General features: G+C 40.6%; 46 protein-coding genes and 1 other annotated feature (1 of these 47 cut by a window edge). Of the genes, 12 read left to right on the forward strand and 34 right to left on the reverse strand.

The genetic code is table 11. From position 1 onward, the window contains the following. Window positions 1–98: 98 nt before the first annotated feature. Window positions 99–2,705, reverse strand: coding sequence for a DNA mismatch repair protein MutS (gene mutS, locus QE382_RS21060; RefSeq protein ID WP_307187634.1), 2,607 nt, complete (start codon window positions 2,703–2,705; stop codon window positions 99–101). Between the two features lie 137 nt (window positions 2,706–2,842). On the opposite strand from mutS, the gene mtgA reads away from it, so the two are divergent. Then, window positions 2,843–3,607 carry a monofunctional biosynthetic peptidoglycan transglycosylase gene (gene mtgA, locus QE382_RS21065; RefSeq protein WP_307187635.1) on the forward strand — a complete coding sequence of 255 codons (765 nt, stop codon included), beginning with the start codon at window positions 2,843–2,845 and terminating at the stop codon, window positions 3,605–3,607. 115 nt (window positions 3,608–3,722) lie between these two features. Here mtgA and QE382_RS21070 read toward each other — a convergent pair whose 3' ends face one another. The 17 genes from QE382_RS21070 to QE382_RS21150 form a co-directional block, all read right to left on the reverse strand. Further along, window positions 3,723–4,178, reverse strand: a complete 456-nt coding sequence (locus QE382_RS21070) for an ABC transporter ATPase (RefSeq protein WP_307187636.1) — start codon at window positions 4,176–4,178, stop codon at window positions 3,723–3,725. 25 nt (window positions 4,179–4,203) lie between these two features. After that, the gene (locus QE382_RS21075) at window positions 4,204–4,749 is read right to left on the reverse strand and encodes a DUF420 domain-containing protein (RefSeq protein WP_307187637.1); all 546 of its coding nucleotides are present in this window, start codon (window positions 4,747–4,749) and stop codon (window positions 4,204–4,206) included. 7 nt (window positions 4,750–4,756) lie between these two features. Then, window positions 4,757–5,485, reverse strand: coding sequence for an SCO family protein (locus QE382_RS21080; RefSeq protein ID WP_307187638.1), 729 nt, complete (start codon window positions 5,483–5,485; stop codon window positions 4,757–4,759). Window positions 5,486–5,494: 9 nt separating this feature from the next. After that, window positions 5,495–5,872: a cytochrome C oxidase subunit IV family protein gene (locus tag QE382_RS21085; RefSeq protein ID WP_209578650.1), complete on the reverse strand. Its 378-nt coding sequence runs from the start codon at window positions 5,870–5,872 to the stop codon at window positions 5,495–5,497. A gap of 27 nt (window positions 5,873–5,899) precedes the next feature. Further along, entirely contained in the window at window positions 5,900–6,634 is a 735-nt protein-coding gene (locus QE382_RS21090; protein ID WP_121125511.1) for a cytochrome c oxidase subunit 3, read from the reverse strand. 9 nt (window positions 6,635–6,643) lie between these two features. After that, window positions 6,644–7,225 carry a cytochrome c oxidase subunit 3 gene (locus QE382_RS21095; RefSeq protein ID WP_307187639.1) on the reverse strand — a complete coding sequence of 194 codons (582 nt, stop codon included), beginning with the start codon at window positions 7,223–7,225 and terminating at the stop codon, window positions 6,644–6,646. Further along, entirely contained in the window at window positions 7,225–8,130 is a 906-nt protein-coding gene (cyoE, locus tag QE382_RS21100; RefSeq protein WP_293956358.1) for a heme o synthase, read from the reverse strand. Before cyoE ends, QE382_RS21095 begins: the two co-directional genes overlap by 1 nt. A 72-nt stretch (window positions 8,131–8,202) precedes the next feature. After that, complete coding sequence (locus QE382_RS21105) at window positions 8,203–9,246, reverse strand: COX15/CtaA family protein (RefSeq protein WP_307187640.1); 1,044 nt, start codon at window positions 9,244–9,246, stop codon at window positions 8,203–8,205. Window positions 9,247–9,326: 80 nt separating this feature from the next. Then, window positions 9,327–11,198 (reverse strand): cytochrome c oxidase subunit I, encoded by a 1,872-nt coding sequence (locus tag QE382_RS21110; RefSeq protein WP_307187641.1) that lies wholly within the window; start codon window positions 11,196–11,198, stop codon window positions 9,327–9,329. Window positions 11,199–11,226: 28 nt separating this feature from the next. Next, on the reverse strand, window positions 11,227–12,564 hold the full coding sequence (locus tag QE382_RS21115; protein WP_307187642.1) for a cytochrome c oxidase subunit II: 1,338 nt from the start codon (window positions 12,562–12,564) through the stop codon (window positions 11,227–11,229). Window positions 12,565–12,608: 44 nt separating this feature from the next. Next, window positions 12,609–13,844 (reverse strand): quinol:cytochrome C oxidoreductase, encoded by a 1,236-nt coding sequence (locus tag QE382_RS21120; protein WP_307187643.1) that lies wholly within the window; start codon window positions 13,842–13,844, stop codon window positions 12,609–12,611. A 19-nt stretch (window positions 13,845–13,863) separates the two neighbouring features. Beyond that, window positions 13,864–14,502, reverse strand: a complete 639-nt coding sequence (locus tag QE382_RS21125) for a c-type cytochrome (RefSeq protein WP_370877905.1) — start codon at window positions 14,500–14,502, stop codon at window positions 13,864–13,866. Further along, complete coding sequence (locus tag QE382_RS21130; RefSeq protein WP_075991040.1) at window positions 14,486–15,022, reverse strand: DUF3341 domain-containing protein; 537 nt, start codon at window positions 15,020–15,022, stop codon at window positions 14,486–14,488. Before QE382_RS21130 ends, QE382_RS21125 begins: the two co-directional genes overlap by 17 nt. A 6-nt stretch (window positions 15,023–15,028) precedes the next feature. Next, the gene (gene nrfD, locus QE382_RS21135) at window positions 15,029–16,513 is read right to left on the reverse strand and encodes an NrfD/PsrC family molybdoenzyme membrane anchor subunit (RefSeq protein WP_209578659.1); all 1,485 of its coding nucleotides are present in this window, start codon (window positions 16,511–16,513) and stop codon (window positions 15,029–15,031) included. Window positions 16,514–16,542: 29 nt separating this feature from the next. After that, a complete protein-coding gene (locus QE382_RS21140) occupies window positions 16,543–18,732 on the reverse strand; it encodes a 4Fe-4S dicluster domain-containing protein (RefSeq protein ID WP_307187644.1) in 2,190 nt (729 codons plus the stop codon). Further along, window positions 18,710–19,558 carry a TAT-variant-translocated molybdopterin oxidoreductase gene (locus QE382_RS21145; protein ID WP_307187645.1) on the reverse strand — a complete coding sequence of 283 codons (849 nt, stop codon included), beginning with the start codon at window positions 19,556–19,558 and terminating at the stop codon, window positions 18,710–18,712. Before QE382_RS21145 ends, QE382_RS21140 begins: the two co-directional genes overlap by 23 nt. A gap of 37 nt (window positions 19,559–19,595) precedes the next feature. Then, window positions 19,596–20,858 (reverse strand): cytochrome c3 family protein, encoded by a 1,263-nt coding sequence (locus QE382_RS21150; protein ID WP_307187647.1) that lies wholly within the window; start codon window positions 20,856–20,858, stop codon window positions 19,596–19,598. Window positions 20,859–21,383: 525 nt separating this feature from the next. Here QE382_RS21150 and QE382_RS21155 point away from each other — a divergent pair. After that, window positions 21,384–21,764 (forward strand): methionine-R-sulfoxide reductase, encoded by a 381-nt coding sequence (locus QE382_RS21155; RefSeq protein ID WP_370877886.1) that lies wholly within the window; start codon window positions 21,384–21,386, stop codon window positions 21,762–21,764. On the opposite strand, the gene QE382_RS21160 is transcribed toward QE382_RS21155, so the two are convergent. After that, window positions 21,754–22,764, reverse strand: coding sequence for a LacI family DNA-binding transcriptional regulator (locus QE382_RS21160; RefSeq protein WP_307187648.1), 1,011 nt, complete (start codon window positions 22,762–22,764; stop codon window positions 21,754–21,756). The two genes, QE382_RS21155 and QE382_RS21160, sit on opposite strands and share 11 nt — an antisense overlap. 148 nt (window positions 22,765–22,912) lie before the next feature. Between QE382_RS21160 and QE382_RS21165 the strand changes: the two genes are divergently transcribed. The 4 genes from QE382_RS21165 (at window position 22,913) to QE382_RS21180 (ending at window position 28,329) form a co-directional block, all read left to right on the forward strand. Continuing rightward, the gene (locus tag QE382_RS21165) at window positions 22,913–25,195 is read left to right on the forward strand and encodes a GH92 family glycosyl hydrolase (RefSeq protein ID WP_307187649.1); all 2,283 of its coding nucleotides are present in this window, start codon (window positions 22,913–22,915) and stop codon (window positions 25,193–25,195) included. Between the two features lie 77 nt (window positions 25,196–25,272). Continuing rightward, window positions 25,273–25,599 carry a DUF493 domain-containing protein gene (locus QE382_RS21170; RefSeq protein ID WP_145327846.1) on the forward strand — a complete coding sequence of 109 codons (327 nt, stop codon included), beginning with the start codon at window positions 25,273–25,275 and terminating at the stop codon, window positions 25,597–25,599. 293 nt (window positions 25,600–25,892) lie between these two features. After that, window positions 25,893–26,648 carry a BT1926 family outer membrane beta-barrel protein gene (locus QE382_RS21175; RefSeq protein WP_307187650.1) on the forward strand — a complete coding sequence of 252 codons (756 nt, stop codon included), beginning with the start codon at window positions 25,893–25,895 and terminating at the stop codon, window positions 26,646–26,648. A gap of 22 nt (window positions 26,649–26,670) precedes the next feature. Further along, on the forward strand, window positions 26,671–28,329 hold the full coding sequence (locus tag QE382_RS21180) for an IPT/TIG domain-containing protein (RefSeq protein ID WP_307187651.1): 1,659 nt from the start codon (window positions 26,671–26,673) through the stop codon (window positions 28,327–28,329). Between the two features lie 57 nt (window positions 28,330–28,386). Beyond that, window positions 28,387–28,482 (reverse strand) — a sequence feature (Trp leader region). Here QE382_RS21180 and pnp read toward each other — a convergent pair. The 7 genes from pnp to QE382_RS21215 form a co-directional block, all read right to left on the reverse strand. Then, window positions 28,437–30,623, reverse strand: coding sequence for a polyribonucleotide nucleotidyltransferase (gene pnp, locus QE382_RS21185; protein ID WP_307187653.1), 2,187 nt, complete (start codon window positions 30,621–30,623; stop codon window positions 28,437–28,439). It overlaps the preceding feature by 46 nt. A gap of 183 nt (window positions 30,624–30,806) precedes the next feature. Further along, window positions 30,807–31,544 (reverse strand): hypothetical protein, encoded by a 738-nt coding sequence (locus QE382_RS21190; RefSeq protein WP_307187654.1) that lies wholly within the window; start codon window positions 31,542–31,544, stop codon window positions 30,807–30,809. Between the two features lie 346 nt (window positions 31,545–31,890). After that, window positions 31,891–32,157: a helix-turn-helix transcriptional regulator gene (locus QE382_RS21195; protein ID WP_442475969.1), complete on the reverse strand. Its 267-nt coding sequence runs from the start codon at window positions 32,155–32,157 to the stop codon at window positions 31,891–31,893. 9 nt (window positions 32,158–32,166) lie between these two features. Next, window positions 32,167–33,414 (reverse strand): ATP-binding protein, encoded by a 1,248-nt coding sequence (locus tag QE382_RS21200; RefSeq protein ID WP_307188048.1) that lies wholly within the window; start codon window positions 33,412–33,414, stop codon window positions 32,167–32,169. 83 nt (window positions 33,415–33,497) lie between these two features. Beyond that, the gene (locus QE382_RS21205) at window positions 33,498–33,692 is read right to left on the reverse strand and encodes a tyrosine-type recombinase/integrase (protein ID WP_307187655.1); all 195 of its coding nucleotides are present in this window, start codon (window positions 33,690–33,692) and stop codon (window positions 33,498–33,500) included. Between the two features lie 216 nt (window positions 33,693–33,908). Continuing rightward, entirely contained in the window at window positions 33,909–34,187 is a 279-nt protein-coding gene (gene rpsO, locus QE382_RS21210) for a 30S ribosomal protein S15 (RefSeq protein WP_046674145.1), read from the reverse strand. 103 nt (window positions 34,188–34,290) lie between these two features. After that, window positions 34,291–35,502 carry an acyltransferase family protein gene (locus QE382_RS21215; RefSeq protein ID WP_307187656.1) on the reverse strand — a complete coding sequence of 404 codons (1,212 nt, stop codon included), beginning with the start codon at window positions 35,500–35,502 and terminating at the stop codon, window positions 34,291–34,293. Between the two features lie 250 nt (window positions 35,503–35,752). Between QE382_RS21215 and QE382_RS21220 the strand changes: the two genes are divergently transcribed. The 5 genes from QE382_RS21220 (at window position 35,753) to QE382_RS21240 (ending at window position 44,548) form a co-directional block, all read left to right on the forward strand. Further along, window positions 35,753–36,940, forward strand: coding sequence for an ROK family protein (locus QE382_RS21220; RefSeq protein ID WP_307187657.1), 1,188 nt, complete (start codon window positions 35,753–35,755; stop codon window positions 36,938–36,940). 3 nt (window positions 36,941–36,943) lie between these two features. After that, on the forward strand, window positions 36,944–40,264 hold the full coding sequence (locus QE382_RS21225) for a SusC/RagA family TonB-linked outer membrane protein (RefSeq protein ID WP_307187658.1): 3,321 nt from the start codon (window positions 36,944–36,946) through the stop codon (window positions 40,262–40,264). A 4-nt stretch (window positions 40,265–40,268) separates the two neighbouring features. Continuing rightward, on the forward strand, window positions 40,269–41,846 hold the full coding sequence (locus QE382_RS21230; protein WP_307187659.1) for a SusD/RagB family nutrient-binding outer membrane lipoprotein: 1,578 nt from the start codon (window positions 40,269–40,271) through the stop codon (window positions 41,844–41,846). A 72-nt stretch (window positions 41,847–41,918) separates the two neighbouring features. After that, window positions 41,919–43,355: an alpha-L-fucosidase gene (locus QE382_RS21235; RefSeq protein WP_307187660.1), complete on the forward strand. Its 1,437-nt coding sequence runs from the start codon at window positions 41,919–41,921 to the stop codon at window positions 43,353–43,355. A 158-nt stretch (window positions 43,356–43,513) separates the two neighbouring features. Beyond that, a complete protein-coding gene (locus tag QE382_RS21240) occupies window positions 43,514–44,548 on the forward strand; it encodes a sialidase family protein (protein ID WP_307187661.1) in 1,035 nt (344 codons plus the stop codon). Between the two features lie 224 nt (window positions 44,549–44,772). On the opposite strand, the gene QE382_RS21245 is transcribed toward QE382_RS21240, so the two are convergent. From QE382_RS21245 to QE382_RS21275, 8 genes are all read right to left on the reverse strand, one after another. Next, window positions 44,773–47,136 (reverse strand): glycoside hydrolase family 3 N-terminal domain-containing protein, encoded by a 2,364-nt coding sequence (locus QE382_RS21245; RefSeq protein ID WP_307187662.1) that lies wholly within the window; start codon window positions 47,134–47,136, stop codon window positions 44,773–44,775. A 132-nt stretch (window positions 47,137–47,268) separates the two neighbouring features. Further along, window positions 47,269–48,108 (reverse strand): glycerophosphodiester phosphodiesterase family protein, encoded by an 840-nt coding sequence (locus QE382_RS21250; RefSeq protein WP_307187663.1) that lies wholly within the window; start codon window positions 48,106–48,108, stop codon window positions 47,269–47,271. A gap of 159 nt (window positions 48,109–48,267) precedes the next feature. Further along, a complete protein-coding gene (locus QE382_RS21255) occupies window positions 48,268–49,461 on the reverse strand; it encodes a purple acid phosphatase family protein (protein WP_307187664.1) in 1,194 nt (397 codons plus the stop codon). A 66-nt stretch (window positions 49,462–49,527) separates the two neighbouring features. Then, the gene (locus QE382_RS21260; protein ID WP_307187665.1) at window positions 49,528–51,180 is read right to left on the reverse strand and encodes a SusD/RagB family nutrient-binding outer membrane lipoprotein; all 1,653 of its coding nucleotides are present in this window, start codon (window positions 51,178–51,180) and stop codon (window positions 49,528–49,530) included. Window positions 51,181–51,192: 12 nt separating this feature from the next. Then, window positions 51,193–54,846, reverse strand: a complete 3,654-nt coding sequence (locus tag QE382_RS21265; RefSeq protein WP_307187666.1) for a SusC/RagA family TonB-linked outer membrane protein — start codon at window positions 54,844–54,846, stop codon at window positions 51,193–51,195. Window positions 54,847–54,962: 116 nt separating this feature from the next. Further along, window positions 54,963–55,172 carry a DUF4974 domain-containing protein gene (locus QE382_RS23630; RefSeq protein WP_370877887.1) on the reverse strand — a complete coding sequence of 70 codons (210 nt, stop codon included), beginning with the start codon at window positions 55,170–55,172 and terminating at the stop codon, window positions 54,963–54,965. Beyond that, window positions 55,165–55,947, reverse strand: coding sequence for a FecR family protein (locus QE382_RS21270; RefSeq protein ID WP_307187667.1), 783 nt, complete (start codon window positions 55,945–55,947; stop codon window positions 55,165–55,167). Before QE382_RS21270 ends, QE382_RS23630 begins: the two co-directional genes overlap by 8 nt. A gap of 62 nt (window positions 55,948–56,009) precedes the next feature. Beyond that, the gene (locus QE382_RS21275) at window positions 56,010–56,630 is read right to left on the reverse strand and encodes an RNA polymerase sigma factor (protein ID WP_307187668.1); all 621 of its coding nucleotides are present in this window, start codon (window positions 56,628–56,630) and stop codon (window positions 56,010–56,012) included. A gap of 593 nt (window positions 56,631–57,223) precedes the next feature. Here QE382_RS21275 and QE382_RS21280 point away from each other — a divergent pair. After that, window positions 57,224–57,671 carry the 5' portion of a barstar family protein gene (locus tag QE382_RS21280; RefSeq protein ID WP_307187669.1) on the forward strand. It continues 200 nt past the right edge of the window, so 448 of the gene's 648 nt are visible here — the first part of the coding sequence; its start codon is at window positions 57,224–57,226; its stop codon lies off the right edge, out of view.

Genomic DNA, 57,671 nt, shown 5'->3' on the forward strand with positions numbered 1-57,671 from the left:
ATCGGTAATCCAAAATGAATAGGTCAGTTTATGCCTTTAAACCCAAAATAGCGCACTACTGCGCTATTCCAATCGAAAAATAAGTCCTATTTCAAGGATTAATGCTTTAGCAACCGCTGAATTTCATCCAGTTTCATCAATGCTTCGACGGGAGTCAGCGAATTAACATCCAAATTATTCAACATATCCCTAATCTTGTTTAGGACAGGATCATCAATCGAAAACATCTGTAGCTGATACGCCTGTTTCTGGATCTTACGCATACTATCCTTAATCTGCTCTCCACCGGTACGCTCCTGCTCCAACCTTTTTAAAATCTGATTAGCGCGATTGAGCAATTTTTGGGGCATCCCTGCCAGCTTGGCTACATGTATACCAAAACTATGTTCCGAACCTCCCGGAACAAGTTTCCGCAAGAAAATAACTTTATTATTGACCTCCTTTACCGTCACGTTATAGTTCTTGATACGATCCAAAGAAGTTGTCAGTTCATTCAATTCATGGTAATGGGTCGCAAATAGTGTTTTTGCTTTGGCAGCCGGGTGATTATGCAAAAATTCTGCAATGGCCCAAGCAATAGAAATCCCGTCATATGTACTTGTACCACGGCCAATTTCGTCCAAGAGAATAAGACTGCGGTCTGACAGATTGTTCATAATGCTCGCGGTTTCATTCATCTCGACCATGAAAGTAGATTCTCCAGAAGAAAGATTATCCGATGCCCCGACACGAGTAAAAATTTTGTCAACCAAGCCAATTTTAGCCTCTTTTGCCGGAACAAAACAGCCTATTTGTGCCATGAGTACAATTAATCCAGTCTGACGAAGCAGTGCTGATTTACCCGCCATATTAGGCCCCGTAATGATAATAATCTGTTGTGTCTTTGGATCTAAAAACGTATCATTCGTGATATAATCCTCGCCCACCGGTAGATTTTTTTCGATGACAGGGTGTCTTCCACCTTTTATATCTAAAATCTTGCTCTCACTGACTTCTGGTTTCACATAATAATTCTTCTCCGCCACAACAGCAAAGTTGAGGAGTACATCCAGCTTAGCGATCAACTGTGCATCCAGCTGAATAGGTTTAATGTATTCGGCGATCGAAATCAACAGCTCAGCATACAACCTACTCTCTAAAGCCTGAATCTTTTCTTCGGCTCCAAGAATCTGTTCTTCATATTCTTTAAGTTCCTCCGTAATATAACGCTCGGCATTCACCAAGGTCTGCTTACGTATCCAAGTAGTTGGAACTTTGTCTTTATGTGTATTAGTAACCTCCAGGTAGTAGCCGAATACATTGTTAAACGCAATTTTTAAGGAAGGAATACCCGTGATCTCTGCTTCCCTTTTTTGGATTTCCAGCAAATAATCCTTCCCTCCAAAGGCAATTTTACGTAGCCGATCCAGTTCCGCATCAACCCCATCCGCAATTACATTCCCTTTATTGATGATAACAGGTGGTTCTGCCTGAACCTGCAGCTCAATTCGTTCTCGGATAGCAGTACAGGCATCCAATTGTTCCGAAATCGTACGCAGTGCATTGGCATCTTTGCGATCTGTAAGTTCTTTCAACTTCTCTATAGCAAATAACGCGCGCTTCAACTGCACGATTTCCCTGGGATTGGCTTTCTGAAGCCCGATCTTTGAGATTAAGCGTTCAAGATCGCCTACTTGCTTGATCTGGCCAATCAATTCATCCCTTAAATCGCGGTTAGCCACAAAGAAATCCACAACATTCAATCGCTCCTGGATACTCTTTTTATCTTTCAAGGGCATTACAATCCAGCGCTTAAGCAAGCGCGCTCCCATTGGACTAGATGTATGATCCAACACATCCGATAACGTCACTGCATTTTCATTCATCGAGCCAATTAGTTCCAGATTGCGAATCGTAAAACGGTCCAGCCACATATAACGGTCTTCTTCGATGCGTGAAAGCGTAGAGATATGCTGTAAGTTACGGTGCTCGGTTTCATTGAGGTAATGTAAAGCTACACCAGCAGCAACAATACCCGCAGACATACGGTCAACGCCAAATCCTTTCATTGATGAAACCTCAAAATGTTTCAATAATGTTTCAGTAGCATAGTCACCCGTGTAAGGCCATTCATCCAGAAAATAGGTGTAATACTGTGTCCCAAATTGCTCGATAAATTCCTTGCTCTGTTTTTTGGCGAGAATAATTTCCGTCGGTTTAAACCCTTGAAGCAATTTATCGATATAAGCAACGCTACCCTGAGCAACTAAAAATTCACCTGTTGAAATATCTAGAAAAGAAATCCCAATCCGTTCTTTTTCGATAAAAATTGATGCCAAATAATTATTGGACTTCTGTTGAACAATATTATCATTGTAAGAAACACCGGGGGTGACCAGTTCTGTCACGCCACGCTTAACAATTGTTTTCGTCGCCTTCGGATCCTCCAGCTGATCACAAATTGCCACCCTTTGACCAGCACGTACCAGTTTCGGAAGATAAGTTTCCAACGAATGATGCGGAAAACCAGCCAATGCCGTTTCCGATTCCGAGCCATTTCCACGCTTCGTCAAAACAATACCCAAAATCTGAGCAGCCTTAATTGCATCCTCACCAAATGTCTCGTAAAAATCGCCAACACGGAACAACAACAACGCTCCAGGATACTTAATCTTGATCGCATTGTACTGTTGCATCAATGGGGTTACTTTCTTTTCTTTTGCCAACTTTTAAACTCAATTTTTATGAAGCGTAAAAATAGGATAATAACATCGCTTTGGCAAACGATACACTCAACTTCTCAACAAAATCATTTCCATTAAACAAGAATATAAGCTAAGTTTGTAAGCGAAAAAAATTAGTCATGGCCATCAAAAGAACTGGTAAACAAAATACGTCCAGCACACAAAAAAACACCTTCAAAAAGAATTCATTTAACCCGTTGAAGTCAATAAAGTCACCCATCCTCCGTGTTGTCACACGAATAATTCTCTACTTTATCGGTATTACACTATTTTGGGTCATTAGCTTACGTTTTATCAATCCTCCAATTACTTGGCTGATGATTCAACGGGGATTTGAACTGAAAGAACAAGGAAAAGGCTTCAAATTGGAAAAAAATTGGCTGGATTACGATGAGCTGTCCGATAACCTCAAGTTAGCCGCTATTGCAGGAGAAGATGCCCATTTTATGACTCACTGGGGTTTTGACTTAAAGGGAATTCAAAATGCCATCAAAAAAAATGCACAAGGCAAAAAACTGCGCGGAGGAAGTACCATTAGCCAGCAGGTAGCGAAAAATGTATTTCTATGGCCGGGAAGATCCTGGTTGAGAAAAGGATTTGAAACCTACTTTACCGTACTTATTGAGACCTTTTGGAGTAAGAAAAGAATTCTTGAAGTTTATCTTAATGTGATTGAAATGGGACAAGGGGTCTATGGTGCTGACGCCGCGGCAGCATATTACTTTAGCAAGACAGGGAGCAATCTTTCCAAAAAGCAAGCTGCCCTAATCATAGCGATATTGCCAAATCCCAGAGAATGGGATGCACGCAACCCTTCTACGTATGTCAATAGACGCGCAAATGCAATTGCAAAATACATGCACCATTATACCATTCCTGAGTAAGCGGATAATCATCCCTTTTGCGAAGGCCCTGAAAGCGGCAAAAACGAGGCAGTGTATTAAACCGCTAAGGGCTATAGTTCAGTACTATGGCCCTTAGTTGTCATTATAATATAAATTATTTAAAAAGTCGCTTATGCCAACTGCTGTGGAAAGGTACGGCCCACGCATTTTCCATTTGATGCTCCTGTGTAATGGTATTATCAAATACTAAAGTATCGTCATTGATGATACCCTCAGCCAACAACTTTTCAAATCCATCACGGTTAACTACAGCGATCCCATGCTCCGACTTGTATGCGAACTGCATACGGTCAAATAATTGAATATTATATTTAGATTCAATGCCTTTTAAAAAGCGTACCGAACTGTCAATCGAGCAACCAGAAGCAGCGGCGATTTCCTCGTCCACTTTAAGAATCACAAAAAGCCCATCACGCAATTCCGCAGAAGCCGAAAGCGGCTTTCCATGCACTTTCCACTGTTCGGCAAAAGCCATCAATTCGTCCGAAATTTGCGTGCTTTCCTCTTGAGACAATATGCGATCAGCCTGATAAATCCAAATACGTTTCATAAATAAACTCCCTTCCTTGCTTAAATTAACCAATATAATATGGAGAAATCATCCAATAAACAATTACTCCTGTAACAGCAACATATAACCACATCGGATAAGTAATTCGAGCTAATTTCTTATGGCGTTCATAAGATCCCGATATACCGCGTACAAATGTAAAAAGTACAAAAGGAATAATAATAATAGAAAGCAGGATATGAGTGATCAGGATGAAAAAATAGATCGGTCTCCAAATGCCCTCACCTCCATACTTTGTTTCGATCGAAGTCATGTGATAGGCAACATACATCGCTAAAAATGCCAAAGAGCAAGCGATGCAGCACTTGATCAAACGTTCGTGCAACGCCTTATTCCCCCTTTTTATTGCAGCTACAGCCCAAAAAAGCAATACAGCAGTAATGCCATTTATCGTAGCATAGATCGGAGGTAAAAATGTAAGCGGCTTCACATTATAACCCAATTTCTGCAAATTCACTGTAAAAAGGATAGCGACTACTATTGGAATCACAATAGATAGTAGCCAAATCCACTTACTATACTTTTTCTCTGTGTTGAGACTCTCTCCCATGATATAATTACCTTTTTTGTTCTATAGTAGCTGGATGGTTCCGGATTTCCTCGACCAACAATAATTTAATTTCATCCTCAAGACGATCAACGTCAGTCTTCACATTGATATCGTATATTCCTCTTATCCTACCTTTGGTATCGAGCAACAGATAATTTGATCCGATTATAAATGGCTTGCTACCATCAGGGTTGACAAGCGCATCCTGTAAAAGACTTTCTTTCGCAAATCTAAAGATATCCACAGAAGGCTTCGTCACAAAAAACCAAGATTTGGTCCAGGGCTTGTAAACTTTTACATATTTTGCCAATACCTCCGGTGTATCATAAGTAGTATCAACGGTAATCGAATACAACTTAACCTTCCGATTCTGAATAAATCGATTAGCAATCTGATCAAGTCGCTTAATCATCGTCCTTGATAACGAAGCATCCCTAGAATACATCAGATGCACCACAGAAAGCGTCGTATCATTATCCAATAGATGCACCTTTTTACCATCGTAATTAACAAAATCAACCGAGGGTACGGTATGATAAATTGTGTCCATGATGTCCCGCCCCCATTTTCGATGGGTAGTGCCAGGGACTTCCTTCTTTCCAAAGATTGGCAAAGAAGCATAGCTGTTCGACCCGCTTTTATTCAGTATAAAATATAAAAATCCTGGCAGTAAAAGAATTACGGCCAGGATCAATATAGTTTTAATACCTTTCTTTTGTCCAGTATTATTATCCATTCACTTTATCTATTTATTGGGAAATAATTGATGTTCTTGAAAAACAGAAGCCAAATGCCCCCCTTCAACAAGCATCAAAACAATAAAATAAATAATAAAAATAAAGACAATTCCAACGGTAACGATAAAGCTCGATTTTTCGAATTTTAAGTGCATAAAGAATGCGACGATATAATAAGCTTTAACCAAAGTAAGTACAATATAAATGGTATTTACCAATGCACCCTTCGCTAAAATTTGCCAATGGTGTACAAAGCCCAATGCAATTAAGAACTCTAGACAAGTAAGCGCTAAAAGCACGCCAAATACTCTCCAAATGGCTTTTTTATCCATCCCACCTTCGTGAGCATGCTCTCCATGAGCGATATTATCTTGATATTGTGACATAGCTATCTAAAATTATTTATTGCGTAATTAGATTAAGTAGAAGAATGTAAAAACAAATACCCATACTAAATCCACAAAGTGCCAATACAAACCTACTTTTTCGATCATGAGGTAAGAACCACGGTTTTCAAATGTATTATTTAATGTCATACATAAGACGATGATATTTAAAATAATACCTACTGTAACGTGAAATCCGTGAAAACCAGTAATTGTAAAGAACAAGTTAGCAAATTGTAACGCGGAAGTATAGGAAATGTCGTGTGTGAAATAAGGTAATAATGCTGTTTTGATAGCATCACCTTCCAATCCAGTTGCTGGATTTTTACCAAACCAGAACCCCATGTGGTGCAAGTGGGTCCACTCAATAGCCTGACAACCAACGAAACAGATACCGCCCAAAATAGTCCACAGCATCCATTTGACTACTTCATTCTTTTGGTTACGGTGGCCTGCCTCTACCGCCAATACCATCGTTACCGAAGACATAATCAAAATAAATGTCATCAAACCGACGAATACCAATGGCTGACCATGCTCCGCAATTCCAGGGATAGATTGGAAGATCTTATCTGGATCAGGCCAGGTTGGATGAGAAAAGCGTTGTGCGCCATAATAAACCAAAAATGCAGAAAATGTGAAGGCATCCCCTACCAAGAAAAACCACATCATGATTTTTCCATACTCTAAGTTCCAAGGTGATTTTCCACCATTCCATGGACCAGTTTTTACCTTATCCAATTGCGATACTGTTGTACTCATTGTTTACTATTATTGATTCAAAAGTAAGAAAACATATATATAAATCCATAAAAGATCGAGAAAATGCCAAAAAATACTGGCAAGATCCATGCGGAAAAGATTGCCGTCTTTAGGAAGTTTGTTAATTCCTATAATCGCGCCAATCAAAACGATCAAACCCGCAATAATATGCGCCAAGTGCATCCAGATAAAAACATATACAAAAGATTGCGATGCATTGTTATTCACAAAATAAACACCTCTATCGATCAATACATTCCAAGCATGGACTTGCAAGGCAAAAAATACGACTCCCAAAATAAAAGTTGCTATCAAAAACAACCGCTGTTTGGAAGGCTCACCATTTTTAGCCGATCTATGCGCTAAAAACATGGTCAGACTACTCACCACAATCACCAGTGTACTATACAAAAGTGCGTTGGGCAATAAGGTCTTAATCCCTTTGTCCACACCACTCGCTGTATATACTATGAAACCACTGGATAAAGCGGCAAACATCATGAACATACCCAACATACCCAACCATAGGTTGAACTTTTGGGCTTTTCTCTGTACTAACTTCTCGTCAGTTTGTGCTTGTATATCTAACATTATTTCAACGGAATAAAGTTAAGCAATAATACGAGTTGTGTCACAGGCAGATAGATAAATGAGGTAAACATCACTTTCTTCGCTGAAGGAATATCACAATTCTTAAACAGCAAATAACCATAATAACCAAACATCAATCCACCAATTACCGATACAACCGTAAACCAAATCCCACCAAAGCCAAAATGATACGGAATAAAACCTGCAGGTATCATAAACAATCCTGTTAAAAATACCATAAAGGCCGATATCTTATCACGTTTTGTCGTCGGTAACAAGCGAAAGCCCGCTAGCTTATAGTCGTCATCCACTACCCAAGCTATAGCCCAAAAATGTGGAAACTGCCATAAAAACTGAATAGCAAACAATACAAAAGGAATAATAATAATGGCCTCTTCGTTATGTCCACTATAGTAGGCTAAATCATCTTGCGAAAAGGCTGCATAATATCCTATCAACGGAGGAAATGCACCCGGAAACGCACCGACAAACACTGCTATTGGCGATTTTCTTTTTAAAGGTGTATAGATAAACGCATAGAGCAGAATACAGAATACAGATAGCAAACCCGCTACGAAATTCAATCGAACAAGTACCAAGGTTCCTAATATGCCCATAAAGACACTCAATACCAAAGCCTGTCCAGTTGTCATTCGGCCAGACGGCAAGGGTCTGTCTTCCGTACGCTTCATCAGTTTATCCAAATCTTTTTCAATGATCTCGTTAAAACCATTGGCAGACCCTGTTACCAGAAAACCGCCTAATGTCAACAATAACCAGTTGATCCAGACGATATCACCCTGTTGTTTTGATCCGATCAAAAAAGCAATTGAGGCAGAAAATACCACCGTCAACGTAAGTCGCAACTTAACAAGCTTTTTGAAATCTGAAATAAATTCTTTCATAACTAAAAGAGACCTCCTACTATCAGTGTAATTAAACACGTCCTTTTAAACATAAACATCCCGAACGCGGTATTAGTGCCTTTGCTTATTTAACAATAACAACAAGTAAAACTGCGCACCAAATAAGAGCGTAGCCACCACCAAATGTGTTGTCTGTGCAAAGGCAGGTATTGCAAATCGAGCTAAAATAATTCCTGATAGCATTTGGATACCCACTAGAATTAGTGCAATCAAAGCAAATTTATACTGCTTAGACCCCGAATTAAAACTTGTGCGGACCAAAAAGAATAATACGATTACTAAAATCAAAGAACAATATGCCAACCAGCGATGCAATTCAAACTGCTGGCCGATAGTCGTTATAAAATCAGTTCGGGCTATGGTAGAACCGGTTAACAAATCAACCTCTTCCCGGACACCCGTACCGACAATCACTTGTGTTAGCATCAATAAAATAGAAGCTATAGCAAGTCCTTTTAATATACCCAAAGAACGATTGACCAGTAGGCTTTTGTTTCGTAAAGTAACCGCTTTGAAATAAGTATAAATACTAATGCAAACAATTACAATCGCCAAAAGCATATGCACTGTAATAATCCATGGCATTAAATTGGTCGATACAACAATTGATCCTAACCAGGCCTGAAGGACTACAACAAAAAGATTGATCACTGACCATACAACGATCGAACTTCTTAATTTTAAATAGGTGAAAGAATAAATCGCTGTCAATAACAAACAAAATCCAGAAACAACACCGACCAACCGATTAATATATTCCGTCCAGGTCTTTGCGACATTAAACTCTTCATGTTGCAAAATACTCTTATCGGTACGGAGTTTGTAAGCCATTTCCTTATCCCCGAAAAATTCTACAATCTTCGCGAAACGTTCGTTCTTCTTTGCTCTTCCTTCGATATAATGCTGTTCATATCCTTGAGGTAATTGAGAAATATCTGTGGGAGGAACAATACGGTTAAAACATTTTGGCCAATCTGGGCATCCCATACCTGACCCTGTACTCCGAACCACTCCTCCAGCAACAATGACCAAAAACAACACAATGATCGTTATCAAATTGGTCTTTATAAATCGCTTCTCAGCTGCTGGAAACATAATACTACCCCTACCTCTTAAAAAATACAAACTTCTATAAAATAGAGCAGGATTGCTCCTACTCTATTGATAAGATTCTATTAGTCTTTTCTACCATTTTGAGCATTCCATTCTGCCTGGATACGCTCAGCTTCCTCATCTCCTTCAAAATCATGAGGTAAGTTAGAACTCATGGTTTGAGAGAAAGGAACATCTTGAGGAATAAAATCCTCACCATGACCTGGCTTACTGTAATCGTAAGGCCAACGGTGCACAGTTGGAATCTCACCTGGCCAGTTACCATGAATATGCTCTACCGGAGTAGTCCATTCCAATGTGTTAGACTGCCAAGGATTTTGAGGCGCTTTCTTACCGAAGAAAATCGATGTAAAGAAATTCCATAAGAATGCTACCTGACCTAAAGCAGCGATAATCGCAGCCCAAGTAACCAATTTGTTTACAGACACCCACTTCGCCATGAAAGCAAATTCTGTAAATGCATAGTATCGGCGAGGAACACCATCAATACCCATAAAGTGCATTGGGAAAAATACCAGATAAGCACCTATGAAAGTCAACCAGAAGTGTAAATAACCTAATTTGGCGTTCATCATACGACCAAACATCTTAGGATACCAGTGGTAAACACCACAAAGCATACCGAAAATCGATGCAGATCCCATCACCAAGTGAAAGTGAGCAACAACAAAGTACGTATCATGCAAGTTGATATCTAAAGCCGCATTACCCAAGAATAAACCTGTCAAACCACCAGAGATAAAGAAGGATACCAAACCGATAGCAAACATCATTGCAGGTGTGAAACGGATATTACCTTTCCACAGTGTTGCAAGGTAGTTAAAGGCTTTTACAGCGGAAGGAACTGCGATAATCAGTGTTGTAATCATAAATACACCACCCAAGAACGGATTCATACCCGTTACAAACATGTGGTGACCCCATACGATAAACGATAATACAGTAATACCGATTAACGAATATACCATGGCATGGTAACCAAAGATTGGTTTACGAGCGTTTGTAGCAATAACCTCAGATGTTAGACCCAAAGCTGGCATAACAACGATATATACCTCAGGGTGACCTAAGAACCAAAACAAGTGCTGGAACAGAATTGGAGAACCACCTTCGTTTGGTAAAATTTGTCCTTGAACAACAAGATCCGATAAATAGAATGACGTACCAGCAGCACGGTCAAAAATCAGAAGAACAACCGCTGAAACCAATACTGGGAATGACAACATACCCACGATAGCAGTTAAGAAGAACGCCCAGATTGTCAAAGGCATTTTCCATAAGTCCATTCCTTTTGTACGCATGTTCAAAATTGTACTTACATAGTTAATACCACCGATCAACTGTGAAGCTACAAATAGAACCATACTCACTAACCACAAGGTCATACCTGTTGCAGATCCTGCGATCGCGGTAGGAACAGCCGATAGTGGCGGGTAGATTGTCCAACCAGCAGAAGCAGGTCCACTTTCTACGAAGAACGATGCAACCATAATTACCGATGCTACAAAGAACAACCAGTAGGACAACATGTTCATAAAAGGAGATGCCATATCGCGTGCTCCGATTTGATATGGAATCAATAAATTACTAAAAGTACCTGACAGACCAGCAGTCAACACGAAGAATACCATTACGGTACCGTGAATGGTCACCAAGGAAAGGAAAAACTCCGGTTTTATACGTCCACCTTCAGCCCACTTACCTAAGAATACTTCTAATATAGGGAACTCTTTATCCGGCCATGCTAATTGGATACGGAATAATACTGATAAAAGCATCGCAAAAACTGCCATGATGATACCAGTGATCAAGAATTGCTTAGCAATCATCTTGTGGTCACCCGAGAAGATATACTTTCTGATGAACGACTCCTCGTGATGATGGCCGTGCGAATCGTGATGTTCAGCGCTATGCGATATTACTGTACTTGACATATTCGATTTTATATTCAAAAATTCTTAATTAGTTCAAAGATGCTGTAACTTGTACACTATCCTTTTTCACGTTAGCTGTTTTACCACTGAACTCTTTTTGCAAATCCTCAGTAAAATATTTATTTTGTTTAGCTAACCATTCTTTATACTTCTCCTCTGTTACGACAACAACTTTCTTCTGCATGTTGTAGTGACCAGATCCACAGATCTTATTACACAACATCACAAAGTCATAGTTATAATCACCCAAACGATCGCGCATCTCTTCTGTCGTTACAGTAGGTGTGAACTGGAAATAGTTGGTCATTCCTGGTACCGCATTGATCTGAACGCGGAAATCCGGAATGTAGAAAGAGTGAATAATATCTTTTGAAATGATATGGAAACGTACAGGTTTATTGACAGGCAACCAAATTTCAGATCCTTGAATATCATCCCAAGAATTTTTATCATTAAAGTCAATACCGTATGGATTAGTTGGCGTCGTCATTTTATAATTACGCTTACCAATAACGCCATCTGAACCAGCATAACGAACATTCCATTGAAACTGCTCACCAAGAACCTCAACCTGTAATGCTGACTTTTGAAGATCTTCAGGAATATTTGTGATCGATCTCCACGTAAAGAAACCGAACAGTACCAACACTGTCAATACCACAGCAGGAACAATTGTCCACAATTTCTCGATCGCATTGTTATGAGGGTAATAGTAAGCTTGACGTTTTGCCCGCATACGGTACAAAAATGTAAACGTCAGCAACAGAATGTGTGTGATAACCAATACGAATGTTGTGATCGCTGTCGTAATGATAAACATGGTATCAATACGCTCGCCATGCTCCGTCACTGCTGAGCGCCAATAAGCTGCTCCCCAATGTACATAGGACCAATACACACCATAAAGAAATACGACCAAGAAAATGAATAACAATGACGATTGAAATGTGTTATTCGCAAACGGATTGTATTTACCGTTCATTTTTCTTGTCAATTCATAGATCGAAAGTACTTTGCCAATAACGGCAACGACTGTACAGATAACTAAGAACAACAACACATAATATGTGAAGTTTTTATAAACCTGAGGGTCTATCTGCTTCACTTCTTCAACAGCAGGAGCAGCTGCACTAGCTTCTGTACCAGAACTAGTAGATGCAACAGCAGCAGTACCTGCTGCCGCTGTTGTATCTTTTGCAACCGAATCCGTCGCTGCAGGGGCCGCTAACGCTGTAGTTGCCACTTTTGCAGAATCAGATGCTACTGTATCTTGTTGACTTGCCAGGATAGGGTTTGCAAAAAGCAACCCTAGAGCAAGCACAAAACCCGAGATGGATTTGAATCTATTATTTAATTTAAAGCTCATTTCTTTTATAACGTTTTTTACGTAACCTTCCTTTAAAAGTGAAACTATATTTGGTGATGTAAACTCTCGTCCAACAAAGGATGATTTTTAGGCACCAATGCCTGTTTGCTTAATTTGCTAAACACTAAGAAAGTGAACAAACCTAAGAAACCAAGCGCAGTTCCGATTTCAATGACACCAAATCCTCTGTGCTCTGCTACCGTACCTGGCATAATCATGATGTAATAATCAAGCCAGTGACCAGCCAATAATAGAATACCGACGAACAACATGACATTTTGTTTACGTTTCGCGTCGCGGTCTACCAATAATAACAAAGGTGCCACAAAGTTAATGATAATACTTAACCAAAACCAAGGTTTGTATTCCGGTTCCCAACGTTTGTAGAAATAAACTGTTTCCTCTGGGATGTTTGAATACCAAATCAGCATGAATTGTGCAAACCAAACGTAAGTCCAGAAGATCGAGAAACCGAACATCAATTTACCCAAATCGTGTAAATGATTTTCGTTTACCCAGTTCATATAACCCGCTTTCTTCAACACAACAACAATGATGGTAATACATGAAATACCACTTACCCACATTGCTGCAAAGTTATACCAACCGAACATCGTCGAAAACCAGTGAGCTTCTAAAGACATCACGGTATCGAAAGACCAGATAGGAGTGGTAAAACCGAAAATAACCAAGAAGATTGCTGACAATTTGAATGACTTTTTATAAGAAGTCAATCCGCCTTCCAAATCCTCTTTATAAGAAAGTTTCGCAAAAATAACTGCAAATATGCTATATGTACCCATAAATACCACTTGACGGATCAAGAAGAATGGAACATTTAAATAAGCAGATTTACCTGCGATGATAGGGTCATAATTTGTACTATGCGGATCAGTGATACCGTCTGCATTCCAGTGATGGTATAAATTATGTGTAGTTAAACCTAAACCTACAATAACCAATAAAATCAATGAAGCAATTGGTAAAACACTCGCCATAGCCTGAGGTATACGTACCAAACCTGCAGACCATGCAGATTGGGTCACATATTGCAAGGCAACAAAGAATGTTCCAGCTGCGCATACACATGTAAAGTAATAACCCATCAATAACAAGTTGGCATAAGTACGCTCTACAGTAACGTGATCGCCCGAAAGCAACCCAATAGCTACAGCAGCTATACCTAGTACAACAGCGATAATACTGAACAATTTAGCTTTGCCAGCAAACTCGTATCGCTCGTTGAAATTATAATCGTGATGATGACTGTGAGTTCCCATTTATATATCTGATGTTAGATTATTTCTTTTGTAATTCGTGAACATACATAACAACTTTCCATCTCTCCTCTGGAGATAATTGAGACGCATGTGATCCCATGGAGTTGTGTCCGTAATAAATTGTATGGTAAATTTTACCATCAGTCAAGTCAGCCATCAAACCACCTCGTGAAGAGTTCGCCGCATCTGTTCTATGATAAGATGGTGGCGGAGGAAAGTTCTCTAATTGACGGGTACCTCTTGAATCTGTCACGCTACGGTCTTTGGTGATCGGACCATCACCTTTACCCTCTACACCATGGCATACAGAGCAATACGTTGTGAACAAAGCTTTACCTTTTTCAAGATTTTCGGCATTTACGACTAAAGGACTTTTTACTTCTCTTCCTGCACGCTCATAATCCTCTAATGTATTGGCATACTCAAAACGAGTAAAACCGATAGGATCCGTACCTTTAGGAGGTGTTTGTGCTGTTTTTCCATCAGCAAAATTCGCATTAGGTTGATCCGGATTGAAAGCAAGCGGATCGTACATGTTACGAGAAAACTCTAAACCTGTACTACGAGTTGTTTTGTCACCACAAGAAGAAACAAGTGCTGTCAATGCCACAGCGGCGCATAGCGTTCCAAGTAAATTCTTCTTATTCATAGCTAACATATTTTCTATCATTGTACTTAACTTCAACAGCACCAGCTTCTTTCAATAAGCTATCGATCAAAGCGTGATCTGTATTTTCTTTGGCATCTACTGCAAGGATGAAACGATCATCTGTTGCTCTCAAGTCCATTACACGAGGTGCACGTCCTGGGAATAAGTGGTTACGGAAGAAGAATGTAGCAACCATACCCAAAGCACACAATAAGATGGTAACCTCAAATGTAACCGGAACAAAGTTCGGCATACCAAAAGATGGCTTACCACCGATATTCATCGGCCAATCGTATGCCATTGTATAATACAACAAACTAAAACCTAATGTCGTTCCTAATGCTCCAAAGCAAAATGCTGCGATAGGCAAGCGAGAAGGTTTCACACCCAGCTTTGCCTCGATACCATGAATAGGCATCGGAGTAAAGCAGTCGTAAATACTTATATTGTTTGCTTGCAATTTGTCGATCCCATGCATCATTTCATCGGGATCCGCAAAACTACCTAATATATATTTTGTATTGCTCATTGCTGATTATTTTCTAACTGATAATTCTTTAATCTCTTCTTCTGTCACTGAATCATATTTCTCCAATGATTCTTGGAAGTACTTCACTTGTTCGTCAGGGAATGCACCTTCTTGAGCCAACTTAGTTTTATGTTGTAATGAAGATGATTTCAACAACAATTTCACTTCGGCGATAGCGATACCCGGTAAGAAACGTAAGAACAACAAGAATAATGTAAAGAACAGTCCAATCGAACCTACAAAGATACCTACGTCTGTCCAAGTTGGGTAGAACATTGCCCAAGATGAAGGCAAGTAATCACGGTGCAATGAAGTCACGATAATCACAAAACGTTCAAACCACATACCGATGTTAACTACAATCGATAAGATCCAAGAGATCGGAATACTTGTACGGATTTTTTTGAACCAGAACAACTGTGGAGAAATTACGTTACAAGTCATCATCGACCAGTAAGCCCAAGCATATGGACCTAACATACGATTCTCGAACGCATACATTTCGTATTCCGAGCGAGAGTACATCGCGATGAATAACTCGGTCAAATAAGCTACACCTACGATAGAACCTGTTGTCATGATAATGATATTCATCGACTCAATGTGGAACATCGTGATGTAGTTCTCAAAGTTCATTACTTTACGTAAGATCAACAATAAGGTCTGTACCATCGCAAAACCAGAGAAGATCGCACCCGCCACGAAATATGGAGGGAAGATCGTCGTGTGCCATCCAGGAATAACCGAAGTTGCAAAGTCCATGGATACGATCGTGTGTACAGAAAGTACCAGTGGAGTAGAAATACCAGCCAAGATCAAGGACACGATTTCAAAACGCTGCCAAGTCTTCACAGAACCATTCCATCCAAATGATAATACAGAATAAATTTTTTGTTTTAGTCCAGTAGCACGGTCACGAATTGTTGCAATATCCGGCAACAAACCACAGTACCAGAACACCAAGGATACTGTAAAGTAAGTCGAGATCGCGAACGCATCCCATACCAAAGGAGAGTTAAAGTTTACCCAAAGTGATCCAAATTGATTTGGAAGTGGGAAAATCCAATACGCCAACCAAGGACGACCCATGTGAGCAACAACGTATGTTGCCGCACAGATTACCGCAAAGATCGTCATCGCCTCTGCTGAACGGTTGATTGAATTACGCCAGTTCTGGCGGAAAATTAATAATACAGCTGAAATCAACGTACCCGCGTGACCGATACCTACCCACCATACGAAGTCGGTGATATCCCAAGCCCAGCCTACAGTTTTATTCAGACCCCAAGCGCCGATACCTGTCCAAAAGGTATAACTAACGCTAACTACCCATAATAAAGCACCCAATACAGCTACGGTAAAACCAATCCACCATGCTTTATTTGGTTTATTTTCAACCGGTAGTAAGATATCATCCGTAATTTTTGCATACGTAATGTCCTTACCGGTCATTAATGGTTCTCTTAATATTGATTCGTTATGCGATGACATAGTATTTTTATTTCAAATATTGTACAAGATTACGCCTCAAAAGTGTTTCTAACTTTTGTCATATAACCGATACCCGGTTGAACATTGATTTCCTCAAGTACGTAATAAACACGCTCGTTGCGTAATGCTTTGGATACTTCTGACGCTGGATCATTGGCATCTCCAAAGATGATTGCATTTGCCGAACATGCTTGTTGACAAGCCATTTGGATATCGCCATCTTTTACTTTGCGATTTTCAATCTTAGCTTGTAATTTACCTGCTTGGATACGTTGGATACACATTGAACATTTTTCCATTACCCCACGTGAACGCGTTACAACATCTGGGTTTAACACCAATTGTGTAAACTCATTGTTCAAGTAGTTGTCAAAGCGGGAATCATTCCAGTATGCAAACCAGTTGAAACGACGCACTTTGAACGGACAGTTATTCGCACAGTAACGTGTACCAAAACAACGGTTATATGCCATGTGGTTCAAACCTTCTGAAGAGTGTACTGTTGCCAATACTGGACAAACCGTCTCACAAGGTGCGTGACCACAGTGCTGACATAACATCGGTTGGTGAACAACAGTGACATCTTCGAAATCTAAATCAGCCGAAGCTTTCGCAATTTCTTTCTCTTTTGTGAGATCTTGATCTTTTCCTTCGATGGTATAGTAACGGTCGATACGTAACCAGTGCATCTCACGACGACGACGAACCTCATCACGACCTACAACAGGGATGTTATTCTCAACGTTACAAGCAACGATACAAGCACCACAACCTGTACATGCGTTCAAGTCGATCGCAATCACCCATTTGTGACCCGGTTGCTCATATTTGTTCCACAAATCGTACGTTTTGTGATTATCTGTAAAGCGTCCTGCCTCAGAGTTAGGATCTTTCAAATATTTCGCAAAGGTAGTCTCACGAATAACGTTACGACCTTCGATCGTGTGGTGTGTCTGTGTTTGTGCCAATTGGTAAGTACCAGAAGCTTTCGCTACAGTTGCTTTTGCAACACCTTGAACAGTACCATTGATGATAGAAGCAAAAGGGAATGCGTTTTTACCAACTTCATTACCTGCTTTACCAACTTTTGTACGGCCATAACCTACAGCAACTGAAACTGTTCCTTGTGCTTGACCTGGTTGTTGTACAACTGGCAATTCCAATTCAACACCATTTGCTTTTACAGTTACTTTACCATCTTCACCCAAACCTAATTTCTCAGCATCTTTCGGGTTAAGAGCAGCATAGTTATCCCAAGTTACTTTAGAAACTGGGTCAGGCAATTCTTGTAAATAAGCGTTGTTTGCGTAGCGACCATCACGAAGCGCAGAAGGCTCATAAAGTTTCAATTCAAACTCACCTGCAATCGCTTTGCTTGATGCCTCAATTGCCGAAGCCGCTGCTGCAGCATTCCCTGTAAAAGCAGGAGCTGTTGCCGCCTTGGCACCTTTATATTCAAAACCAGTCTGCAATACAGCATCCCAGTTTTTCGTAGAACCCGCTAAGATTTGTGTAGACCACAGATTCTTAACAAAGTTGTACATATCGGTATTATTTCCAGCCCAAGTCAACAAGCTTTGCTCCACTTGACGTGTTTTGAAAACAGGATTAATCGTTGGTTGGATAATTGAATACAACCCTTCTTTTGGATTAGAATCACCCCAAGACTCTAAGAAAGTACTTGCTGGAGCAATAGCAGTCAATTCAGACGCTGTTTCATCCGCACGCTGCGCGAATGACAACGTGAAAGGAATCTGCTTCAATGCAGCTTTCACATCCTCTGCTTTGAAGTAATCATACACCGGGTTGCTGTTCAAGAAGAACGCAACGCCAACTTGTCCAGATTTCGCAGCAGCTAAGAACGCCTGGAACGAAGAATCCGAACCTTGGTATTGTTTAGAATAGTTATCCAGGTCGATGATGGTACCATAAGCACCCAATGCAACGTTGATTGCATTCACCAATACCTGTACATTGACATCGTTAGATCCAGCAACAACAACAGCCGCGCCTTTGCTATTCACCAATTCTTTGGCCGCTAATGCGACACCTTTTTGAGCTTTTTTGTTTGCAGTTGCTCCAGCCAATGATTGACCAGTAATTGCATTATACAAAGCGATTAAGGTAGCCCCCTCTTCCGAAGGTTTGATAGCGATACGAGCATCAGCATTTGTACCCGTCATGGATAGACCAGATTCAAATTGCACGTGACGTGACATTTTTCCGTTTTTCCAACGATTTATAGTCACGATTTTTAGCGTATTGCTGTGTATGCTCCTCACCTGCCAACCAAGTTCCTAAGAAATCAGCCGCAACAGAAACAATCACATTTGCATTTTCAAAATTATAGGACGGAACTACTGCTCTACCAAAAGAAGCCTTATTCGCTTCAATAATACCGCTGTAAGATACAGCATCGTATTGTACATGGTTAACGGTAGGGAATTTCGTTCCGAAAGCAGTAATAGCTGCCAACGTTGAAGGACTGTTTACCGTATTAGAAACGATCGTAATTTGCTTACCAGAAGACGCCGCAGCATTTAACGCTTTAACAACTTCCCCATCCAATTTAGACCACTCCACATCTTGACCTTTCAATTGTGCCTGTTTCAATTTGGACTCATCATATAAATCCAATACAGAAGCAGCTGTTGTTGAATCCAAACCTTGGTTCAAACCAATTGCATTTGGGTTAGGCTCAACATTGATCGGACGACCTTCGCGTGTTTTAACCAAGATACTTTGACCGTTGAACGTCGAAGCATAATAGTTAGGGATACCTGGAGTTACCTCTTCAGGTTTAATCAAATAAGGAACTGCCTTATGCACAGGAGTACGGTTACAAGCCGCTAAAGAAACAGCACCCAAACCAAATCCTAATGCTTTCAAGAAGTCACGGCGAGGAGTTTTTGTGCTCAAGCCAGCTTCATTTAATACATCTTCTACAGGAATAGATTCGGCAAACTCACCCTTGCTTCCTTCAACGAAAGCAGGAGTTTGATTTAACTCTTCCAAACCTTTCCAATATTTTTTATTGCTATCCATTTAAGCTGTATATAAGATTGCGTATTTCAAATAATTATTAATAGTGACATTTACCACACTCAAGACCACCGATCATGGCTGCAGTCATTTTTTCACCCTTCTTAATTCTTTCGTGTGCTTTAATCAAATCTTCATAGTATTTGTTATCCGACTTGATATCTGTCTTTTTGTGACAATCAACACACCATTTCATCGTCAATGGAGAGTATTGATACACCTCTTCCATATTCTGAATTGGACCGTGACAAGTCTGACATTCCACACCAGCCACTACAACGTGTTGTGAGTGATTGAAGTAAGCAAAATCAGGCAAGTTGTGGATACGAACCCATTGAATTGGTTTCGGATTATTACCGTAAGTACGCGTTTCAGGATCCCAATCCAAAGCACGGTAGATTTTAGCAATTTCCGGAGAAATTTCACCGTCATAATGCTCTGAAGCAGTGACTGTATTGTGACAGTTCATACATACGTTGGCCGACGGAATAGACGCATTTTTAGACTTAAATGCACCACCGTGACAGTATTGACACTCAATTTTGTTAACACCCGCGTGGATTTGGTGCGAGAATTTAATTGGCTGAACCGGCTGATAGCCTTGGTGAACACCAACATTCCACATCGTCTTCCAACCGCCTACAGCTAATAATGCAACCAACATCAAGACCGTAAAACCAACCAGTTTTTTGTTTTTAACGAATGCTTTCGCAAACTTCACAAAACGCTGATTATCTTCTGGTTCTTGCTGCGCTGCAATAGCTTCTTGGTTTTTAGCAATTACATTTTCCAGCGTACGAATCACACGATTCAATACAACGATAACCACCACAGCTAAAACAACAACTGCGATCAAGCCCAAAATCATGAACATCGACGCATTATCATCTTTAGCACCAGCACCACCATTGTTTGCATCTTTCGGTTTCTCCTTAGACGCATCAGTAATATACGCTAATACCGATCTAACCTGATCATCAGATAAATCAGTAAAAGAAGTCATCACAAGTTTGTTGTTCTCTTCGAAGATTTTAATTGCCTCAGCATCGCCAGAAGCAATTAACGCCTGAGAGTTCTTGATCCACTTGATTAACCAAGCTTCGTCTTTCGTCTCTGGAATCCCTTTCAAAGCAGGACCAACCACTTTTCTGTCAATGGCGTGACAGGATGTACACTTAGATTTGAAGATTTTTTCACCTTCCTTGACATCTTGCGCATGCAACGTCGTAACGGCAAATAATAGCATCAAACTCGTTGACACCACCCTCGCAAGGCTTCCCAAAACGGATGAGATAGTTCTCATATTTAGCACTTTATACTATTTATTTGTGAATGTAAAAAATTAACTCCCATGGTTAAAGGAGCCACTACCCCCCTAACAATGCCACAAAAGTATGATTTATTAATAAATCGCTGACAATTTTGTGACCTTTAATATCAATTTATAATCATTCTAAACAAATGCGTTTAAACAAGGATAAAATAACATTTCGCTATTAAAGTAGTTCCATCGCTACAACTTTTCATTTGGATAGCCAATCAAATATAAGACAATTCCATGACAGTTTAAAATATGTAAAAATGCAACACTGTCATTTATACAAATGGTGTATTTTTAGCATGAATTGCGTAACTTTAAAAACAGGAATCAATAGCCCTTCAGCGTTAAGTTGCAAGCTTAAAAAAACTATTCTTTAATTGTTTGTAAAGACTTTGGCAACGATTCCTGCTGCAGTTATATCATATGAGGTATTAACCAAGCGAAAACAGGAAGGTTCAACATATACCTGCTCTGCATATCACTACACTTAAAACAAGCACAAAAGAGATGGAAGAAAATAAAAAGTACAATCCGTTGAGTAAAGAAGAGGAATTTGTTATTGTACATAAAGGAACCGAACGCCCATTTACAGGCGAACTTTTAGACAATAAGCACAAAGGAACGTATATCTGCCGCCGTTGTGACAGCCCACTATACCGATCGGAGTCAAAATTTGAATCTGGCTGTGGCTGGCCAAGTTTTGATGATGAAATTCCTGGGGCAATCACACGGATCACCGATGCCGATGGTCGCCGCACTGAGATTCTTTGTAGTAATTGTGGCGCGCATTTAGGCCATGTATTCCTCGGAGAGGGCTTTACGACAAAAAATACGCGTCACTGCGTTAATTCAATTTCAATGAAATTTGTAGGCGATCCTACAGCGTAACTTTTACTTTGGTCGACTCCCGGACCTTCAGTTCACAAGGCAACACCATTTTACGTGTTGCTTTTATTTTGCCTTGAAGACGAAGCAGCAGAATATTGATCAGGTTCTCTGCAATATCCTTAATCGGCTGCGAAACCACCGTTATAGCGGGTTCGACCAATTTAAAGGCTGTATGATCGTCAAATGCAATCACCGCAGGCATCACAAAGTTGTACTTTTTAGAAGCCTTCAGTCCAGAAATAGCCAAATAGTTTGTGGAGAACAATACAGCATCCAGCCTATTTTCGCAGATAAACTCGCGCAACGCTTCCATGGCCTCTTCGTCCGATGCATCCATCTGGATCTTTTGAATAAAACTTTGTTGCTTATTATTGTCCATCGCTTTCAGATATCCCTCAGAGCGTTCCTTCATCTGGGTCTGATCGGAATAGAGCGACACAAATCCAATACGTTTATACCCCTGTTGACACAAATGGTCACTCGCATCAAAAGCCCCCTGAAAATTGTCGGCCCCCACATAGTCCGTTTCAAGCCCGGGGAAATACCGGTCAAAAAGTACCACTGGAATATTATTCTGCTGCAACTGCTTTACCGTATCTTCCAGTCCATCGGATGGGGTAATAATAAAACCATCTACCTGTCGATCGTAAAACATCTGGATTAATTCCTTCGCTTTTTCTACATCATTGTTCGTACTACAATAAATAATACGATACCCCTGCTCATAGACCTTACTTTCGATCAGGCGTGCTATATTACCAAAAAAAGGATTGGAAATATCTTCGATAATCAAACCCAGAATCTTCGTCTTCCCCGTGCGGAGACTCTTGGCCAATTCATTGGGTTTATAACCCACTTTTTTGACATAGTCCAGCACCCGTTTAGTCAAAGCCTCACTAATACGCTTTTCTTTGGCCTTATCATTTAATATAAAGGACACAGTAGTGACAGAAATCCCCAACGCCTTTGCGATATCACTGATCAGAATACGTTTCTTCATGTAGTAGTAGTAGGTTTGTTAAGTTTTTTATTTCGAAGATTACTAAAGTAAAAAATTTAACGACAATTTACTAAAAATAATAATAAAATTGCGCTAAAAGGTTTTATTTACTAATTTTAAGCAGTTTTCAAATACCCGAACAAAACCTATGATAGGAAATAAACTACTCAAAACAGTGTTGGGCACACTAATTTTGCCATTTTGCGCGCAAGCCCAGCAAAATCTCACACAATATGTCAATCCCTTTATTGGGTCTGCAGACCATGGCCACGTCTTTGTCGGTGCCAATGTACCTTTAGGTGCAGTGCAACTAGGCCCAACTCAAATTCCACAGATTTGGGACAAGTTCAACGGATGGGATTGGTGCAGTGGCTACAATTACAAAAGCCAGGAAATTTTGGGTTTTACCCATACCCACCTAAGCGGAACAGGTATCGGCGACCTCAACGACCTGATGATTGTTCCTGCTAACGGAAAATTACAATTAACACCAGCGGAATTCAACAAAATGAGTACCGGTTATGGATCTTCTTTTAAAAAGGAAAATGAAGTCGCCAAACCTGGTTTCTATAGTGCTTATTTGGATGACTACCAGGTGCAGGCCAATTTGACGGCAACAGAACGAGTGGGCTATCATCAATACCGTTATGAAAAAACGGACAATGCCCATATTTTGGTCGATTTAGGTTACCACATCAATTGGGATAAACCGACAGACACCTACATTAAACAGGTGAACGACTCGACCTTCGTTGGTTATCGCTTTTCAACAGGATGGGCCACCGACCAAAAGTTATATTTTGCGATCAGAACTTCCCAACCGATACAGAAAGTAAGATTTTTCGACGGAAAGGAAGAAAAATTAGGCCAAACAACATTTAAAGGACAGGCAATCAAAGCGGCTTTATTCTTCGATGCTGTTAAAAACAAAACCATCGAACTCAAAGTGGGTATTTCCCCTGTTAGTTCGACCAATGCGCTGAATAATATCAACGCAGAGATTCCAGGCTGGAATTTTGAAAAAGTAAAGCAAGAGGCAGATCAACGTTGGAACAAAACATTAAATAAAATCCAGTTCGAAGCAGATAAAGACACAAAGACCATCTTCTACACCGCGCTGTATCATACCTACTTTGCACCTACTATTTTTAATGACGCAAATGGAGACTATATGGGCACGGATAAACAGGTTTATGAAAAACAAGATTTTGTCAATCATACCGTATTTTCCCTTTGGGACACCTACCGTGGCCTTCACCCGCTGATGACCATCTTGGAAGACCGCAAGATCAACCAGGATTTTATCAAAACCATGTTGGCTATCTATCAGCAACAAGGTAAATTGCCCATGTGGCATTTACAAGGTAATGAGACCAATACCATGGTGGGATTACCGGCAATTCCAGTCATTGCCGACGCTTTCTTAAAGGGGATCATTGACGAGAAAGATTATCCATTGGTCTGGGAAGCAGTTAAGACAACAGCCATGGGTAATGACCACGGACTGAAATATGCGCGCGAACTGACTTACATTCCGATAGACAGCATGCCTAACGAATCTGTCGCTTGGGCCCTTGAGTATGCCATCGCAGACTTTGGTGCTTACAAGATTGCGGAGAAACTTGGAAAAACCGAAGATGCCGCTTACTTCAAAAAACGCTACAAACTATACGAGCAGTATTTTGACAAAGAAGTAGGCCATTTTGTCGGTAAAAAAGCCAATGGTGAATTTCGTAGGCCGTTCGATCCTTTGATGGCTAAACACCGCGAAAATGATTATTGCGAAGGTAATGCTTGGCAATATACCTGGCTGGTACCTCAAGACGTCAAAGGTCTGATCAACCTTTTCGGTGGTGAGGAGAAATTTTTGAAAAAACTGGATTATTTTACGACCATGTCATCCGATCTTGGTGGTGAAGCCTCTCCAGATATTTCAGGACTGATTGGCCAATATGCGCAAGGCAACGAACCAAATCATCATATCCCTTACTTGTATGCTTACGCCGGACAACCTTGGAAAGGAGCAGCTTTAGCACGTAAAGCGATGACGGAGTTTTATACAAACAGCCCTGCAGGCCTTTGTGGAAACGACGATGTAGGCCAAATGAGTGCCTGGTATGTATTTTCAGCAATGGGTTTCTATCCGCTAAATGCCATGAGTGGTGTTTATGTCTTTGGCTCGCCTATGATGCAGCATGCTAACATTAATTTACCGAATGGCAAAACAATGGCAATCGATGTTAAAAATCAAGGTAAATCTAATCCATACATCAAGTCGATCAAATTGAATGGAAAACCATACTCTAAAACGTTCATTACACATGCACAGCTTTTAGAAGGTGGACAGATGGAAATCGAGATGAGCGCTACGCCAAACAAAAACTTTGGTAAGAACAAAGCCGATTGGCCTTCAAGCATTGACAATAATTAACTGAAAAATTGTCAGTAAAACATTAGTGGATTAATATTTGTTAACACCTTAATAACATAATTAAGGAGAAACAAAACATGGCAGATTACAAAAACATCAATATACAAGATATCCCCGATGGAGGTGATAATCCAAAAGACTTCTATGAAACTTTTAAAGAGCGTTTAGAAGACTTAGAAACATTTCCAAAGGATTATACGTACAAGTTTATCTTACCAAAAGATCAGGATCACTTCAATCAAATCCAACGTGTATTTGATGACACAGGTGCTCAGTTTGATTTTAAGGATTCCAAAACAGGTAAGTATACTTCAATTACGGTAAACTTGAACGTAAAAGACGCCGACCAGGTGATCTACTTCTACAAAGAAGTGGCGAAGATCAAAGGTGTTATCATGTTATAAAATAAACAAAACAGGCTGTCGGATCGACAGCCTGTTTTGTTTATCTTTATTCACCTAAAAAATACATACCCTCAATAAAGTTGGCGCTCCTCGCACTGACATTAAGAATCAATTAACAACTAAGCATTTACCCATAATTTCTTGTTGTTGCAAAGTATGCAACATACGGTATTCAATCCACACCAAAAGATTTACGTTGATCATCTCCCCTATCGTAGCAATTAAAACTTTAACAAAAGGTTTGAAAACAGCATATAAAGCGCTATATTTATCCCGTTAGTTTAATATATTTTATGAAAAGAATCTTATCGGCTATCCTATTATTAGGAGTGGCCCGTGTTGCCTATGCGCAAACCCCTGTTGACAACCAAAACGAAGGCATTAAATCAAAAAAAGGCAGTTTTGTTACCGAACTGAATTTCAACCCCTTTAAAGGAAATCTGAGCTTAAACAATGCACTAAATCAGATAAAAGGAAGGTATTTTATCCAGGACGATCTTGCTTTGCGTTTGGGAATTGGAATTGACGTACTCGATTCCGCCGCAAATTATGGTAACCCTTATGGTACAAACGGCTATTTTAATTCCAATAACAGAAAAAGTACAGCACTTGATATCAATTTTGGTATAGAAAAGCATTTTAAAGGCAGCTCCAGACTGTCGCCCTATATTGGCTTTGACATCTCCATAGGTTCAAAAACAACCAAACAGGAACTATCGACCAGCGCCTATACAATGAATTTAAAGAATGCCACGATGGAGGTAATCTATCAACAGACCAACAATGGATATTATACGTCGATGCAGTTGGTTCCAAATGGTTATACAAGATTTGGAGGCTACGCAGTTGCAGGTTTTGATTTCTACGTATCCAAAGGACTGTTTGTTGGATATGAGTTTAATTTAGGTTATTTACACACAAAGTATAAAAAACCTGATGTTACAGTGACCGGAACTGACCCTGGTTATGGCTCTTATATTTCAGAAATCAAAACCAAGACATTTAAGAGTGCTTTGGTGAATGGTGTCAGAGTAGGATATTCATTTTAAAAACGGTAGCTAATTGATTATTATGAAAGGGACTAAAATACTTTGTATTGTTTTTATCTTGTTATCTGGGGTGATTTTTTCCTGCAAAAAGGATGATTTTACGCCTCCTGCTGTGCAAACCTTATCCATTACAGCACTATCATCCACCTCATTTGAGGTTGTTGGAAACATTGCGAAAACAGGCAGTGAGGAGACTCTAGAATACGGCTTTATTTATAATTCAACGCAAGAAGTTGGGGAAAATAAGGGCATAAAAGTTTCACTGGGCAAAGATGCTAAAGAGGGAGAGTTTCGTAAACAGATTAGGGTGGACAGTGCGTTATCTAACTACCACAATACCATCTGGGTGAGATCCTACTTACGGGATTCCAAGGGTACTGTTTTTGGCGCAATGCTGAATATCAATCTACCCAGTTCTTCAATGGGAGACATTACACCAAAAATGGCCATGTCGGGCGACATTATCAAAGTTGTGGGAACATTTTTCGATGCGACCATCAATAATACCGTTGTTACGATCGGCAATGTCAGGGCGAAGACTGTATCTGTAAGCTCAACCGAAATAAGTGCGGAGGTACCTAGCGGTATACAAGCCAGCCATGGTAATTCTGTCAACGTTTCCATAAAGATTGGATCCACTCCAGCCGGCAATAGCTCCTTACAGATGCTAGCAAATTATAAAGATTTCTCACCCAAATCGGGTCCAGTGGGGTCAGAATTGAAATTTACCGGAGATAATCTACCCGATTATTATGGCAGTTCAAACATTCAGGTTGAAATGGGAAATCAACCGATTAATCCCACATATTATTACTCAACAGTCAATGTACCCTTCACCGCCAAGGAAAGCTCAGATCTTGCGATAACCATTAATGGAAAGAAAAAAGTATTAGGAACCTTCACCGTCACTCCGCCAGTGATCAGTGAACTGTCGCCCGAGTCGGTTTATCCAGGACAGGCTATCCTAATCCGTGGCACTAATTTTCCGCCAATGAGCGATGGTGGCGAAGGACGCCCTTTAGTGAAACTTGGTACAGGAAGTTACACGGATGTTTCGTTCTACGACAGAAATACCTACCATTACACTATACCTGATAATGTTTCAGAAGGCGATCATTCCCTTTATTTGAAGGTAGGCCCTCACGAAGTACAAGCTCCAAGAAAATTAAAAATTATGGGTTATTCAGCCACGAACTTTGCTCCTAAGTCAGGCAGTTCATTGCAGCTGATCAATATTACTGGGAATTTTATTTCAGGAACTTGGTATACGGTGTATTTTGGTTCAATACAAACGGGTGGTACAGCCACTTCTGCTACAAATCTGCAGGTAACTGTTCCTTATGGGATGCCCGAAGGGAATGTAAAGATTAGCATTGAATTTCCAAACAAGCGAGTCACTGTTCCTGGTGAATTCGAGATCGTGGGTCCCTCCTTTACTTCCTTCAATCCGACATCTGCCGTACCTGGAACAGTATTAACGATCAAAGGAACGGGATTTGTCCAAAACTACGATACCGTTGTAAAATTCGGTTCAATAGCAGTAGCTCCCAATAGCGTTTCTTCCAATACCATATTGGTAACGGTACCTTCCAACGTGTCTCCGGGCGCAATGAAATTAACCGTCGTTACAGCTGGACAATCTGTGACACATAAAGATAATTTCACCTTGTTGGACAAATAGTATTCGCCTGAATAAGTTCCCGATATTCATTGGGAATTTTCTTGAAACGAGTAGAACATAAAAAAGCCCGCGTAAAGCGGGCTTTTCTTATCTATTGCCTAACAGGTTTATTCCTGACCAGCACCAGCTACAGGAGCTTCGCCAGCAGGCTTATCCTGTTTTGGCTTGTCTTCTCTTGGCGGGCGCGGTAATAATGCTTTACGTGAAAGCTTCATCTTACCTTGTTTGTCAATGTCCAACAATTTTACAGTGACTTTATCCCCTTCTTTGAAGATACCGTCCATTGTTTCAAGACGCTTCCAGTCGATTTCAGAGATATGCAATAAACCATCTTTACCTGGCATGATTTCAACGAACGCACCAAATGCCATGATGGATTTCACCTTACCTTCGTAAGTTTCTCCAATCTCAGGTTTAGAAGCAATCGCTTTGATACGGCCTACAGCATCATCTATAGCAGCTTTATTATCGGCAAAAACCTGAACAACACCTTTATTATCAACTTCTTCAATTGAAATCGTAGCACCAGTTTCACGTTGCATCTCTTGGATAATTTTACCACCAGGTCCGATTACAGCACCAATAAATTCTTTGTCGATCAACAATTGAACGATGCGTGGCGCATGAGGTTTGTAATCTTCACGAGGAGCATCAATGGTTTTCTTCATCTCGCCTAAAATGTGTAAACGCGCTTCTTTTGCTTGATCCAACGCTTGCGTCAAGACCTCCCATTTCAAACCATTGATTTTTAAGTCCATTTGACAGGCAACGATACCCTTTTCAGTTCCCGTTACTTTAAAGTCCATATCTCCCAAATGATCTTCATCACCTAAGATATCCGATAAGATCGCATATTTACCAGTTTTCTCATCAGAAATTAATCCCATGGCAATACCCGAAACTGGAGCTTTTAATTTCACACCAGCATCTAAAAGCGCTAATGTACCGGCACATACCGTTGCCATAGAAGACGAGCCATTTGATTCTAGGATATCAGAAACTACACGGATAGTATACGGATTTTCATTGTCTGCCGGAAGAACCTGTTTCAATGAGCGCATAGCTAAGTTACCGTGACCAACTTCACGACGACCCGGACCTCTGTTAGGTCTGACCTCACCTGTAGAGAATGCAGGGAAGTTGTAGTGAAGAATAAATTTATTGTAACCGTTGATAAAAGCACCATCGATCATTTGCTCATCATCTTTAGCACCCAAAGTAACCGAAGTCAATGATTGTGTTTCGCCACGTGTGAATACAGCCGAACCGTGCGCAGCAGGCAAGTAATCTACTTCAGACCAGATTGGACGAACTGTACGTACGTCACGACCATCTAAACGGATTCCTTCGTCCAATACAAGATTACGAACAGCATCATACTGCACATCGTGGAAATATTTCTTAAACAAGAACGCTGTATCATCATCCAATTCCTCAGGCATTGTTGCTCTATATTCTTCTGCAATTTTCGCAAAACTTTCAGAACGGTCATGTTTGGTAGATGCTGATTTTGCAATAGCATACACTTTATCGTAAGTAGCTGCAAAGATTGAATCCCTCAATTCAAGGTTTTCAGGCTCATGGTTATACTCACGTTTAACTGTTTTACCTACCAGATTCGCCAATTCTACCTGAGCTGCAACTTGCTTTTTGATTGCTTCGTGTGCAAAAGCAATTGCTTCTACCATTTCAGCTTCAGAAATTTCTTTTGCTTCACCTTCAACCATGCCGATATCTTGCGCAGAACCAGCAACGATAAATTCTAAAGTTGCATTTTCAAGTTCAGATAATTTTGGATTGATCACCAATTGGCCATCAATTTTTGCTACACGAACTTCTGAGATAGGGCCATTGAAAGGAATATCAGATACTGCGATCGCCGCAGAAGCAGCCAAGCCTGCTAAGGCGTCAGGCATAATATCTTTATCTGCAGAAATTAAGCTAATCGCCACTTGAGTATCTGCATGATAATTTTCAGGGAACAGAGGACGCAATGCACGGTCTACCAAACGGGAGATCAACACCTCATAGTCTGACAATCTAGCTTCGCGACGTAAGAAACCACCTGGAATACGGCCAGTTGCCGCATATTTTTCTTGATAATCTACAGATAAAGGTAAAAAATCGACACCAGATTTAGCTTCTTTAGCAGAAACGACTGTTGCTAGCAACATCGTATTGCCTTGTTTTAATACTACAGCACCATCAGCTTGCTTTGCCAATTTCCCTGTAGACAATTCGATCTGGGTGCCATTACCCATATCGATGGTTGTTTTAATTTCGTTGTAATTCATTTAATCTTGTTTGCGACATGCTTTTCGTCTTGTTGGCAGCATGCCAATATTTTAAATACATTAGATTTCAGCACAAAGGTAAATTAAAATATTAAGATTAGTGCAATTAACAGCAGGCTAAATACGCAAATACTATCTATCAATTCAATTTTTATTTTCGGTTCCCAAAATGTGCCTTATACCTTACATAAGCTGAAAAGCTGCTAAAATCGAAGCTGGATTAAAATCTATTTCATTGAGCACATTTGACCGATAGCTTCCCTTTTCCAGATACAGCATAGTAAATCCCACAAATATTGAACTACCGACAAAATCGTTACATTTAATGGTCAAGTTTTTTGCCGGTATCACATTCTCTTTATACTTAACATCGTATTCCCATTCTACCCCTTTTATTTCTGTGAGCTCAAACTCATCAAAATCCAATGAGAAGGCATGAAATTTGAATACCACTGCATTGCATTTGCCAGGAAGGACCAGCGCTCTTTTGATATCAAACTCCGGGAATGATATTTTAAGATCTTTCTTCTTGTTCATGGAAACTGCAGGATCGATAAAAAAATAATCTTGCATGTGGCAGTTTTCGTTGAACTGAAAATTCACCAACCTATCCAATATGCTGTTGCTCAGTGTACGGCTACCTTTATCCGAATCGAGGTTTGTCTTTATTGCACGATAGATCTGCCTATTTAGCCGATTGCCCATCTGCCCGTCATGAAGCCCTTGATGTATTTCGCCAAAACACATCCGTATTAGTGCACCGGCACGGCTTACATTTCCAAAATCCTTACCTGCCCGCTTGGTATCGTCCGTCTGTTTGACACGATGTGGCCTGCTCTGCAGGTAGTTTTTGTTGCCAACTTTTCTATTTACCAGCGGGCCAACTAGGCCCCTGATAAATCCATTATCATTTATTCCCATACCTAAAGATACCACAGCGAGCACCTACAAACAAGCATGTTGTTGATTTTTAATAAATTACGAATGCGAGTAAAATGACAATTATAAATATTGCAATTTTCAAGGGACTTTGTTGTAAATTGCTTATGGACAAGTTCGCCTCAAGTTCGCCCCCCTCTTGACTTGTAAAAAACATACAGGCACAGTGAGAGCAGCTTAAAAGGTGGACTCAACGTGGACTCACTGTACACTCAAACTGCCTACAGGGCAAACTTGGTAATAACTTGGTCTTAACTTGCCCCCTATCAAAGGGCTCTTCCAGCCGAAGCCCGAAGCTAAAGTAACCCATCCCGCTATACTCCATTTCTTATTTCAATTTTCTGTCTTTTTCGACTAATATTTGCACGGCTACGCTATCACGCTTAGCCTCGGGACAGAAGCTGACCATCCCTTTTCCTTCTTCAGTAAGTATAGGAATCCCTGCTTGTTCCAATGCTTTAATGTCCCTATAAATAGTTCTCTTACTTATAGAAAATCTGTCTGCTAATTCGGAAGCCGTTATTAAACGCTTGGTTTGTAACTGAGTTAAAATTGCCGTAAGCCTTGAAATTCGCTTTAAATCTTTATCGTCTATATTTTGTCTTTACAATTCAAGCAACCAGTTAAACACATTCAGATGTTTAACTCCATTCCGGTCTTGTGTAAATGAGTCTGTAGTTAGTAAATATTTCGGGTAGTTGTCATTAATTTTCTCCAATGAGCCAAATTCACGTTCTACGTTCTCTTCATTGGACATTTCCCAAGCTACCTGATAATATGCTATTTCGCCTTTGGGTGTTCTGCTCACAAAATCTACTTCTGCATTTCGTGCTGTACCTGTCCAAATTTTATTGCCTCTACGTAACAGTTCCAGATAAACAATATTTTCCAAAATGTGTCCTCTGTCTGTAGTGCGCTCCTTACCTGTTAAGACGTTGAGCAAACCTGCATCGACCAAATAGTATTTTTCCTGAGTAGCTAATTGCTTCCTTCCTTTCAAATCAAAACGGTTTACTTTATAAAACACAAAACTTGCTGTTAGATATTCTAGATACCTTTCTACTGTTGTGTTATGGGTGGTTTGTCCGTCCTGTTTTAAGGTTTTAGCAATATTACCAGGCGAAAGCGGATTTCCAATATTGGAAGCTACGAATTTCACAATATTACCAAAAGCGCGTTTATCGTAAATCTGATGACGTTGGGTAATGTCCTTTTCAACAATGGTGGTGTAAATGGCTTCGAGATATTCTTGGATAATATCGTAACCACCTTCACGCAATTCAACGCCTTTGGGCAAAGACGTTTCATTGATGTAATCAAAGAAAAGAGCTTCATAGTTGAGGTATTTATTCGATGTATCAATATCTCTTGCTGTTAAATATTCTTTGAACGAAAAGGGCAAAATAGAAATTTCTATGTATCGTCCACTCAATAAAGTTGCTAGTTCTCCTGACAACAAAAAAGCATTTGACCCTGTAATGTAAACGTCTATATTTGGCTTTACAAATAATCCATCCACCAAACGCTCAAACTCGTTGACGTTTTGGATTTCATCTAAAAAAACATAGCTTGGTTTTGACAAATCTAAATTTCCGATAATGTGTGCGTACAAACCATCTAAATCGTTGAGAAATTTACGCAGTTCAAAATCTTCAAAGTTCAGAAATACAATTTGACTTGCAGGTACACCCATTTCCACTAATGTTTGACGATATAATTCAAATAAGGTGCTTTTCCCGCTTCTGCGTAATCCACTAACTACTTTGATAAGATCTTTATCTTTATAGGCTAATAATTTAGACAGGTATTCTTTGCGGTTTGTGTAATTTCTCCTAGTGCAAAGGTATCCAATAAATCATTAAAACTTTCATTACTTACAAGTTTTAATGATTTTAATGGTTTTTATCAATTATCAACTTATAGAAATACTAGAATTTAAGATTTATTAAAACCCATAGAAAAAGTAAATTTTACAATTTTTGGATATACCTGTGTTTGCTGTACGGTAGCGTGGTCAAGCAACTTACATACATACTCTATCCTCATACCGTTGTTCAGTACATTGGTAGCAAATGTATGTCGGCTCAAATGAAAGTGCAGGTTAAACGGCAGTTTTAAATGCTCGCCCACTTTCTTTAGGTGTACATCGCCTAAGCGAACTTTTGAACTCAGCTGATCGCATTGTTAGCGAAGCAACCCGCGTATAAAATGTATACATTTATTACAATACTTCGCTAAGATATCCGTGCCGAATTTTGCTAAAAATAAGAGTACCTCATTTTTGTATAAATACAAAAAAAGCCATCCAAAAATTGGATGGCTTTCTTAACACCTTTGTATAAAAGCTTATTTGATAATATCACGTAGACCTAGACCTTTAATGATCGCACGGTAACGGTTGATATCTTTTTTGTAAAGATAAGCTAATAATGAACGACGTTTACCTACTAACATTTGTAGGGCACGTTGTGTACCGAAATCTTTTCTGTTTTTTTTCAAGTGCTCAGTTAAGTGAGCAATTCTCTTAGTGAATAAAGCAACTTGACCTTCAGTAGATCCTGTGTTTGTAGCTGATCCAGCAAATTCTGCGAAGATGTCAGCTTTGTACTCTTTACTTAAATACATTTCCTGAATAATATTAAAGCGTTAAAAATTTTATTAATTGGCTGCAAAGATAGCAAAAGTATTTGGTTGCCAAAATATTTAACAAGCAAAGTTTCAGATGCTATTATACCTTTACATAGATCTTTTTCTTATCCAACCAATAGCAGATTACCCACATCAACGTCAGAAAGCAGAGCGAATAAACAAAAGAGCCAACTTCTGGGATTCCAGGTATTTTCGCGCAAACATATTTATAGAACCATGCGAAAGCATCAATGTATTGTTGTGTTCCGTCATCCTTAACGCCGTCTGGGATACGGAATAGACCTAAAAAGCGTGGAAGAATACCGCTCAATACAAAGATGAATAGCGGATTTTTACCAAAAACATCAAAAAATTGTGTCAATTTATTTCTTACACCCTGCACCTCGATAAACCAGATCATACCACCTATCGTCATGGTTGCTAAACCAGTTGTATAGAGCACATACGAACTCGTCCATATTTTTTTATTGATCGGAAAGCCTAATGCCCATATCCACGCCAATACGACCAAAATAAATCCGGTCACAAACATCCCCGCCAACAATTTAAAATGCGGTTCGTTCGAAGCGGGAACTTTCTTCCACAGCCAGTCCACCTGACCTTGTTTTTTAATAAATACACCAACTAAATATCCAAACACGACCTGTACTATGGTAGGCAAGGTACTCATCAGACCTTCAGGATCAAACGGCACCCCCTCCCCTTTGTAAACATGCGGTAAACCCAAAATGGCGATATCATACTTTGTACCGAACCAGCCGTCCAAGCTATAAGGATCTGCTCCTCCAGCTATTGCACATATTGCCCAATATAACAACAGTATAATTGCAGAGATCCAGATAATCATTTTTTCTTTAAAATAATAAGCGAGAATCGATGCAAGGCAGTAGGCTACAGCAATACGTTGCAATACACCGAAGATACGAATACCCCGAGTTGGATCAGTTCCGTCAACCCATTGTTTAAATACCAGTTCAGCCGCCTCCCACTTGACGAAGGGCCACCAGTTGATAAACAGCCCGATGGCAAAAATCAAAACTGTGCGCTTAAGGACTTTTTTCCAAAAGACAGCCGGACCAGCTTCCTGCAACCGGGGTATCACAAACGACATGGCATTACCAACTGCAAAAAGAAAAAAAGGAAAAACCAGGTCTGTAGGCGAGCAACCATGCCATTCTGCATGTTTTAGCGGAGCAAACATATGAGCCCATGTCCCCGGATTATTCACCATAATCATCAGTGCCACAGTAGCTCCACGAAAGACATCCAAGGAGTAATAGCGTTGTTTCATAATCAGATACTATAATTAGAAGGTAAATATAAGCTATTTGATATTCACTTTTATGCTTAATCTACATATAAGAGGCATAAACAGGAGTTCTTTGGTGACAAGCTTGTTACAATCTCTAGCAGCTTTTATCCCGTAAAAAATAAAGAAATCAAAACTTTTTAAAAAAAAACAAAAAGTTTTTGGAACTTACTTTTTTTTTAACATATCTTTAACGAAAGTTTAACCGACTTCTACCAACCATTCATTTACAATGGAAAACGAGATATTAATAAACCTTTATGTTGAATCGATGCTATCAATTGCTGATCTTGCTAAAAAGATAGCAAAAAGCACTCCCTCTGTAACTAAGGTTGTTAATCAGTTAATTGAGCAAAATATAATTGTTGAATGTGGATTTGCAGAGTCAACTGGTGGACGCCGACCGATTCAATATACAATAAACGAAAACTCAGACAACTATATCCTATCAATCGCATGCGATCAGTATTTTACTACAATCTCGATTTCTGATTTGCAGAATAAGGTGATTGCAGAATATCGCGATATAGCAGTAGAATTAAAGGAAAAATCCTCGCTGGATACCATATTAAAGCGTGCGGAAGAATTAATCCAAAAATCTACAATATCACTTAAAAACTTCATCGGCATTGGGGTGAGTATACCTGGATTTGTCAACAGCGAATTAGGCATAAATGAATCTTACCCCAAAGCTCATGGTCTATTTAATCTTAAGCGTAATATTGAGAAAAGATTTAATATACCAACTGTGATAGAGAATGATTCTCGATGTATTGCGTTGGCAGAAAAACAATTGGGAATAGCAAAAGACATCACGAGCTCTTTAATTATTAACCTTAACTGGGGTGTTGGACTGGGGATAATCATCAATAACACTATATTTAAAGGAACAGCCGGATACGCGGGTGAATTTAGCCACATCCCATTAGCAGATAACCAAATGCTCTGTTCTTGCGGCAAAAGGGGTTGCCTAGAAGTTGTAGCCTCACTCAATGCTGCTATAAAATATGTCGAGAATGATATTGAGAATGAGCAATATTCAATTTATAGCACTTTTATAAATAGTAACGACAATAAACTTGAAGCATTGTTTGATTCGATCAGAGTAGGTGATCAAGTTGCTATAAATAATATAGGAAAAATTGGCTATATGCTTGGAAAAGGTATTTCGACTTTAATACATATTTTAAATCCGAAACAGATATTGATCAGCGGCCGTGGCGCTGAAGTTGGTCACATATTAGAACCGCATATTCAAATTGCGCTAAATGAATTTTGCATACCCGAGATTGCCAAAACAACACATTTGGCAATCTCTGAACTTCATAAAGATGCGCAAATAAAAGGTACAATGTGCCTTGTTGTAGAAAACCTAATACACCGAATATTTAAATCTAATTACACACAAATTAATCAGTAGAATATGAGTCTATTTTACAAAAAAACTGCAGGATTAGCGCTATGCACACTTTTTAGTGCGACATCGCTTTATGCGCAGCAAAGCATTTCTGGAATAGTTTCAGATGCGAAGGGACCTGTATCCGGGGCAACAGTTTCCGTAAAAGGAACAGCTCGCGGTACGCAAACCGGAAGTAATGGGTCGTTTACGATCCAAGCATCGCCGGGCGAAGTCTTACGGGTATCTATTGTTGGATACAAATCACAAGAAATAACTGTTGGTTCTTCAAAAACACTTAATATCAAATTAACAGAAGATGCATCCGCTTTGGACGAAGTTGTGGTTACTGCATTGGGTATTAAAAGAGCTCCGAAAGAACTCGGTTATGCCATGTCAACTGTTGACTCAAAAGAACTGACCAAAACTGGATCTCCTAACTTTGCCGGGGCACTTTATGGCAAGGCGCCAGGTGTACGTATCGCAGCTGCACCAGGAGGAGCTACTTCAGGTATAAATATAAATATACGCGGTACAAATTCAATTACAGGGAGTTCACAACCGCTTGTTATCATCGATGGGGTTCCGATGCGTCAAAGCACTTTTAACAACAGTGACTACTGGGGCGATCAACGTTCACGTGGTAATGGACTGGAAGATCTCAATCCTGAAGATATCGAAAATATTTCGATTCTTAAAGGTGCTTCTGCTGCCGCCCTATACGGATCAGAAGCACTGAACGGTGTTGTCATGGTGACAACTAAATCTGGAAAAGGAGGGAAAGGATTCTCCATAGACTTTAATGCAACGTACACGCATGATCAAATTGCCTATCTACCTAGGTTCCAAGATGTGAGGGGACCAGGATATAGCAGAGAATATTCTAATCAAGGACAAGCAGAAGATAAATTTTTCTATTACGGTGCTGACCGTGCAATTGACGGCGTGAATAGAGGAGTATTAGGTACATCACTAAATTTTGGCCCAAAATTCGATGGTCAGCCAATTATTTCATGGGATGGAAAAGTTCGTCCCTATGTTGCTCAAAAATCTTACGATAAACTATTTAATAACCCGAACAATACTATTGTAAATTTTGCTTTAGGACATTCAACAGAAAATTCTAATTTTCGCTTCTCGTTGACGCGCCAAGACAACCAGATGACATCATTGGATTCGTATAACAAGAAGAATATTGCCAATTTAGGTGGTAGTTTTAAATTATGGCAAAAACTAACTACTGATGTTACTGTAAATTTCGTCAATCAGCATACACATAATAGACCTTTTTTGACAGATCGTCTGATCAACAACTTTACAGGCATGATCTCCACATTTGATAACCCCGAATGGTATCTTGATAAGTATCAAACAAGTTTAGGTTATAAGTTTGTCGTTGATGGCCCTACAGCACAAAGCTTGACACCGGATGAAAACCTAAGATATAATGGTTATAAAACAGATGTTTTAGACTATATGTGGAATGTGAAGGCAAAGAAATATGACGAATATTCAAATCGCCTTATAGGTTCATTTACGAACACTTACCAAATAACAAGTGATCTATCCTTACGTGCTCGATTTTCAGCAGATGTTACGGGGGGACGAATTGAAGATAAGCAACCAAATGAAAAGCCTCTCGCTTTTGAGAACACTGGGTTTTATTCAATAAAGAATCAAAACGCAAATATCTACTATGCGGATTTCCTAGCTTCATATAGTAAACAGGTAACACAAGATATAAAATTAGGGGCAATAGTAGGTTATACTGCAACGAAGACACTAAGCACTGATGTCGAAGCTGCTACAAGCGGCGGTCTTAGTGTAAGAAATTGGTTTGACGTGAATTCATCTGTAAATTTAAGCAGAGGATATAGTGTCAAGCGAAATAGGCTCCAAGATGCTTTGTTTGGGACATTAAATTTTAATCTTAAAAACTATTGGTTTGTAGAAGGAACGCTAAGAAGAGAAGTCGTATCAACTATGCATCCAGATCGTAATACGCTTTATTATCCTTCTGTCAACTCTAGTTTAATTCTTTCCGAGGCATTTCATCTTCCAGAAGCTTTCAATTATGCGAAATTAAGAGGGTCTTTCGGTATTGTGGGTAAATATCCAGATATATACAAAAGTGCATTAAGTTATACACAAAATTCACTCGGAATTCAAGGTACATCTCTTCCGGTACTCTATACAAACGTTCCTACATCAAGTTTCGGAAATGAATTGATTAAACCAGAAAATAAACACGAATTTGAATTCGGGCTTGAAACAAAGATGTTTAACAATAGATTTGGTGTAGATCTCACTTATTATAATGGAAAAATTGTCAATCAAATACTAGACTTTACACTTCCGATTTCCTCAGGAGCCTCATCTATTCTTGCAAACGTAGGAACATTGAGAAATAAAGGCTGGGAATTTGCTATAACAGGTGTACCGGTCCAGACACAAAGCTTTAAGTGGAATTCGGTATTAAATTTTGCCTCAAATAAAAACGTTGTAGAGAAGCTACCTGGGTCTGACTCAAAACTTCTTATAAAAGATTATGACGGTAACGCTGCACAGTTAATCGCAGTGGTGGGACAATCAATGGGAGACATTATGGTTCACCCAAATGTAATTCATCCAAATGGACAAAAAGTCGTATCTGATAATGGTCTATATAAACTAGATGCTGACAATTGGATAAAAGCCGGTAATGCGATGCCTAAGCTAACTGGTGGTTTTATCAATACGTTTACTTATAAAAATTTCACACTAGACGCATTGGTCGATTTTAGATGGGGTGGACAAGTTATGCCAACCGGAATAAACTGGATGAATAGCCGTGGCTTACTGGAAGAAACTTTAACTGCAATGGATACTGAACATGGGGGGCTAAGCTATTATCTTTCCAATGGCAAGGGAATAGCAACTAGCGGATCTTCAGGGCCAAACGGTGAGAAGGTCTTTAACGATGGTATGTTAATGCAAGGTGTACTAAGTGATGGTTCAGAAAATACAAACATTATATCGCAAGCCTACTACTATGCTCAAACATACAACTGGGGAGGACCTCAGTATTCTAATGCTAACTATGGACTATATGTGAAAGATAACAATTATATCAAAATGCGTGAACTTTCATTCGGTTATAGACTGCCATCTTCAGTTACCTCTAAATTAAAAGCTAAAAACATTCAAATTTCCGCTTTTGGTCGTAATCTATTCTTTTTGTATAGAAGCATAAAAGATTTAGATCCTGAACAAATGACAGGAGGATCATATTGGGCAAATCAAGTATCAAATGCTGGTACTAGCCCTGCAACAAGAACTTATGGTTTAATGCTAAGAGCAAGTTTCTAAATTTATGAAAATTAATAAATATTTTGTGATCGCTGGCCTATGTACAGCTTCACTAGCATCAGTAACATCTTGTAAAAAAACATCTTTTGATGAACTCTACCGTGATCCATCAAAAGTTACTGAAACAACTATAGAAAAACAGTTTACTGGTATATTGTATACATATCGCGAGTTAGTTATTCCAACATACAGAAATTACTTTGTAACACTTGCACCAACAATTCACCGCTATATTCAGACTATTGGATGGCAAAATTCTGACGAACAACTAACACCGGGAGCGGCCGCTATTACAGATCGCTGGGAAAGATATTATCAAGGTTTAGCACAATTCAGAGAATTTGAGAAAGTTTATAATGCTTCCTCTGAGTCAGAGAAAAAGGATAAAAAAATATTCTATCTAGCTGCAAAAATATTCTTTTATGATATGACTCAACAACAGGTTGATCTACATGGCGACATTCCTTGGTCAGATGCAGGAAAATTGAGTACTAACGGGGGTGATTATAGAATTTCATATCCGAAGTATGATAAAGCTACCGATATTTATACGGCTATGTTAGATGATCTAAAATCAATTAGCAGCGAACTTAATAATATTAGTGTAGGAGCAGGAATTTTGACTGGATTCAAAAACCAAGACTTAATTAACTCTGGATCAATAGACCTATGGAAAAAATATTGTAACTCGCTTCGCCTTCGTATGTTGACAAGAGTTGGACAAACTCAAGCATTTTCTTCCCGTTCCAATCAGGAAATTGCAGATATTATTAATAATTCCACTTTAGTGTTAGATAATAAAGACAACATTCAAGTAGATATATTTGATATTGCTACAGACATCAATTCTAAAGGATTTAGAGATGCGCTTGAAGGTAATAACAATATAGCGGGAAAAGTGATGATTGATGATATGGTTACTAAAGCTGATCCTAGATTACCATATATGTTTGAACCAGGTGGTGGAGCAAATGGGAAATACATAGGGTTGGATCCATCGCTTCCGTCAGCAAGCCAAGCTGAATTGCTTATTAACACAACAGCAAATCCAAGCAAGATTGCTACATATAACAGATCTACTTATTCTAGAAATCAAACTTTTCCTGGTATATTAATGACTGCCTCGGAAGTCAAATTTTTAATTTCTGAGTTTAAATCACGTACTGGAAATGATGCTGATGCGAAAGCTTCTTTTGAAGAGGGGATTAAATTATCCATTGCAATGCAACAAAATTTACGAACAAAGAGCAATAACGATGAGGTTGCCGCTCCTTCAGCCCCTACGACAGAACAAATTAATAAATATATTACAAATGTCGGTTGGAGCGGTAATAAGATACAACTTATTGCAATGCAAAAATGGTTACATTTTAACATCATTCAGTCTGTAGAAAATTGGTCTGAATTAAGAAGACTTGACTATCCAATCTTGAGTTTCCGTGTTGCACCTTCAGATAGGCAAAAAACTGTACCAGTAAGATGGAATATTGCACAGTCAGAATTATCTAATAACAGTACTAACTATAGCGCTGTAAAAGATCAAGACAACGTCAATAATAAACTATTTTGGGACGTTAACTAACGCCATTTCACGCTTAATTATAGAAAGCCACCTTAGGTGGCTTTCTTTTTATCACTTTCACTATATTTATACATGCAAAAACTAAAAACTATTATATTCACTGCGTTGATCGCTTCAAGCGCAACACTAGCGTTCGGCCAGGCACATAACGTATCTGCCGGCTACCAAAAACCGACAGATCCATTAGTGATTGAAAATCTCGAACAATGGCAAGATATGAAGTTTGGACTTTTCATGCACTGGGGAACGTATAGCCAATGGGGAATTGTTGAAAGCTGGAGCTTGTGCCCGGAAGACGAAGGCTGGACACAACGAAAACCAGAGCATGGAGCGACCTACAACGCGTATGTAAAAAATTACAACAATCTACAGACTACCTTCAATCCTACCGATTTTAACCCACAAAAGTGGGCCGATGCCGCTAAAAGCGCCGGAATGAAATATGTGGTCTTCACCACCAAACATCACGATGGATTCGCGATGTTCGACACTAAGGAGTCCGATTATAAGATCACATCTTCTAAAACGCCGTTTTCGACGAATCCGAAAGCAAATGTGACCAAAGAAATTTTTAATACATTTCGCAACGATGGTTTTAAAATCGGTGCATATTTTTCAAAACCTGATTGGCATACAGATTTTTACTGGTGGAGTTACTTTCCCCCAAAAGACCGTAATGTAAACTATGATCCTCAAAAACACCCGGATCGCTGGGAAAAATTCAAAAACTATACCTATAACCAGATCAACGAATTAACCTCAGAATACGGAAAAGTTGATATTCTTTGGTTAGATGGAGGCTGGGTACGCCCTTTTAAAACAATTGATCAGTCTGTCGATTGGCAAAGAACAATCAAAGTGGAACAAGATATCGACATGGACCGCATCGGTCATATGGCGAGAAAAAATCAACCCGGCATTATTGTCGTAGATCGTACTGTACCCGGAAATTGGGAAAATTATGTTACCCCCGAACAAGCGATTCCTGAACATCCTTTGGATATTCCATGGGAAAGCTGCATTACAATGGGTGATTCGTTCAGCTATGTTCCCAACGACAACTACAAACCAACCAAGAAGCTTGTCGAAACATTGGTGAAGATTATTTCCCGTGGCGGAAACTACCTATTAAACATAGCGCCCGGCCCTAATGGAGACTACGATCAGGCAGCTTACGATCGCCTGAACGAACTGGCTGCCTGGATGAAAATCAATCAAACTGCCGTGTTTGCAACACGGACGATTGCCCCATATCACCAAGGTGACTACTACTACACCCGAAGCAAGGACAGTAAAGTGGTCAATGTATTCCATCTTTCTGAAGGTGATACTTACCAACAGCCCAATGAATATATTTTCGAATTACCTGATAATTTCAATGTAAAAAAGATCGCTATTTTAGGTCATAAAGGTAAATTGGACTGGTCTCAACGTGGTAACCAAATTACGTTGAGAAGCCCCGCTACACGATTTAACTATGCTACTGCAATCCAATTGCAAAGCAAATAGAATAAAATTGCGCTGAATTAAATTCAGCGCAATTTTATCATTTCACAAAGTCAGCAGTTATGAGTCATCGCCTGTACATTTTGGCCCCCAAACTTCTGTACAGGAAAAAGAAAATGATACTTAAAGCAACAATTTAGTTTTTTTAACCGTCAATTCCAATGAAAAAAATCACCGTACTTTCGACACTATTCGCGCTGCTCCTATCTTCTTGCGCCACCTACAAACCACAAATTCTCCGTTCAGAACAAATTTTCCACGCAGGTGAGGTTCCATTCAAGCAATGTCATGCATCTACAATTCAAGTCATCGGAAAAGACAGCTTATTGGCGGCCTGGTTTGGCGGCACACACGAATCTAACCCCGACGTGGTTATCTGGAGCTCCCTATATCACCATGGGCAATGGCAGCCTCCTGTACAGATTGCAGATGGAATCCTTGGCGACAACCGCTTTCCATCATGGAACCCGGTCTTCTATCAATACCCCCACAGTGACACCCTCTCTTTGTATTATAAAATAGGGCCCAACCCCAGAGAATGGAAAGGCTATGTCAAACATTCGCTCAATAAAGGAACAAGCTGGTCAGCAGCGCAACAATTGCCTGAAGGTATATTAGGACCTATCAAAAACAAACCACTCACCTTGAAAAACGGATTGCTTCTCTCCCCTTCCAGCACGGAGTCCAAGGAGGAAATCTGGAAAGCTCATCTAGAAATTAGCCGGGATCATGGCCGCTCCTGGTCCGTCAGTCCGATTCGCCCTGATACCAGCATCCAGGTGATTCAGCCCAGTGTGATCCAACACACAGATGGACGCATTCAGGTGCTCTGTCGAAGTAAAGAAAATAAGGTAATGGCGGCTTTTTCAAGAGATCAGGGCCTTACCTGGGGACCGTGGCAAGCAACCAATCTACTCAACCCAAATTCAGCAACTGATGCTATCCGTCTGAAAAATGGCCTCTTTATGATCGTCTTCAACCCGTCAATCGCTGGCAACGACTGGTGGGAAGGACGCACAAAACTCCATGTCGCCATATCGAAGGATGGTTTACTGTGGAAAGATGTCTTAACCCTAGAAGATGGTGTCAAGAACGACGAGTATTCTTATCCAACAATCATTCAGGACGCCAATGGTCTTATCCATATTACCTATACGTGGAACAGGAAAAGTATTAAGCATATTGTGCTCAGGTAACTTTCTTGAGCAGAAACAGCAGCAGTAGATCCGACCAGGAAGCCAAGCTATCGATACAGCAAAAAGAGACTGTCTAACATTTAATCTGAATCGCTGTGGATCGAATTTTCGAAATAGTACAGGAGTTTGAAATGACACAGTAGGTAGTTTCAACGAACAACATTAAAAAAAATGGGGCGGTCCAAAAAATTGAACCGCCCCATGTTATATTTCGTGTTTCGAATTTAATAATCCTTTGTTAAAACCGTTTCTCCCTTCAGTCGGATATCATTCGAAGATGCGCCGACCAAAAGTTTAAACCTGCCTTTTTCTGTCTTCCATTCATTACCTGCATTCCAAAGTTTGAGGTCCTCCTTAGTCAATTGAAAAACATAGTTTTCTTTCTTCCCTGCTGTAATATTTCGACGCTCAAAACGCTTCAATTGCATCACAGGTGTCACAACCGAACTAACCTCGTCCACAACATATAACTGAGCAACTTCATCGCCAGCTAATTTTCCCGTATTCGCAACATCAAACGACACGGTACAGGTAAAATCATGCGCAGACTCATTCAAAGAAATCTGTAAATTGGAGTACTCAAAACTGCTGTAGCTCAATCCATAGCCAAATGGATACAATGGACTGGCCGACATTTCTACATAGTCGTGATGTTTGGGTTTTGTATGATTGTAATGTACTGGTAGCTGCCCAACTGACCGAGGTACTGAAATCGGTAATCTTCCTGCCGGATTGTAGTCGCCAAACAAGACATCGGCAATAGCCAAGCCTCCTTCTTGTCCTGGATACCAAGCGTTCACAATCGCAGGTACATGTTCCGCTGCCCAATTCAAGTTTAATGGTCTCCCCATAATTGTTACAAGTACAACGGGTTTTCCTGTTGCCTGTATTGCCTGCATCAATTTGATCTGATCGCCCATCATATCTAGCGAAACGCGGTCAAAGCCCTCTCCACTCTCCATATCACTCACGGTATTGGGGTCCACATTGGCTGCTCCGGTTGCCTGATAGGAGGTTTTGAAATCACGTGCGCTTGAACCTCCTAAAACTAAAATTACCGCATCGGCCTCTTTAGCAGCTGCTACGGCGCCAGCGATATCCGAATTACTCGTATCCCGTATTGCACAGCCTTTAACATAATCAATTTTGGTACTTTTACCAACCGCAGACCGGATTCCCATTAGTAGGGTCTGAATTTTACCGTCGGCCTGTGGCGCGGTATAATCGCCCAGCTGGTTATAGGCATTGTCGGCATTCGGTCCTATCACAGCTATTCGATTCAACGATTTACTCAACGGTAAGAGTTGCTGATCATTTTTTAGCAAAACAATCGACTCGCGGGCTACTTGCCTCGCAATCATTTTATTTTGTGGTGTAGCGACTTTTTGAGCAACTAATTTCTCATCCACATAAGGTTGATCAAAAAGGCCAAGATTGAACTTCATCCGCAATACACGGGCAACTGCCGTATCGAGAACAGCAGATTCAACAAGCCCTTGCTGTACAGCCTTGAGCAAATTTGCACCATAACCAGTTCCGCTTAAATCAACATCCAGTCCCGCATGAATACTTTGCGAAGCAGCATCTTCACCAGTAGCAGCAGTAGCGTGACCGCCGTTGAGCCCCGATATGCTCAATAAATCCGACACAACAAAACCAGTAAATCCCCAGTCTTTACGTAGAACGTCTTTTAGCAGCCAAGGATTAGCTGAACACGGAATACCGTCGATACTATTATATGCGGTCATGACCGACCCAGCGCCTGACTTTACAGCACGCTCAAAAGGCGGAAGAAAATATTGCCGGAGGCTACGCTCGCCAAATGACACAGACTCGCCATTGTGTCCCCCATCTGGAGCAGCGTAGGCGACAAAATGCTTTAATGTACCTATTATTTTATCGCGCTGCCCTAACTTCTCGCCCTGAAAGCCACGGATCATCGCAGTTCCCATCTGTCCAATCAGGTACGGATCCTCACCATAGGTTTCTTCCGTACGCGACCAACGGGGATCTCGCGCTAAATCAAGCACAGGACCGTATCCGTTTTTACCGCCCACTGCATAGGTCTCCTTAGCGATCGTCGATGCCATATCCTGAATCAACTGCGGATTCCAGGTACTCGCTTGCCCAATAGCAGTAGGGAAAACGGTTGCACCTATAGCCATATGTCCGTGCGGCGCCTCCTCAGACAATAACAACGGAATCCCCAGTCGTGTACTATCCACCATATAACGTTGGATCGCATTTGTAGCACGCGCGGCTTCTACCGGACTCAGACCATTCAATAAGGTTTTCTGTGTCCAAGGGTCAGCGCGCAATGTCGCCCACAATAACCCAATATGCTGCTCTTTTGCTGCTTTCCGTAGTTTATTGCTAATCGTTATCTGCTTTCCATCTTTCGTATACATTTCCCAGCCAAGCAATTTACTCAACTGCCCGACCTTCTCCTCCACAGTCATTCTTCCCAATAGATCACTTACCCTCTTTTCGGTAGGCAAACTACGGTTTTTATACGGAAATTGTTGGGCTTGAAGTGGTGGACAGAGCAATGCTCCCATTGCGGCCAAAAGTAGTATACGGACTTTCATAAATGGATTATTGTTTTTTGTTTCTGTGCTTTATCACGGTCCGGATGAGCACGGCACTAGGCTATGCAACCGGTTTCCAAAACACTAAATTAACGATTTAGCATCAATAATCAAGTTAAATTTTGATTCCCGTTAGAGCACTTCACGCCACAGACCTGGCTGGTCGGTCTGAATGAGCCGCACAAACGGATATCTTTCCAAGAAAGACCGATAAGCCATGCTTCCGTCCTTCGCCGCTCGATCGTCATATTCCCCCAAACTATTCATCCAAAAATAAATGCCCTGTTCGCGCAGCTGGTTTAGTTCTTCAGTTTCTATAAACGACTCATCAAGGTGGACAACCGTCGTTAATCTCATCTTGAGTATAGCCACTAGGTCAGCCATGCTACGTGCTCTGGGGAACAGTGTGATCGTGGGATTGAGTTTGTACGTCTTCGGCATGTCTTTGTAATCGTAAAGGAAAAACAATACCTGGTCTTCCATCCCCTCCTGTTCAATAAGGGTATAAGTTGTCTTGACAAATTCTTTACGATCTTCTTTAAAATCCAGATCAACAAGGATTTTCCCCTTTGCTACACGCAAAGCTTCTGATAAGGTCGGAATCACATGTTCCGATTCGCCTCCATGGGCTTGGTTGCGTAAGTGGAGCTTTTGAAGCTCAGCATAGGTATGTTTGGCGACCTCTCCTTGTCCCGTTGTCGTACGGTTCACTGTTTTATCATGCATCAGTACCAGTACACCGTCTTTGCTGGCCCGTACATCGACCTCTACGACGGAAGCTCCTTGCCGAATGGCCTCTTCAATCGCAGCAATAGAGTTTTCTGGCTGTTTTAAATGAGCGCCCCGGTGCGCTGCAATGTGAACACTTTTTTGATTTAACTTTTTAATCAAATCAGCCGATTGACCATATACGACTGTGGTCACACTCACTATCATACCCAGTAAGACAGTAGAAAATAAAATCTTTTTCATTATTATATAGCTACTTTTTTAAAGCAATCTCTTTTTGTTATACCGTAGCAACCAGCAATCTCGACGCAGTTACATCTTAATCCCGTCATGGATTGAATCACGCCATTAAAATGATGGAAAGTCTTCCGGTTTGAATGGATTACTTTCCGTCATTTTCGTTTATTTTTTAGACATTTCAAAAGAATCAAACAGCTGACCATTCAGCATGTAGCTTGAAAAATACAGCTTATTGTTATTCAGTTTAATGACCTGATAGAGTTGCGTCTGTGAGGTTGCGCGATCCATCCAGCGTTCGGAATTTGACTCATACATTTTCGGTCCAGCGACGGATAAAACGTAAATAGGACGCTTTTTACCAAGCCCTCCGCGTGCATAGGTATGATCATGTCCCTGAAGAACCAAATCCACTCCATATTTCTCAAAAATAGGTTTAAAACGTTCTCTCAGAATGGTATTGTCACGATTTTTAGCCGTAGAGTATACGGGATGGTGCATGACAACAATGTTCCATTTTTTTGGTGATGATGACAACACATTTTCCAGCCATTTTTCCTGTACCCCTGCCGCGGTGGAATCTAGCATGATCAATTGAGAATTTAGGGAAATGATTCGCAGATCCTGATAATCCAAATAATAAACAGCATCCTGCATATCCTTAGGACCATTCTTAGGCAAGTTGAACTGTACGTTCCAATGCGGATCCAATACCAGTTTGCCAAGCGAGTCGCGGCGGTACTCGTGATTCCCTGGTGTTGGGACAGCCGGAATTAGCTGATGTATAAATCCTGCGGCCTCATGCCATTCTGCCCATTCTTCGTCGGCATTCGAGCGATTGATCAGGTCGCCGGCATGAACAATAAAGCGCGCATTCGCCTCCTGTTGAAAAGCACGACGGATGGCACGTGCCCATCGTGACCGTAGGTCATTCTGCGCATCGCCCAAATAGATAAACGAAAAGGCGCCAGAATTCTCCGCAGTTCTGAATTGGTTCCAGGCACTCCAAATGGTGCCATCTCCTACCCGATAGGCATAGACCGTTCCGGGTTTCAGGTCACGAAAGGTTACCTGTCCATAGGTATCGGCTTGTTGCCCTTGCTCGAGAGACACTCCTATTCCCTGTACTGAAATCGCTTTTGCTTCAAGTTCAGGATTACGCTGTTCTTCAACAACCTGACCAATAATTTTGGTCCTATCGGCATTGACACGCCACGAAACAGACTGCGTGTGGCTGGGATCATCGGACCAGGTCAATGTAATCCGTTCTGGCTGTTTATACGCGTTGGCGGTTTGGCTTTTTGCTTCAAATAAAGTACAGCAAACGCCGATGACAAGTAGAGTATGTTTTATTTTCATGTTTATATTGATTTTATAAGCGATTGAACCGCTGGATATAATGACTTTTCATTTTACGATCAGAACTTACCATGGCTTGTTTGTTCCTTGCAATAACCAAGGTTTTGACCATGCACTATTTTCATTATCTGCGTGTGAATATGCTGTCTTTTCAATACGCTTTAAGGCCTCTTCTGCATTTTTTTGATTCACACTCATTTCGGTTTGCATATAAGGCACGCGCACCGGAAGTTGTGTACGAATAGCTGCAGGGCCTGCTTTTAGTGCAGGATATCCCGTCCTTCTGTAATCAAACCACGACTGTGCGGCAGTTGACCAGCTTGCGATCCATTTTTGCTCAATAATTTGGGCTTGGCTGTTTTCAAAAACCACCCCTTTCTGACGGATATAATTGGAATATTCGGCAGCCTTACCCCAACTGGTCAAAGATTCTTGAATGCCGCGCTCATAATAGGTTTTAGCGGCTTCAGGCATCTTCCATCCTTTCCAAGCGGCCTCAGCTAAAATGAAATTTACTTCTGAAGCCGAAAGTAGTCTTGCCTTTAATAAACCTCCTTTTGCCGAGCGGTAGCTATCATTTAGGTAAGAAACATGTGGATTGATTGAAGTCTGCCCTGGAGTCGGATTAAGGTTGTAAGCCGAGGGATTTTTAGAAACACTTGGAGGCAATCCGACATATTCTTTGTCTGTATCTACAGGTACCCCTTTGACGATGTCAGGCGACACAATACGAACACCGTTGACGATCTTATCGGTACCTACGGGCTCGCTACTGCGGATCTCAATGGGGATATCAATTTTTCTTGCCCAAACCGATAAACGAGGATCGCCAAGCTCCTGTAGTCGGTCGACCAATGTTGCACACATTTTCATCCGCCTAAAATTACTGCCGCTGGCATCATACAACGTATTGGAAGGCCAGGAATCATTCGCATTATTTCCAACAAAATCCATGAGCACGTCATCTGTCGAACTGTTAATTAATGGAAATTTCTCGGTATTGGCAAGCATACTTTCAATACCCTGTTTGGCAAAAGCAGGAGACTTTTCCGAAAGACGCATATAATACCGCAAAGCTAATGAGTTGGCAAATCGTCGCCATTTTGAAGCCTTACCTCCAAAATACACATCCGCATTGGCTAGTACCTCATACGAGGCATCTGGCCGCGATAGGATTTCATTAGCTTGTAGCAATTCGTCGATTATACCGCTGTAAATAACCTCCTGACCATCATATTTCGGAAAATTATATACTGCATCTCCGAGTTCCGCCTTTAACGCATCGGTATAAGGCGCATCCCCCCACAGATCACTCACCAATCCAAATAAATAGGCGCGCATCACCAACGAAACTCCTTTATGGAAATCCAGCCCTAATTTCTCCGCCCGTCTGCGCATAAGCTCATTGTCCCGTAAAAATCCGTAATAAGCATCCCAGCTCAAAATTCCCCCAGTCCATTCATAATCATTATGTGAATTGAACCAGGCATCTAATTGCGTATGCTGCATCACTCCGCCAAGATCTGAGAAACTGAGTTCATTGTATTTCTTTGCCGCCCCGGTTAATATTGTTGGCAGCAAAAGATTGGGATTTGCATCCTCTTCACTTACCCCGTTCGGATTAATATTAAGCTCGGTCAGATCTTTACAAGCTGACATATTCCATACGATCCCAAGGCCCACTATCGCCATGGTGAAGCGCTTCAACTGATTTTTCATTTATGTCGTGTATTAAAATGTCACATTTACTTTAAATCCAACAGGCATGGACCAAGGGGTAACGTTATAGCGTTCAATCCCCTGCTTGAATCCAATACCAGTTTCCGGCTGAAAGGCCATTTCCGGATCTATACCCACTTTCGCTTTGGTCCATAAAATCAGGTTACGGGTATAAACACCAACACTGCCATTTTCGATCCCAACACGTTTCAGCCATTTTCCCGATAAATCATAGCTAAAGGACAGTTCCCGAAGCTTAATAAAAGAGGCATCAAATGTTGCAGCGTTCATAAAATCCCAAGGATAATTGTCCGAATAAGCGATATATTTTGTTCCCTCGCCGCCCAGATTTTCTGTATACCCTATTACATTGCCTTTCGTATCATATTGCGCGATAACACCGGGATTAAACACCCCAAAATTTCCGACTAAGCCTCCTACGCTGATTGGATAACCACCATACTCTTCACCAGGTCCACCAACAATCGGATAGCGGTTGCCTTGGACACGGACAAGATCATTATCAACCAAGTAGTTCCGCAACGTTTCGCCCGTCATACCATTAGGATTGATCATCTGGTCAAGAAAGCGTTGCGTCGTCAAGTTAGATTCGAAATAGCGATAGGTCTGGGACATGAACTTTCCTCCAAAACGCATATCTGCGGCGATATTCATCGTCCATTTTTTATAGCGAAGACTTGACTGCAGGCCCATGGTGAAATCCGGATTGAAATTCCCGATTTTATTGCGGCTATTGTTTATCCTTACCGCCTGCCACGAACCATTTTTATTAAGAATAGGAAACCCGTAATAAGGTGATGACTGATCCTCCACGGTCACTAACTTAGAATCGTATAGATCCCCGATCTCTTCCCCCACGTAGGTACGTGCGCCCCCCCGGCCGTCGGTCCAAAACGTATAAAATTCTACTCCCTCAGAGAGTTTGTCGATACGAGTACGATTGCGGTGCCAATTGACACCAATATCCCATGTCCAATTTTCCTTGGCAATAGGCCGGCCAGATACGGCCAGTTCAAGACCTCGGCTGCTCAACAGACCGGCATTGATATTTTTGGAGTTAAAGCCGCTTGAACCGGGAAGGGTTGTTGAAATAATTTGGTTTTTGTTTTCCAGTTTATAATAGGTTCCTTCAAACTTCAGTCGATTATTCCACATGGCTAGATCCAGGCCAAACTCGTAAGATGTTGCAATTTCCGGCTTCAGATTAGGAACCAGAAGTGACCCCGAACGCGTTAGCCGTAATACGTCACCCCAGCTACCAGGGTTGCTCAAGACGTTGGAAAGATTGTAGGGATACGTATCATTTCCAACACGTGCAATACCTGCTCTCAATTTTGCTAAATTGATTGTTTTCGGTAAAGAAAACACTTGGTTGGCCAGTACACTCAAGGAGGCCGAAGGATAGAAATAGGACCGATTGTTTACAGGTAGGGTACTGGACCAGTCGTTGCGCCCGGTTACATCGAGGTAAACCATATCCTGATAACTTAGATTGATCAGTCCATAAACACTGTTTATGGCCCTTTCAGAAATTGTGCTGTAAAAATCCAGATTGAGTGGACTGATATTCGCCAATGTATAGAGCCCCGGTGTGATGAGTCCAGCGCCATCTTTTGAGGTGTTTTGCACCGATTTTCCCCGGTTATAGCGCAGATTTCCGCCCAATGAGCCTGTAACCTGAAAAGCATCCAATTTTTTGGTGTAAGTTGTCAGAAAGTCGATATTCTGCTCCATATTCATTAAATTGACAATACCATAGGCCCCTCTCGGTTCGTTGGCGTAGCTGTAAGGGATTTTCGTTTCCCTATTTTCCCAGTAAATATCCGTTGCATACCTGAGCATTGCAGTCCAGTCTTTTTTGATAGTCCAATCCAACCTCAGATTACCAAAGATCCGGTCTCTCGTAAACGCATTGTTCACCCCATAAGCAAGAAAATAGGGATTGTTGTGGTTACCGATAGACTGCGAGCGCTGTTGAATCTGTTCCTGTCCCGGCAGCCAATAATCCTGCAAATCTAGTATATTGATATGTGGAGCAACTTCATAGGCCGCTTGCATCGGATTGGTTCCTCGGTTTCCTGCGGGCCTATTGTTGGAGTTATTTCTACTGGCATCCAATGCGAGTCCCAAAGTCAGGCTGTTGCGAAGGCGCATGGTTGAATTAACATTCAAGGTATTTCTGAACAGGTCCGAATTGGGGATAATTCCTTTATTGGTCATATTGGAGTAAGAGAAACGATAGTCCAGTTTTTCACTCCTGTTGCTCAAGGAAATCCCGTTGGTACTCGTAATCCCTGTTTGAACAAAGTTTTTGATATTATCAGGATATGCTTTTAATTCGGTCGGGATCGGCTTTCCATTTTCATCAAGGGGGCTATTCCATTGCACAGCTTTATAACCCTTATCCAGCGCTGGTCCGACCATCACACTCGACTCTTCCTCGATCACCAAATTACCAGGCAGATCACCGGGTCTCCACGGTAAAGTACCACTGGCAAATTTGTTGTGCAATTCAATAAATTTATAGGGAATATCAAATACCGTATTACTTGTAACGGCAATTGTCATCTTCTCTGCATTTTTGCCACTTTTGGTCGTGATCAGCACCACGCCATTCCCTGCGCGTGAGCCGTAAAGCGCGGCTGCGCTAGGTCCTTTCAAGATCGAAATATTGTCGATATCTTCGGGATTGATATTGGCAATTGCATTACCATAATCGACTTTATTATCATCACCGATCTGACCGATATTATTTAAACTGTTCATCAAGGGTACACCATCCACTACAAACAGCGGCTGGTTGTCTGTACTGAGCGATGACGCTCCACGAATCACCATATTCACGCTTGAGCCAGTGGGCCCGGTCGCGCTAATTGATACGCCGGGCACTTTCCCTGCCATACCAACCAAAAAATTATCGTTATTGACGCGATTGATGTCCTCACCTTTGATTTTACCAACGGAATAACCCAATGAGCGGTCCTGACGTTTGATGCCCAACGCCGTCACAACGACCTCATCCAGCTCGTTGTCATCTTCCTTTAAGATCACTTGGCGTACAGCTGCTGCACCGGCATCGAGCTTCAGACCAGTCAATTCTTTCAGTTCATAGCCAATGTGGGATATCAGTACATTGTACACGCCCGCAGCCAACTTGATGGTTACTTCACCATCTGCATTAGACAAAGCACTTTCTCCCGTGAGCGGAATACGTACAGAGGCACCGCGAATTGGCTGTTTGGTGCGATCGACCAACTGTAACTTTAAGTCATACAGTTCTTGTTTGTTTCCATTTTTAACAAGTACGACACCTCCTGAAACTCTTTTTGATTGAATGTTTGTTCCGTTCAGGATATACGCAAGAACTTCCTCAAAACTCGCATGCTGAAATGTCTTTTGTGCTATTGAAATTCGCTCCAGTTGTAGCATTTTTCTATCATAGCCAATGGCTTGACCTGTTTCTTTTGAAAGCTGTGCTATCGCCTGAGCGGCATTACCATTCAAGAGATGGATAGTGATCGTATCCCAATGTGCAGCGCTGCCCCGATCCAGTACCCTGGCCTGGCTGTCGACTACGGCACAAGACACCAAGGAGCAAAGCGCAAGCTTGGTGGCAAGGCCGGTAAGCTTAATTATTTTATACATATATTTGTATGATTGTTTTAAACAAGAATATTTTGGTGCTCACTGGTCGATTTAGCGGTTTGCCAGATGAGCACTTTTCTTGAGCAGATAACGTATGCTGATCTGCTCCTTACAGCTTATTTGTACAAGATTATTTCATTTTTCTCCCTCCTAAATTTAATTTGATGAATGTTGCAAACGATAGTCAGCACCTGATCCAATGATTGTACTTGAGGTATCATCAGCGAATAGTTGAACGAATCGGTATTCAGACTGTCGGTATGCAGAACAGCTCCAAATCGACGATATATCAACTCTTTAAGTTCTTCAAAGCCAACATTATTCACGAATATGCCGCCTTGTGTCCAAAGATTGATCAATGCCCGGATCTTTATCGAAAGTTTCAAAATGATTATTAGCAAGGCTATACCTGATGGACTTACCGCGCGTAAGAATATGGTTTTCCTCATTTTTTTCACTTGAAACACGCACACGCCCGGTTTTAACCTCTATAGTGACATGTTTGGTACACATTGATTTATTGACATTGAACGATGTTCCGAGAACGGCAACAGAAACACCGCCAGTTTCGATCTTAAATGGATGCAAAATATCCCTTCTGACCCGAAAGAATGCTTCCCCCTGATCTAACAACAATGTTCTATTTGACGCAAAGCTTTTACGATCGTAGCGGATACGTGTATTTCCGTTTAAAAAGATAGATGTGCCATCAGGTAGCTGAATTTCTTTCAATTCTCCAGCATTCGTAACCGTTTCCGTCAGAAATGCGATCGTTTCTGTCGGCTTCCGAGAAAGCGACTTCGGGCTGTGCTGGAAAAATAGCAGACTGATGCCTCCTAGGATTAAAATAGCTGCCGCTGCTGACGATAGCCAGGTGAATTTACTGACCGTCTTCTTTTTGGCCTTGAGCGATGGAGCAGCTCCCTCAATACGCAGCAATAATTCACGTTTGATCCTATCCCTGTGACTGTCATCAGCAAAGGGCTTAATGTCTTCATTGGCGATGGACTCATACCAGTCGTCCACATGTTGCTTCTCCTCGTCGGTCAACTTTCCGCCAAGGTAATCCGTTATAATAAGTTTAAAGCGTTCTAAATCCACCTGCAATAATTTTATATTAATACAGGTCAGAACATCGAAAGTACTTTAATTCAATATGTTGTTTATATTAAATAATGATGAAGAAAACAACTACCGATAAGCAATAAAAATATAGGATCGTGGTCTGCAAATCTTCGCGTTAATTCACGGCGCATGATCTTTTTGGCTTCCGACAAATAGTTTTTAACAGTCTGTTCTGCGAGATTGAGTTCAGCTGCGATTTGAGCAATCGAATAGTTGTCAGCACGCATCAAGTAAACGGCCTTCATCAATTTGGGTAGTTTGTCAATCGAATCATCTACGATAGCTTCCAAGGCTTGATACCGAGCAAAAGCCTGACTGTCTAACTTGGAAAACACATCCATGCTCTCCATGGATTTTTCCAATGCTTGTTTTCGAACACGTTCAGTAGCGTAGTAATTTAGAATTTTGTTTTTGAGTGCTTTATGGAGATAGAATTTTATGGAATCGTATTCACTGTTGATGAGCAATCGTTTTTCCCAAATATGAATAAAAACTTCCTGTACAAGATCCTTAGCCTGAGCTTCCTCCTGAAGATGCCGATAAGCGACGATGTATAGCCCCTCCCAATACTGCTCAAAGAAATAAGCAAAGGCCATGGGGTCACCTTCTTTAAAGCGCAGTACATGGTGGTTATCAAATTTGGCTTCGGTAGTGTTCACTTCGCAAAGATAGCCCCGGTAGATTATTAAAATGTTAATTTATTGGGAAACTTTCACTAAAATGCGCTTCGCTGCGAATTTGTAAAAAAGCGCTCCAAAAATTGTTAATAAACATGTTAATTCTCTCGTATACAGAAGATATTTTGTTAAAAAAAAAGATGGAGCCCTATTTATCACAATTGGGCATTCCAGCTAAAGACGGGACAACTAAAATGTGCATAACAATGTTAATTAACTTATAACCAATGCACTTTATGTTAACAACCACTTATAAGAAAAAGGACGAAAATTTCCTATAATGAACGTTATATCCAATTGTTTTTATCCTGCAACGAACAAATTGTCAGCGCGCGGCATTTCCAATACACTTTATTAAAAACCCAACCGCTAAGGAAGACAATATCGTTAGGATATTGCTATCCAAATACAACAATTTCAAACTGAAAGTGTATATTCACAAGAGTTGCTACACCATTGCAGCTAAATCAGTAAATCGTAATATTAGATTTATTCTTAGAGATATGGTTTCTTGGTCAAAAAACCGCGAACGGATTGGTGAAGCTATTTTTGAAGATTAAAAACTACGGTCGGAGATGAAAAAAGATGAAAAGAAATTGGTCGGTACACTTGCTCATTTTATGGTCAGTGATTTGGATCGCGCCGAATTTACTGCCTTTTTACATTCAATGCGTGATAGCCTTCCAACAATTCGAACCGATCTTGCTCAATTTGCAGCTAATTGGCAAGATCGAGAAGAGTTTTTTTTCTTACGAAATGAAGATCTTTGGAACGATTTTGAACAACTCTCACGAAGGAATCCCGATCTTGGCGTGGCACTCATCGATGGTAATAAAATTGATAGTATTGCCAGTTTTTACGAAGAAATTAATGCTGTCTACATGTCCAGCGAAAGCTGGAAGATCGGAAGTCTAGATGGCTTTGACGATCTGCTGTACGGGGGATTTGGCATTTTTAAAGATGCCACTTCCCATGCTATTGTCTGGAAAGATATTGACCATAGCAGCGCATCGCTGGGCATCG

This window comes from Sphingobacterium zeae (assembly GCF_030818895.1).
GTDB classification, from domain to species: Bacteria; Bacteroidota; Bacteroidia; order Sphingobacteriales; family Sphingobacteriaceae; genus Sphingobacterium; species Sphingobacterium zeae.

What these genes read in the sequence shown, in the direction of transcription:
- mtgA (WP_307187635.1), top strand. Translation starts at nt 2,843, where the DNA reads ATGGCCATCAAAAGAACTGGTAAACAAAATACGTCCAGCACACAAAAA.
- QE382_RS21070 (WP_307187636.1), bottom strand. Translation starts at nt 4,178, where the DNA reads ATGAAACGTATTTGGATTTATCAGGCTGATCGCATATTGTCTCAAGAG.
- QE382_RS21075 (WP_307187637.1), bottom strand. Translation starts at nt 4,749, where the DNA reads ATGGGAGAGAGTCTCAACACAGAGAAAAAGTATAGTAAGTGGATTTGG.
- QE382_RS21080 (WP_307187638.1), bottom strand. Translation starts at nt 5,485, where the DNA reads ATGGATAATAATACTGGACAAAAGAAAGGTATTAAAACTATATTGATC.
- QE382_RS21085 (WP_209578650.1), bottom strand. Translation starts at nt 5,872, where the DNA reads ATGTCACAATATCAAGATAATATCGCTCATGGAGAGCATGCTCACGAA.
- QE382_RS21090 (WP_121125511.1), bottom strand. Translation starts at nt 6,634, where the DNA reads ATGAGTACAACAGTATCGCAATTGGATAAGGTAAAAACTGGTCCATGG.
- QE382_RS21095 (WP_307187639.1), bottom strand. Translation starts at nt 7,225, where the DNA reads ATGTTAGATATACAAGCACAAACTGACGAGAAGTTAGTACAGAGAAAA.
- cyoE (WP_293956358.1), bottom strand. Translation starts at nt 8,130, where the DNA reads ATGAAAGAATTTATTTCAGATTTCAAAAAGCTTGTTAAGTTGCGACTT.
- QE382_RS21105 (WP_307187640.1), bottom strand. Translation starts at nt 9,246, where the DNA reads ATGTTTCCAGCAGCTGAGAAGCGATTTATAAAGACCAATTTGATAACG.
- QE382_RS21110 (WP_307187641.1), bottom strand. Translation starts at nt 11,198, where the DNA reads ATGTCAAGTACAGTAATATCGCATAGCGCTGAACATCACGATTCGCAC.
- QE382_RS21115 (WP_307187642.1), bottom strand. Translation starts at nt 12,564, where the DNA reads ATGAGCTTTAAATTAAATAATAGATTCAAATCCATCTCGGGTTTTGTG.
- QE382_RS21120 (WP_307187643.1), bottom strand. Translation starts at nt 13,844, where the DNA reads ATGGGAACTCACAGTCATCATCACGATTATAATTTCAACGAGCGATAC.
- QE382_RS21125 (WP_370877905.1), bottom strand. Translation starts at nt 14,502, where the DNA reads ATGTTAGCTATGAATAAGAAGAATTTACTTGGAACGCTATGCGCCGCT.
- QE382_RS21130 (WP_075991040.1), bottom strand. Translation starts at nt 15,022, where the DNA reads ATGAGCAATACAAAATATATATTAGGTAGTTTTGCGGATCCCGATGAA.
- nrfD (WP_209578659.1), bottom strand. Translation starts at nt 16,513, where the DNA reads ATGTCATCGCATAACGAATCAATATTAAGAGAACCATTAATGACCGGT.
- QE382_RS21140 (WP_307187644.1), bottom strand. Translation starts at nt 18,732, where the DNA reads ATGTCACGTCACGTGCAATTTGAATCTGGTCTATCCATGACGGGTACA.
- QE382_RS21145 (WP_307187645.1), bottom strand. Translation starts at nt 19,558, where the DNA reads ATGGATAGCAATAAAAAATATTGGAAAGGTTTGGAAGAGTTAAATCAA.
- QE382_RS21150 (WP_307187647.1), bottom strand. Translation starts at nt 20,858, where the DNA reads ATGAGAACTATCTCATCCGTTTTGGGAAGCCTTGCGAGGGTGGTGTCA.
- QE382_RS21155 (WP_370877886.1), top strand. Translation starts at nt 21,384, where the DNA reads ATGGAAGAAAATAAAAAGTACAATCCGTTGAGTAAAGAAGAGGAATTT.
- QE382_RS21160 (WP_307187648.1), bottom strand. Translation starts at nt 22,764, where the DNA reads ATGAAGAAACGTATTCTGATCAGTGATATCGCAAAGGCGTTGGGGATT.
- QE382_RS21165 (WP_307187649.1), top strand. Translation starts at nt 22,913, where the DNA reads ATGATAGGAAATAAACTACTCAAAACAGTGTTGGGCACACTAATTTTG.
- QE382_RS21170 (WP_145327846.1), top strand. Translation starts at nt 25,273, where the DNA reads ATGGCAGATTACAAAAACATCAATATACAAGATATCCCCGATGGAGGT.
- QE382_RS21175 (WP_307187650.1), top strand. Translation starts at nt 25,893, where the DNA reads ATGAAAAGAATCTTATCGGCTATCCTATTATTAGGAGTGGCCCGTGTT.
- QE382_RS21180 (WP_307187651.1), top strand. Translation starts at nt 26,671, where the DNA reads ATGAAAGGGACTAAAATACTTTGTATTGTTTTTATCTTGTTATCTGGG.
- pnp (WP_307187653.1), bottom strand. Translation starts at nt 30,623, where the DNA reads ATGAATTACAACGAAATTAAAACAACCATCGATATGGGTAATGGCACC.
- QE382_RS21190 (WP_307187654.1), bottom strand. Translation starts at nt 31,544, where the DNA reads ATGGGAATAAATGATAATGGATTTATCAGGGGCCTAGTTGGCCCGCTG.
- rpsO (WP_046674145.1), bottom strand. Translation starts at nt 34,187, where the DNA reads ATGTATTTAAGTAAAGAGTACAAAGCTGACATCTTCGCAGAATTTGCT.
- QE382_RS21215 (WP_307187656.1), bottom strand. Translation starts at nt 35,502, where the DNA reads ATGAAACAACGCTATTACTCCTTGGATGTCTTTCGTGGAGCTACTGTG.
- QE382_RS21220 (WP_307187657.1), top strand. Translation starts at nt 35,753, where the DNA reads ATGGAAAACGAGATATTAATAAACCTTTATGTTGAATCGATGCTATCA.
- QE382_RS21225 (WP_307187658.1), top strand. Translation starts at nt 36,944, where the DNA reads ATGAGTCTATTTTACAAAAAAACTGCAGGATTAGCGCTATGCACACTT.
- QE382_RS21230 (WP_307187659.1), top strand. Translation starts at nt 40,269, where the DNA reads ATGAAAATTAATAAATATTTTGTGATCGCTGGCCTATGTACAGCTTCA.
- QE382_RS21235 (WP_307187660.1), top strand. Translation starts at nt 41,919, where the DNA reads ATGCAAAAACTAAAAACTATTATATTCACTGCGTTGATCGCTTCAAGC.
- QE382_RS21240 (WP_307187661.1), top strand. Translation starts at nt 43,514, where the DNA reads ATGAAAAAAATCACCGTACTTTCGACACTATTCGCGCTGCTCCTATCT.
- QE382_RS21245 (WP_307187662.1), bottom strand. Translation starts at nt 47,136, where the DNA reads ATGAAAGTCCGTATACTACTTTTGGCCGCAATGGGAGCATTGCTCTGT.
- QE382_RS21250 (WP_307187663.1), bottom strand. Translation starts at nt 48,108, where the DNA reads ATGAAAAAGATTTTATTTTCTACTGTCTTACTGGGTATGATAGTGAGT.
- QE382_RS21255 (WP_307187664.1), bottom strand. Translation starts at nt 49,461, where the DNA reads ATGAAAATAAAACATACTCTACTTGTCATCGGCGTTTGCTGTACTTTA.
- QE382_RS21260 (WP_307187665.1), bottom strand. Translation starts at nt 51,180, where the DNA reads ATGAAAAATCAGTTGAAGCGCTTCACCATGGCGATAGTGGGCCTTGGG.
- QE382_RS21265 (WP_307187666.1), bottom strand. Translation starts at nt 54,846, where the DNA reads ATGTATAAAATAATTAAGCTTACCGGCCTTGCCACCAAGCTTGCGCTT.